Genomic DNA, 57,671 nt, shown 5'->3' on the forward strand with positions numbered 1-57,671 from the left:
CTACGCCGGTTATTGATGCTTTCCGGGTGAAGGTGTATCCCATCAAACCGACGAACTACCCTTCCTATATGAGAACGATTGACGAATCGGTCCGCATTGGTGACCAATATTGGTTTCAGCGCTCCAAATCGACAGTCAGTCCCAATTGGTACCTGACGATGCCGCAGCATGGGAAATACGGGAAGCCGCTGCTCTCCTATGTTAAACGGTTCTCGGGGATTTACGATCAGAAGCTTCGGGGAATTATTGCTACGGATTTGTCGGAGGATTATTTGCGCCGGTATTTCTCGCCGTCCGACCAGTTGAAGGATCAGAAGATGCTGCTGGTAGGCGATAAAGGCATCGTACATTATGATTCGTCTATGAATGAGTGGACGGGAGATCCTTTTCCGTCGGCGTCATTTATTTCTTATATGAAGACCGGCGAGGACGGAGCCAAATCGATCACGGTTAATGGAGAAACCTATTTAGCGACCTACGTGAAGATGGCGACGTACCCTTGGACCATTGTAAGCCTGACTCCTCTTCACGAGCTGACGGGCACGATCGACGAGATTAACCGGGTGATGTTTATTTTTCTGATTATTTATCTTGTTTGCTCCATCAGCGTTGTGATGTATATTACCGTGTATTACACACAGCCGATCGCACATCTGGTGCGGTTAATGAGAAGATTGGAGGCTGACAATCTGCATTATTTGCTTCCTTCGTCCTCGCGCAAGGATGAGGTGGGATGGCTTTATCGAGGGGTAAGCAGTCTGGTGCTGCGCATTGAAGGGCTGGTGAAGGAAGCCGCGCGCTCGGAACGAAACAAAAAAGCGCTGGAGTTCCAGGTGCTAAGCCACCAGATTAATCCGCATTTTCTGTATAATACGCTGGAGTCGATCCGGTGGAAGGCGGAAAACCATGGCCGCAGCGATATAAGCGAGATGGTATCCGCACTGGGGAATCTGCTGAGATTAAGCCTCAATCAAGGCAAGGAAATTACGACGCTGCGCAGGGAAATCGAGCAGGTTAAGGCTTATGTGTCTATTGAGCAGGCGAGAATGGGCCAGGTCGTCCGTATTTTATATTCCTGTGAGGAAGATGCACTGGATATGCCATTTCTGCGACTTCTGCTGCAGCCGCTGGTGGAGAACGCCATTCAGCACAGCGTGCGGGACAATTTTGACAAGGGGAAAATCATGATCACGGCAAGAAAAGAAGAGGATGATCTTGTTATTGTGCTTGCTGATAATGGGAAAGGCATCCCGAATGCGGTTCTGGAGCAGCTGGAGAAGCAGGAAGAGCCGAGCGAGAAGGTTTCCCATGCGCGAAGAGGCGTCGGGCTTCGGAATGTGAATGACCGGCTCAAGCTTTATTTTGGGGAAGCCTATAAGCTCAAGATTGAAACTGGACCGGAAAACGGTACAAAAATTACGCTGAGGCATCCTATCCTGAAGGAAGGGCAGGATCTGGATTCGATTGGCAATGGGTGAAGTTCGAGTATTGAAGGAGGAATTACCTTGATAAACAAACGTACCAATACATTTGTTATAAGTATACTCCTGATGCTGATGCTCGTTCCCACCGCGTGTACGTATCAGGGAATGGGGAAGAAGGAAGTGGAGCCCGCTCAGAATAATCCCGCTTTAGGCAAAGCCCCCGTTACCCTTAGGCTGCTGACCTGGGCAGATGTGAGATATCAGGAATTGTATGACAAATTCCATGAACGGTATCCTTGGATAACGATTGAACCGATTCTCATTGAGGGCGGGGATGATGGGATTATGGATAAAATCGTTGCACTGGAGGCTGCCGGAACGCCAGCGGATTTGACGTGGGTCGTTGGAGATCTGCTGCGGTACGAGCAAGCAGGGATGCTTGAAAATTTGAAGCCCTACATGGATAAGGACAAGTCCTTTCAGGAGAAGGTGCTGCCTGACGGCTTCTTCGATACGATGGCCTTTAATGGCCGCCGGCTGGCCGTCCCGTTCGTTGACGTGCCGATGTGGATTGTCGTGAATAAGGATTTGCTGGCGAAGCATGGCGTAGACATGCCGACAAATAGCTGGACGTTCGATGATTTTCGCACGATCGCCGAGCAGGTAACCGATCCCTCTGCAGGCGAGTATGGCCTGACGACAAGCAGCGATTTTATTATGAGGCTGCTGCCTATGAAGGCCGCCGCAGATGGGCACTCGGCCAATCTGGCGTACCTGAACGAGAGACTGACGCAGAGCGTGCTTGCTTCACCCAATGTGATGGGAGATGTGCGCTGGCTGTCGGAATTCGTCTCGAAGGACGGCTCCATGCTGTCTTGGGCCGATTCAGCGAAGCAGGGAGATGTCGTAAAGCAATTCATTAACGGCAAAACAGCCTTTGAGGTCGGCGGAGACTGGCTGCTGCCGAGCCTGCAGAGGGAAGCGAAGTTCGAGTGGGATGTTCTCCCGTTTCCGCGAGGCAAGGCAGGCCAATATTCCTTCCACATCTATGGACCGCTTGCCTTATTGAGCGGCTCGCAGCATAAGGAAGAGGCTTACAAGTGGATCAGCTTCCAATTTGAAATAGAAGCGCAGAAATGGAAAATTGAGAATGGCGCCAATGCGTCTGTCATTGACCCGGAGCTGACCGCCTATATTGATCAAGTGCCGTTATGGCAGGGAAAGAATATAGAGGCCGTCAAAATGACGAAGGACAACGGGCTTGTATTGCCAGGCGCGACGATACCAGGCTTCTCCGAATACGACTGGGTCAACGTCATTAATGACATTGTGTTTCAAGGTGATGACCTGAACCGCATTATTGCGAGTACGGAAGCTTGGAACAAAAAAACGCTAGAATTGCGGGAGAAATGGAAGCGCAAGCGATAAACGAAGGAGGCCGTCCGCGCAAGGACGGCTTTTTTTTGCGGAAAAGGATGAATGAATAGAGGAGGATAAAACAAAACAACAAAGGATAAGAATGGCTCATAGTAAGCCTGTAGGGGCTCCATTAGAATAAAAGTATCACATTTGGGAAAGGGAAATCGATATGAAATCTAATGGAGTCATTCGGGAATTACTTAGAAATCGCACCCTGCTGCTTATGTTCCTGCCTGTGGCGACGCTCCTCTTTCTCTTTAATTATTTGCCGCTCGCCGGCCTTGTCATTGCCTTTAAGGATTTTGACTTCGCCAAAGGCATCTTTGGAAGCGATTGGATGGATCCACTGCTGAACAACTTTGACTATTTGTTCTCCTCCTCCACCGCATTCCGGGCCATGAGGAACACGATCCTGCTGAATGCACTGTTTATTACGGTAGGGCTATTGTTTGAAGTAGGTTTTGCTTTGCTGCTCAACGAGATCAGGAACAAATATTTCAAGCGAGTCACGCAGTCGCTGACCTTTCTGCCATTCTTCATCTCATGGATCGTTGTAGGCGTGTTCGCTTACAATCTCATGAATTTCGAAAGCGGAGCAATCAATCGGTTGTTGGAAACGATTGGCATGCAGCCGATCGACTTTTATAGCGAAGCGGGTTTGTGGCCGCTCATTCTTACGATTGCCGTGCGGTGGAAGGTGACGGGATATGGCACGATCATTTATCTGGCTGCCCTAACGTCCATCGATAATTCGTATTACGAGGCAGCATCCATTGACGGGGCCACCAGATGGCAGCAGATCCGGTATATCAGCATTCCGATGCTGCGGCCAACCATTATTATTTTGACCTTGCTTGCTGTCGGACGAATCATGAATGCGGATTTCGGCATGTTTTACGCCATGGTTGGCGATGCCTCTCTCTTGTTCCCAACGACTGACGTTATTGATACCTTCGTTTATCGCAGCTTGCGCAAGTCGGGAGATATCGGCATGGCATCTGCGGCGGGCTTCCTGCAATCGATCATTGCCTTCGTGCTTATTATCGGAAGCAACTATGCAGCTCGCAAAATAGACAAGGACTCTGCGATTTTCTAACTAACGTCATATCACATCAAGGGAGGACCATCCATATGGTAGCCAAAAAGTTTTCAATCTCACAGTTTATTATTATTGTAGCAATCTCCCTGTTCAGCCTGTCCTGCCTGTTCCCGTTTATTATGGTCATATCAGGCTCGCTCAGCACGGAGAAGGACATTATGGATTATGGCTACACGCTTTGGCCAAAAAGCATTACGTTTGATTCCTACCGCATTTTGTTTCTCGGCTCCAACCGCATATTTGACGCTTACGGCGTCAGCCTGTTCGTGACGGTGGTCGGTACCGTACTGTCCCTGTTCGTCACGAGCATGGGCGCTTATGTCATGGCGAGGCGATCGTTCAAATACCGGAACATCTTGTCGATCTACGTTATTGTCACGATGCTGTTTAATGGCGGCTTGGTGCCATGGTACATCATTTGCGTTCGTTATTTGGATCTGAAGGATACGCTGTGGGCGCTTATTCTGCCTATGCTTGCGAATGCTTTCAATATGTTTCTCATTCGCAACTTTATGCTCTCCATACCCGAGGATATGAATGAATCGGCCAAAATGGACGGCGCCGGCGATTTCAAAATCTTTTATCGCTTGATTATGCCGCTGTCCTTGCCAGTGCTTGCCACCGTAGGGCTGTTCGTGGCCCTGAGCTACTGGAATGACTGGTTCCTTGGGCTTATGTTCGTCGATAAGCAGGAGCTTCAACCGCTGCAGCTGCTGCTGCGAACGCTGATCTCGAATGTCGAATTTTTGAAGAGTTCCAGCAACGCATCAGCCATGCAGCGCATCTCGGCGCAAATTCCATCGGAATCGATCAAGATGGCGCTAACCGTTGTCACGATTGGGCCAATCATATTCTTGTATCCGTTCGTTCAGCGTTTTTTCGTAAAAGGCTTGATGGTTGGTGCGGTAAAAGGATGACTACCTCGGCTAAAGCCGTGTAGTATATAAATCACATACTAAGGGGAGAGGTTCAGATGCAAAAAAGAAAAGCAAGACTGCCGTTACTCATTGCCGTCATTATGCTATTCGGCGTTATATTGGCAGCATGCAGCTCGAACAACGAAAAAACGACAAACAATGGTTCCGCCACAAACGCACCTGCCGGTGAAACCGGAGAGAAGCCGGAAGAAGAAGTGACTCTCAAGTTTTATTTTGGAGGAGACAAGAAGGCGGCTACGGACGAGGTATGGTCCAAGGTTAGCGAATATGTCAAGGCGAAGGGTCTAAACGTTAAGTTTGATATCAACTTCATTCCGTTTGGCGATTTTAAAGAAAAAATGCTCGTGATGGCTGCTTCCGGCGATAGCTGGGATATGAACTTCGACGGCGACTGGCTGTCGTACAAGCAGATGGCTGCGAAGGGCTCCTATATGGCATTAAATGATCTGCTGCCAGAGTTTGCGCCTAATCTTCACAAGAAATATGAAGAGCAAGGGACGCTTGCAGCTGCAACAGTGAACGGCAATATCGTGGGTCTTCCATGGACGATGAAGATGAATGAGCGTAAGTTTACCGGCTGGCGCTCTGACTTGGTGGAGAAAGCGGGCCTTGATATTCCTGCTGGCTCGATCAAGACGATTGAGGACGTTGACCGCTTGCTTCGCGAGTTGAAAAAAGCATATCCAAACGAAAGAATTTCCCGGACGCCGCCCGTTTCCCTCATTATGATTCGTGATGAGTGGGTGGATCTGAACTTCCACGGCCTAGGCTTCTATTTGGCTGATGATAAAATTACGGTGCAAGCGGTTGAACAGCAGCCGTTCTACTTGGAAGCTGCCAAGCTGGCAAAGGTTTGGTATGACGACAACCTGATCAACAGAGATGCGATGATTGATAAATCCGATGAGGCGGCAGAATGGAGAAACGGCAAAAAGCTGTTTACGGTTACCTCACATGAATGGGTAAGCGCAAATCCTGGCTTCTCCGATCCTGCTTTCAAAATGGAATCCGCAGAGCTTTATCCGGACAAACGTTTCGTTAACCGCACGGCTCTTGCCAACGTGGTTGCGATCAACCGCAATTCGAAAAACCCGGAACGTGTGCTTCGTTTGCTGGATATGATCGAAACGGACAAAACGCTTTATGACCTGGTCCAATACGGTATCGAAGGCAAAACCTATGTGTTGAACGGCGAAACAGCGGAATATCCGGAAGGCATGGAAACGACGACGAGCAACTACATGGAGTGGGGCGGCCAATGGGCATTCTGGAAACCGCAATTCATGCGTCCGACAATGACTTACGGACCGGATTTCTGGGTGAAAGAAGCCGAATTCGCAAGCCAGCCTAACAACGTGAACTCGCCGATTGATGGTTTGTTTATCGCAGAAGACAATATGAAGAACGAAATTGCCAAACGCGATACTGCGAATGACGAATTGAACCGTCCGATTGAATTCGGCGTGGTGAAGGATGTCGAGAAGGCTGTAGCTGATTATATCGAGACGCAGAAGAAAAACGGCCTCGATGTCATCATCGCTGAAACGCAAAGACAAATCGATGAATTTCTAGCTACCAAAAAATAAGCATGACTCGAGCGGGAAGCCAACCTAATGTAAAGAAGGAAGGCTTCTCCTTTTAAAGCGTAATGTAAGCGAATACATTTTGTTTTGTTGGTTATGAGGCTGAGCGATGGCCTGTTAATCAAAGCAGTCCTACACGAGCAGAAGTGGCAGTGCTCCTGTATCGTATGTACAACCAGCAGCCTTGAAACGCGAGCCTGGTCCTCCGGGACCAGGCTCTTTTTTTGCCCATATGATGAGGAATGGAGGAGGTGGTAGGATCGAGCGAAAAGAGCGGGCAGCAGCTGCGCAGAGGGCTTTGGAGGAGGATGTTACATAAAGAAGCTTTGGCCTGAAGAAGTCTTTCTAACCACTTCATTTGAGGAGGGCATTTATGTTGGCTAATGGGAAAAGACATTTGTATCTGATTGTTTTTCTGGCAATCGCACTGATCTCCACACAGCTATCGCTTTATCCATCCAAGGTGTCGGCAGCTACCAATTTAGCGTTAAACAAAAGCGTAACAGAGAGCAGCCATACGCAGAGCTACGCGGCTTCAAATGCAACAGACGGCAGTACCAGTACCTATTGGGAAGGGGCGGCGGGCAGCTATCCAAACTGGCTGCGGGTCGATCTGGGCAGCAGCCAAACTGTGAACCAGCTTGTGCTGAAGCTTCCGCCTTCATGGGGCGCACGAACGCAGACATTATCCGTGCAGACCAGCAGCGACGATGCAAGCTATAGCACAGCCATCGCGTCTGCCGCTTATGTTTTCAGCGCGGGCACAAATACGGCAACGATTAATTTTACGAACACGAATGCTCGCTATATTAAAGTAAATATTACAGCGAACACAGGCGCAACAGGCGGACAGATTGCCGAGCTGGAAGTGTATGGCCCGACGGTTGCTCCTACACCGACTCCGTCACCTTCCGCATCGCCTTCGCCATCCGCGACGGCTGGACCTGCTTCTTTCTCAGCCTTTGCTCAAACGCCAGCTTCGAGCTATAGCAGCCAGTTTGGCATCCAGCTAGAGGGGTCAAGCGAGGGTGGGCAAAATGTTGCCTATATTGATAATGGCGATTACATTGCATTTAACAATGTCGATTTCGGCAGCGTGGCTTCCACCGTTTCGTTCCGGGTTGCCAGCCAAACCAGCGGCGGCAATATCGAAATTAGGCTGGGGAGCGCAACAGGCACGCTGGCTGGTACGTGCGCCGTTACGAGCACAGGCGGCTGGCAGTCATGGACAACCAAAAACTGTACGATCACTCCGGTAAGTGGAGTTCAGCAGTTGTTTCTGAAATTTACGGGAGGTGCGGGGAACTTGTTTAATATAAACTGGTTTAAGTTCTCGCCTGCATCGACGGGCGGAGATGTCGTCGGCAAAATTTTTGCCGGCTACCAAGGCTGGTTTACAGCAGGAGGGGACGGCTCACCGCTTAACAATTGGACGCACTGGTCGAAGAATAACAACAACCTGACGGCTAATTCCAATGTCAACTTTGAAATGTATCCCGATTTAAGGGAATACACGAAGCTCTATCAAACGAACCTCGGCAATTTAGGAAACGGCCAGCCTGCGAAGCTGTTCTCCTCGTACGACCAGGAAACGGTTAATAAGCATTTTGAATGGATGCAGACCTATAATATCAACGGAGCAGCGCTGCAAAGATTCGGGGCGGATGCGAACTATGCGCCGAATAACTGGAATCAGAACCGCGACAGCGTAGCTGTCAAAGTAAAGAATGCAGCAGAGTCGTACGGCCGTAAATTTTATGTGATGTACGACATTACGGACCTGAATGCGAGCCAATGGGTCAATGCCGTAAAGACGGACTTCACCAACAATGTAGTCGGAACGATGAATTTGACCTCCTCGTCCGCTTACGCGAAGCAGAATGGCAAGCCTGTCATTTGCATTTGGGGCATTGGTTTTACCGATCGTCCAGGAACGGCAGCCGAATCGGCAGAGCTGATCACTTGGTTTAAAAATCAAGGCTACTACGTCATCGGCGGCGTGCCTACGCACTGGCGCAACGGCAATGAGGATTCCAAGCCTGGCTTCCTTGATGTTTACAAGTCGCTGGATATGCTCTCGCCTTGGTTTGTCGGCCGGTTCAGCCAGTTGTCAGGAGCAGACCACTACAAGACGAATCAGTGGGAGCCGGACTTTGCTTTTACCCAAGCGAACGGAATCGTGTATCAGCCAGTCATCTGGCCGGGCTTCGCCTGGAAAAACATGAAAAACGGACCGGTCAACGAGATTCCGCGGCTGCATGGCGACTTTATGTGGCGGCAAGCTTATAATCTGAAGAGTATAGGCGTAAATACAGGTTATATAGCGATGTTTGATGAGTATGACGAAGCGACAGCCATTGCCAAAGCAGCAGAAAACAGCTCTATGATTCCGAACAATCAATATTTCCTCACCCTTGATGCCGACGGCGTCGCGGTGTCCTCTGATTTTTATTTGCGGCTAACCGGCGATATTAACCGATTGTTCAACAACGAGATTCCGTTGACGGTTAATCACCCGACTAGCCATCAGTAATGTTGGTTTATCAAACGGAAAAAGGCGTTCCCCTAGCGGGATCGCCTTTTTGGCCTATATAATAGAAGAGTGGAGTAGGAGAGGAGAGAGAATGATGAGAGAAATCAAGCATATCATTTTTGATTTTGACGGGACGCTGGCGGACACCTGGCCGGTCATGTTCATGGCTTGCGCAGGCGTATTTGAAAGGCATGATAACCGCAAGATAACGATTGAAGATATTTATAAGGTCGCTGGACCGACGGAGCTCCAAATCATTGAGATGCACCTGAGCAATCGGGATAGAGTGGATGTGGCCGTAAGCGAATTTCTGGCCGATTATGAGCAGCACCATGAGGAGCTTGTCGAACGCAATGTCGAGATTGCGGAGCTGCTTCGAGATTTACGCCAAGCGGGGCTTGGCATTGCGCTGTTTACAGGGAAATCTCGGCGCACGCTGGATATATCGCTGGATAAGCTGGGATGGGAAATTACCTTCGACCAGATCGTTACTGGCGATGATGTGGCCAAGCGTAAGCCCTCTGCCGAAGGAATCGAACAGATTTTGAGCGGGCTGGGCTGGTCGCGTGAGCATACGGTATTCGTGGGCGACAGCAACGACGACATGTTAGCCGGACAAGAGGCGGGAATGCGGACCTTTGCGGCGCAGTGGATGTCCATCGTGCAGGACAAGCATTACCGTATCGAGCCGGAGCGGGTCTTTGATCGTGTCGAAGCTTTTAAACAATTTGTTTTGGAGCAGCTCGCTGTCCGCTAAGGTCTTAATTGTTCCGGTGAGCCGAATAGCGAGTTTAATTCGGATGCTAGCTTGGTCCCAATTAAAGCAAACATTGTATAGGGCAGTCCCTTGAGCAGATTAGCTGCTAGCGGACCTGCCTTTTGTTTTGCTTGAGAAGTTCTGAGATGCTGTATTTGGTTTATTTGTATTTTTCATCAACATTTAAACTTTAATCTATATCTACATCAAAACGTACATCTCCTTATCAGTCTCAATTCCGATCTCAACCTCAACCTCAACCTCAACCTCAACCTTAATCCCAACTCGATGGATGTGGCGAAGCGATTTTTTGTACGAAAATGATTCTAAGATACGCTGGAATCCATGCCTGTCAGAGCAAAGCTGCAGCGAGTATCCGGTCGAATAATGGGGAGTTCCGTCGATAGGTGTCGGACGTTTCCCGGACGCCTCGCCAATCCTGAAAAATGGCGCACATTCTGAAGAATTATATATTGAATAAGGAGGTGGACAACCCTAGAATCGTAAGAAAAAGGAGTTGTTGCGCTATGGACCCCATGCTGAAAGTAGACGGCAATACCTGGAGCAAAGCGCAGTTCGCATCGCGGATGCGGATGATCGGAGAACTGGAGCCTTGCCGCTCGCCCGAAGGGCACCGTTACGCGATCCGGCTGCGCGATCCGGTAGACATCTTGGCTGCGGTAATCTACTTCCGCGAGCATCATGCCTCGGCTCTGCTGCTTCATGGAGATACGCCGAACGATGAAGCAGCGGCGATGGCGGCGAACGCAGGATGCCGGGCATTGCTTCTAGACTCGCCTATGCAAGCGCTCTCTTTACAGTTTCCAGAACACGGGGACAGGATACCTGGATATGGGGCGAGCCGCTCAACGTTCATTAGAACACTGGCAGAAATGGAGCGGCAATTTGAGCCCTCGCTGCTGCAGTTCAGTTCAGGTACGACCGGCGATCCAAAGCTAATCAGCCGGGCTTGGTCCGATATCGCAAGGGAGACGGTAAGCTACAATAGCTCGCTTGCGGCTGCAGGCGGGGAACCCCCGCTTGTACTTGTGCCGGTGTCCCATTCATACGGCCTAATTACGGGCGTGCTGGCCGCTTGGGCAAGAGAAGATATCCCGCACGTCGTCCATACCCGGAATCCGAAGGCCGCATTGCGCCATATCCGTGATAACCCGGACAGTATCGTCTACGCGGTTCCTTTCTTATACGGACTTATGGATTCGCTTAGCAAAGGCGAGGTTCGTTACCGGAAGGCAATCAGCTCCGGTGCTCCGTTGACCGAAAGCATGCTGGAGAAGCTGAGGAGGGCGGCTGGTGAGGTATGGCAGCAGTATGGCTGCTCCGAGATCGGCTGCATCTCCCTTAAGGCAGGGCCGGTGCGTCCTGACGAGGCGGGGCGGCCGCTGGCTCATCTGCATGTAACGTCGGAGAGTCTCCCGGAGGAGCATGGCGAAGGCGCAGCCTCATCCGAAGTCACCGCGGGTGAACTCGTGGCAAGAAACGGTACGCAGGTAGTGAGGACGGGGGATATAGGCGTCATAACGGCAGGAGGCGAACTACGGGTGCTGGGCAGGCTGGACGATCTGATCAACGTGTCGGGGCAAAAGGTTATGCCTAGCGAGGTAGAGAGGGCAATTGCCAGAATAGATGGCGTGAGGGAGGTGGTCGTGTACGGAGCTGCGCACTCCGTGTGGGGAGAGACAGTCAAAGCAATGATTGTGGCCGACGGAAAGATCGGCGCGGAGGCGGTACGGGCGGAGTGTTCGAAGCTGCTGCCTGGCTATAAAGTACCGAGCGCCGTGCGGCTCGTGGATGAAATCCCGCGCAAGACGTCGGGAAAAATAAGCAGAAGATGGCTTCGTAAATGGGAGGAGGAACAATAATGGAACGCATTAGCATTGTTGAAGGGCTGCGCAAGATTATCGTGGAAGAGCTTGATGTCGCGGCGCCTGCTGAGCTAAACGAAACGGAAAGGCTGAACGAGGATTTGAACCTGGATTCCATTATGATTCTTCAGCTTGCAGTGTATATCGAAGAGTATTTTGAAGTATCTTTTCCCGAAGAGGACGTCGATCCGAGCGTGTTCGCTACGGTCGGAAGCTTGACTGATTTTGTTGTCGCCCTACAGAAATTGGGAGCAGCTCTCCTATGAAGCAGGTGAATCTGGGGATTGCGGGCTTTGGTCGCATCGTCGAGCTAACCCATCTGCCGCTGCTGAGGAAAATGCAAGAATACCACATCACCGGTGTATTCGATCTGACGCCGCAAAGGCGGGAGCTGGCGGAGCGCAGAGGCTTGACCGCTTGGGAAGGGCTCGACGAGCTTATGGACGGCGAGACGGACGCGGTACTGATTGCGACGCCTCCGCGCAGCCACTACGCAATCGCGTCAGAGGTGCTGCGCCGCGGCAAGCATGTGCTCATCGAGAAGCCCGTGACCGTCAACGCGGAAGAAGCGATGCTGCTGCGGGAGCTATCCCATAAGCATGGCGGGATCGTCACCGTGTTTCATAACAAACGGTTCGACCCCGCCATGGCAATTCTGAAGGAGGTGCTTCAGAGTGGCGTGCTTGGCAGGATACAATTCGTAGAACGACGACATCATCAATTCGGCTCCGGTGCCTCGTTTGGCGTGCAGTCCTTCCGGCCTTCCTGGAGGGACGAGAGCGCCTACGGCGGAGGGGCGCTGCTGGACTGGGGCGTTCATTTAATAGACCAACTGCTGCATCTCAAGCTAGGCCCTCGAACAAGCATGACTGCGATGCTCCATCGCCTGCGCCTCGGTAAGGGAGACGCGGAGGATTGCGTGACGGCTCATCTTGAGCTGGATAACGGCATTCTGCTTATGCTGAACATCCACTTCGGCTCCCACGCGGCTGACCCGCAGTGGATCGTCGGTGGGGAGTTCGGAACCCTTCGGATCACAGGGCAGGGCGAAGCCGTCCTGCAGTTGGTGAACGGGCCTCCTAACCTGCTTCCCTCCTCGAATTCCGGCAAGAAGAGTTATCGGGGAGACATGGACGCGGTGCGCCATATTTATGGCTCGTTTGCTGCCAAGCTGTTCGGAGAGGGCGAGCTTGCCGTTACGTTAGAGGAGGCCATCGAAGGCATGATCGTGATGGACGAAATAAGAGCATCTGCCGCACAGGGAGACTTAGGGCATCGCTTGGCTGCCGGAGATAAGCACCTGTCACAGGGAGTAGTTTAACAAGGGGGAAAGGCATGGGAATATTGTTCGCGGGACCGCAGTTGGAATTTGAACAAATTAAGGAAGCGTGGTTTGCCGCAGCGGGACAATTGGCCGCGAAGGGCGTATTCGTCGGCGGGCAGCCAGTTACGGAATTCGAACGGGCATTCGCCCGATATTCCGGAACGGCTCACGCGGCTGGCGTCGGCAATGGAACCGATGCGCTGTTCCTGGCGCTCAAAGCGCTCGGCATAGGGCCTGGCGACGAGGTAGTCACGGCCACCAATACGTTCGTCGCGACCGCCGAAGCGATTCATCATACGGGAGCGACGCCGGTGCTTGCGGATTGCGACTTGGGAAGCTATCTCATCGATCCGGAGAGTCTGATGGAGAAGCTGACCCCGCGCACGAAAGCCGTCATTCCCGTACATCTATACGGTCAGATGGTGGATATGTCGCCATGGATCTCGCTTGTGCGAGAGCGGGGAATCGCTGTCGTAGAGGATAGCGCCCAAGCTGCGGGAGCGAGACTGGGCGGCATGCCTGCCGGCAGCGCAGGCGATGTGGGCTGCTTCAGCTTTTATCCGGACAAAAACTTAGGGGCGCTCGGCGATGGTGGAGCTATCGTTACCTCGGATGAGTCGCTGCTGTCGACCGTTCGCAAGCTTCGCAATCACGGCGGGGAGACGCGGTATACGCATGATATACCAGGCTACAACAGCAGGCTGGATGCCTTGCAAGCGCTTGCGCTTAGTCTAAAGCTGGAGCGGCTGGATGAGTGGTCGGCGCATCGTAGACGGATAGCGGGGCTTTACGAACGTTATTTGGGTGAGGTCAACGGTATCGTACTGCCTGTGCACCGCGGCGATGACAGCCATGTGTTTCATCTGTACGTAGTGAGATTGCCTGTGGAGGCAAGGGAGAGCGCTCGGCGTTATTTGCAGAAGAAAGGCATCTTGACCGCGGTGCAATATCCGCTGCCTGTACACCTTCTGCCGGCGTTCCGCCATCTGGGCTACAAGCCGGGAGACTTTCCGGTCGCGGAGTTCTGTTCGGAGCGCATTCTGTCTCTGCCCATGCACATCGGCATGAATGAGGAGGCGGTACTTGAGGTGGCGGAAGGGCTAATAGCGGCGCTTGCTTCGCCTGCTTATCGGTGTTAACGGCCCGTTGTCATGTGATAGGGGAGCCGAATACGAGCATGGGGAGTGTGAATGGTGATGGCAGGCATAGAACGGGAAGAAGAACGCAAAGGCATTATTAGATGCCTGCGGGAAGACATTGGGGAGCTAATCGATGATTCCGGGCTTGCGGGACGAATCGGTGAGCATGACCTGCTGGAGCTTGCTGGCGTGGATTCATTTGTCATGATTAATTTGATCCTTCGCGTGGAGCAGCGGTACGGATTGACGCTGGCCGACGGAGAACTGCAATCCGAGGTCGTCGGGACCTTGGGAGGACTGGCGGACAGCATATGCACCAAACGAAAGGAGGATAAGGCATGAACGGCCCGCCGATTCATTGCTTATTGGATTGTTTGGCGTATCTTGTACGGAACCGGACGGATATGGACCCGCGTCCGATCTATCTGGGCGTCTGGAATGCTCCGTTCATTGGGGATGAAGACGGGTTTTCCTACTATTCGGAAGAAATCGATCCCGATCTCGATCTGCGGCGGTTCGAGCAGTTGTATGGACCGTGCCTCACACGCTGGCTAGAGCCAGAGTGGGAGAAGGAAAGGAAGTTCGCGCAGCTGGCTGAGGAGTTGGCGGAGGCGAGTGAGACGGTATCCGTTATTGTGCTCGTTGATCTGTATTACATGCCTCATTCCGCGATCTGCTACGGACTGAAGCATATGCCGCACATGCTCATCGTGGAGCTTGGTCAGGACGGCGGTGGCTTTCGGGCGGTGGATCCCTTCTTCGATTGGGAAGGGGAGATCGCACGTTCGGTGCTTTTCGAAGCCTTTACTTGCGGGGGACTGAGCTCCGGCATTACGATTCGCCTGGACAAAGCATCGGAGCCTAGCCGCATGCTTGCAGGAGAGGCGTTCCGCATGCATTTCGACTTGGGGACGAGTCCGTTGATACTGGGCGTGGATGATTATCTGCGCCAAATCGAGAACGGTACCCCGAACTATACGGCGGTGAAGCTGTACGCCAGCATAGGGCAGGTAGGGGTCATTGCGAAGCGCTGGAAGGGACTCGGGGAGGTGGCCCGTTATTTTGCTGACACAGGCGGCGGGGATGGAGCGCCTGTTCTGGAAATGCTGGATCAATTGCTCGTCAAATGGGAAAATATTGTGCTTGTCATCGTGAGGCTGGGAGTGCTTGGCAACCATGCCAAGCTGACTGATGCGCGGGCGAAGCTCGCGAAGCTGGCTGAACTGGAGCACGACATTCAGGGGGCATTGTGCACGATGTTCGAACGATGGGAGGCGACGGGGCATGAGCGGGTCGGATAAGAAGCTCCGTATCGGTTATTCTTCCGGCTCGGCGAGAATGGTGAACGAGCGGGCAATTGATTCCAACTGGGTTCGTTACATGGGCCAGCATGCGGAGCTGGTGCCGATTCCCCCGCTCGCCTTGTACCGCCTCTTCGGCGGCTCGGTTGAACGATTCGTTCGGGAGTGGCCGGAGTCGCTGCAGCGTATGTCGGACGGGCTTTCGGAGTTGTGTAGTCACTATGACGTGAAGACCTTGTATCTAAACATTTCCGCGCTTGCCCCCTACCTGTTTATGGGCAGGGCAGCGGGCGGCATCGATCTCGGCTTTTTGTTTATCGCACATTCGGTGGCATCCGAGCATTGGCTGCGGCAATGGCTGGCCATTGCCCCGTTCCTGAGTGAACGGGACGTTCTGCTATGCTCTACGCCGAGCAGCAAAGATGCATTGTGCCGAATCTCTCCTCGTTACGAGCTGGCCAAGGTTATACCGCTGGCTATAGAATCAAGAGCCTGGCGTGAGGTAGAGGAGGCACTCGGACGAAGAAACGGGCGAAGGCTGCTGTCCATCGGCCGGTTGGAGGACGTAAAAAACATCGAGCTGCTGCTGCGGATGTTCGCTGCTGTGCTGGACGTATTGCCGGATGCCAGTCTTACCGTCGCTGGGGAGTATACAGGTAGGGATAAGGCGCAAATCGAGGGTTACGAAGCGTTGATCAGGGAGTTGGTCGCGAGCCTTGAATTAGACCGTCACGTTATCTTCGCAAACGCTGTTGAAGGGGAAGTAAAGGAGGCTTTGTTCGCGGAATCCGATCTGCTCGTCAACGTCTCGACTGATCCCGGAGAGACGTTCGGCTACAACCTGTTGGAAGCGAAAGCTTGGGGGGTACCGGCCGTGTGCGCAGGCTGGAATGGATTCCGCGACGTGGTGAACGACGGAGAGGACGGCTTGCTCGTTCCTTGCGAATGGGATGGGCCATACCCTGTCGTGGACGAGTGCCAGGCGTCGAAAGCAGTCCTAACGCTGCTTATGGACGACGGCTTGCGGACGCGCATGTCCCGGCAGGCTGCGACATCGGCGGAAAGGTACGATAACCGGGACATATTCTCAGCAGTCGTCCGTGAGATCGAGCTCGCCGCGGGATCGGCAATCATCGAACCGGAGCAGATGAACGTCGTCGCGACGATGGGACAAAGCCTGCCGCAGCAGGCGAAGCTGTACCGATTGGAGCATTTGCAGCAGCTGCCATTCCATGGGCAGTCACTGCTACGAATTGTAACTTCTCCATCTGAAACGCCGCTTACGGAATGGATGCCGCTCGTCAAACCGATTGCAAGCCATTATGCGGGGAGGACTGCTTATGCAGAGCATTAGATTGTTTATGCGTCTGACGCCTTATGTCCGGATTCGTTGGCCACTCACGGCGGCCGCATATGCTTGTGCCTTGTTGAGCTTAACCTGTCAGCTTGTGCAGCCTTACCTGTTCTTGGTACTGATCGATCGGGTATTGACGGGGGGCGAAAAGGAGCTGCTTGCGCCGCTGCTGCTCACTTCGGGAGGACTCGCGATTGGCTCCATGCTGCTCGGGACCGTGCAAGCCGCCATGTTCCGATACTTGGGCATCCGGCATACGCTGGACCTGCGGGAAGTCATTCTGGCACATCTTCGCCGATTGCCAATGGCTGAGATTGAACGGCATGGCGCGGGCAAATATTCCGCGTTAATGGGCATGGACACCGCGACGATGGGCAACTTTTTGAACCATGTGGTCAAGGAGCTGCTCTCCCAGTGGTACACGCTGTTGTTCGCGCTTGCGGTCATTTTCTACCTGGATTGGCAGCTTGCGCTAGCGGCACTCGCGGTTATCCCCATTCTGCTGGCGATTCCCCGGATGTTCCGTTCGCTTATTATGCGCCATACGGGCGCGGTCAGGGCGCACAACGAGGAGATCGGCACGTATTTGTACGAGAGCATAGAGGGCTCTCGGGAGATTCGCATTCACGGGCTGGAACGATGGGAGCAGGAACGGAACGAAGCCCGCTATCGCAATCTGGTGGGAGCAAGCGTAAAAGATACGCTGTACCGGGTGCTGTCAGCTCATGCAGGCTCGCTCGCGGTAAGCGGCATCGTCGTATTGGTCTACGGCTTCGGCTCCGGCAGGGTAATGGACGGGACGATGACGATTGGCATGCTCGTCGCTTTGGTTCAATATTTAAACAATGCGCTTGCCCCCGTGCAGGCCATGAACCATTTCGTGGGGGAGCTCCAGGGCGGGGAAGTGGCCATGAAGCGAATCGAGGAATTTCTCTGCTCGCCAGAGGAGCCGTTGCCCCGCGAAGGCGCTGCGGCAGAAGAGAAGGGACAGTCTTGGCTGCCAACTGTCGAGGGTGAGGGTCTGACGGTACTAGGCGGAGGACAGACAATATTGGACGGTGTCGACTTCGCTCTGAAGGAGGGGCAGACGGCCGCGTTTGTCGGAAGAAGCGGTTCGGGCAAAAGCACATTATTCCGCGCGATCCTCGGCTTCATGCCGGTAGAGACCGGCGTCATCCGGCTCGGAGGCGTGCCGCATACCGCATGGTCAAGAGAATTTCTTAATCGTCGTATCGGGGTAGTGTTCCAGGAGAGCTTTCTGTTCGCGGGCAGTATCCGCGATAATATCGCGATCGGACGGTTGGATGCAACGGATGAGGAGATTTACGAGGCTGCCAGAAAGGCGGACTTAGGCTCCTGGATTGACAGCCAACCTGTTGGGCTGACTACGTTATTAGGCCATCGGGGCGACGGATTGTCGGGTGGACAGCGGCAGCGGGTCGCCATCGCCAGAGTATTCTTGCAACAGCCAGAGGTACTAATCTTGGACGAGCCAACCTCGGCGCTTGATCGAGGGACGGAGGGACAGGTATTGCAGGCTTTGGCCGAGCTGATGAAAGGGAAAACGACGCTGATGTCCACGCACAGGCTTCAAACCGTGGAAGAAGCCGACATGATCTACGTAATGGAAGCGGGGGAAGTGACGGATAAGGGCAGCCATGCCGAATTGTTGAAGCGCGGAAGCGCACCTTACCTTGCGATACTTAGCCGCCAAAGCCGTATCTCGGAAGCGGAGGAGCTTGAAGGCGAGACAGTGCCTTCGGATTTGACACTTGAGTTGTCCAAGAGGGAGATGCCTGCATGAGCGCGATACCGATTTCGTTTGCGAAGTGGCTGCAGGATACCGCCAGGCCGGATCGCGGCATGTTCTACGATAGGGATGGTGAACGCCGATATAAGGGCTTCGACGAGCTTTACCGGGAGGCGCTACTTATGGCGGAGCGTCTTCGATGCCTGAAGCTTCGGCCGCGGTTTATCGCGCCGATCTGGATGACGTCTTCCCCTGCGTGCTTCCGTGCCATTATGGCCGTCGCGCTGGCAGACGGCATACCGGTCCCGCTGCATACCGCTTCTGCTATTGCGGAAATACCAGCGATATTGGCCGATCTGGAGGCCGAGCTTTTCTTCTATAGCTCGTCGCTGCTCTCGGCTTCGCGGCTGTCAGAAGGTTGGGCCGTGCTTGCGGGACACGGAGCGCTGCTTATGGATGGCGAGACGGGCGAGGTTTGGAATACCGCGATGCAAGACAGGGCACGCGAGCTTCCAGAACGAACACGGCAGTATGTACCGCCGCATGATACGGCGTTTATCTTCATGAGCTCGGGCTCCACAGGTAGGCCTAAGGGCATAATGCTGAGCTTGCGCAATATTTGGTCTAATGTTGTGTCCATTAAGCAGAGTTTGGAGTTAGGCGGAAGCGACAGCGTGCTCATTATGAAGTCGCTGGGCTACTGCTCGACGGTAACGGGCGAATGGCTGCTTGCGCTTCATGCGGGAATGAACATCGCTCTCGCGCCAGGCTTGACCCACCCGTTGCAGCTTATTTCCGCGATCCGAGAGTATCGGCCTACGTTTCTATGTACCGTACCTGCTGTCATGCTGCCGCTTGCTAAATCCGTCAAGTGGCAGGCAGAGGATTTTCAAAGCCTGCGGAAGCTGATTGTCGTCGGTGCGGCGATGCCGCCCGATATACTGCTGCTCATGCAGAGCAGGCTGCCAGCCACAGACATCATGCCATGCTACGGTCTGACGGAAGCATCGCCGCGCGTGACGTATTTGCCTTCGCGCTGCCTTACGGTCAAGCCCGGTTCGGCGGGGAAGGCCGTGCCCGGCGTTGAGCTTGCGATTTACCATAACGGTCAGCCTTGTCCGCCGGGCGAGACGGGGGAGGTCGTTGTCAGGGGCGATAACGTGATGCTGGGTTACTATAACGACGAGAAGCGTACGGCAGAGGCGTTGACGCCGCTTGGATTGCGGACGAAGGACGAGGGATGGCTGGATGAGGATGGCTATCTGTATTTGACCGGCCGATCGGACTATGCGTTCAACGTAGCAGGGCACTTGTTCCATCCGGAAACGCTGGAGAATGTTCTGCTGTCGCATGCCGCTGTGGCCGAGGCTGCCGCGGCGGGCATGAAGGATGCGGCAACGGGAAGCCGACCCGTCGCATTTGTTGTCCTAGAAGAGGGGGGCTCCGCTTATAACGATGCCAAAGCCGTGACAGAGCTGCTCGAGTATTGCCGGGAACGGCTTCCCGCGGCAGGAAGACCCCGGGACATTATAATCGTCCCGGCGCTGCCACGAACGAAGACAGGCAAGCTGGACCGGAGAACAATTCAAGCAAAAGTTGAGGAGGGGTACGATGATCATGGAAGAAGAGAGAGCTCCGTTGCAATTGATGGTCATTGACATTATGGCGGGGCTGCTGAGACAGCGGCCGGAGGACATCCGGTTGGAGCATTCGCTGCTAAACGATCTGTATTTGGATTCGCTGCATGTGCTGGAGCTGCTTACGCTGCTGGAGCAGAGGTTCGGCTTCGAAACCGATGCCGAGGACCTGCAGCCGCATGTGTTCAGCACGGTGGAATCCGTTGTCACTTTCGTTCGCGAGAAGGCTGCTTCATGACAGGAAGTACGATACCAGAACGACTGGAGCGGGCCGCGGCGACGGCGGCCATGCAATATCCATTTTATCGGCGGTTTCAAGGTGCTGGTGCATCCTTCCGCGATCTGCCCATTATGGACAAGGCGACGATTAACGCCAATCGGGTGCTGCTTGAGCTTCCCTCCCAGGAACCGCTGATCGTCTCCCATACCTCGGGCAGCACGGGCACGCCGTTCCGCTGCGTGAAGACGCGGGAGGAGCAGCGGGCGCTGGGGCTCGCGATTCAGCGGAGCAGGCGGCGTGCAGGCGTGCCGACAAACGGCCGTATGCTGCTCCTGGGCAATGCCTTGCTAGCGGACCGCAGAATGGTGACGCTGTACGGCAACCGGATGATGCAGGAAAAGCCGCATCTGATTCAGGGGCGCTGCTCTGGGCTGTACGAGCTTGCCATGCATGTGGAAAGAAACGGGTTGCCGATAGCTGACTCGCTCGTCGCCTTGCAGAACTGGGGTGAATACTCGCAGCCGGGACAACGCAAAGAGATCGAGCGCGTCTTCGGTGTGCCAATGCTGGACTATTACGGCATGGAGGAAATATGGCTTATCGCCTTCGCGGGCATGGACGGTGTGCTTCGCATCGACGAATCGCTCGTATATGTGGAGGTGCTGGACCCGATCACGCTGCAGCCCGTCCCCGAAGGCGAGACAGGGGAGCTGGTTGTGACTTCCTTCGTCATGAACAGCTTGCCCTTCCTGCGCTACAGGACGGGGGACATGGGGAGAGTTAGACGTGACGAAGGCTCCGACGTGCCGATCCTTACGCTGATGCCATTCCGGCAATCTTCCATCAAGCTTCCCGGCAGAGAAGTTCAGTCCGCCGTACTGCGTTATCTTGATGGGTTCTACAAGTGGCTGGCGACAGATATTGGCGTCAGGCAGTTCCAACTCGTTCAGGAGTCGCATTATGAATTCCGGCTCCGTATTGCAGGTAGCCAAAGCAGCGACGCGGAGCTGGGAGAAGCGGCGGACAAGCTTGCGAATTTGCTTAAGAAGGTGCTTCTGGCAGACGAATTGCAGATCGTCGTGGAGCATGTAGAAGAGATTCAGGCTCATCCCGTCAGCGGGAAGTGCCATCCCTTCGTCAGCCATGTGTCCTGATTTCGTAATCTCGTTTAATCTAACTATTGAGGAGGAGGAAGACGGACATGGTTACAGACGTTTATCGTCCCGAAAGCCCGGCTGGGTTAGCCGCGCTGGAATGCACGGCATCATGCATCGTAGCGGCGCTATCGCTTTCCGGCGGCGATCCACGCTATTTTCTGCTGGGATACTGGCATATCGGATATTATGACGGCATGCTGATGTCCGTTCGGAACATGAAGTGGATTGATTTGCAGTTCGAATACGGTATCCGCTTCTACCTGACTTCGGGGAGCGCCGAGGCGGTCAGCTCGCTGCTCGATGAAGGCGGAATGGCGATCGTATTATGCAGAGCCTCCAAGCTGCGTTTTTTCCCGAGGTCCATGCTGGGGTTCGAGTCGGCCGGCTTCTACCATAGCATTCTGCTCCATAGACGGGTTGACAGAGAAGAGGAGGGCCGTTATGAGGTCGTGGACCCGGTAGCTGGCTATGCAGGAGAGATGACAGCGGCGGAGCTCTCGGTAGCCAGCGTGAGGAGGAATGAGCTGGTGTATTGCAAGCTGGCTTGGGACGCTGCTTACAGCCGGCCCTCTCGAGAGGTATCACTGCGCAAGGAGTCGGCTGCGATTCTGAACGGTTATCGGAGGGAAGCGGGCAGAGCTTTCCAACTCTTCTGCGCCGATGTTACAGCCAGTGCCGATTGGGAAGAAGAACGGCGCAGAACGTGGGCGGAGCAGAACATGATCGCGCTCTCCGCCATGATCCGGATGCGAGGCCTCGTATGGCAAAGCTATCGGGAGCTTGGATCATATTCGGAATGGGAAGCGGAAGAAGGCGCCCGAAGAGCGGAAGATGTGAGGCGGGGCTGGATGAACGTTAACCTGCTGCTGGCGAAGCTTGGGAAACGCCGGCCGGCAGGGGACCTCCGGGAAGGACTGCTGCGCAAGCTGGAGGGAGCCCGGCTTGCAGAGCTGGAGCTTCTCGAATATTTGGCGGCGAGAGGTGGGGCTGAGTGATGAACATTCATCTATGCTCCATTTCGTTCCGGCATGAGCTGGTCTCATTCCCGGAGCTGCTGGACTTCGCGGCGCTTAACGGCTTCGCGGGCATTGAGCTGTGGGGCGCGCATGCCGCGGCCATGGCCCGCCGCATGCCGATGCAGGCGGCCCGTGCCGTGCTCGGCATGCGGCGAAGGGGGCTCAAGGTTGCCATGATCAGCGGTTACGTGCCATTGCTTGCCGAGCCGGAGGAGCTTCATGACGCCAAAGCTTGGCGTCAATGGAGAGATCTGATCGCGCTGGCACGAATGTTTGAAAGCGACAAGATCCGGATTTTTGCCGGTCACAAGTCTAGTAGCCAATCGCGGGATGAGGACTGGCTGCTAGCGGTCGGCAGGCTGCGGGAGATGGCGGGACTGGCGTGGAAGCACGGCATTCGCACCGTCATCGAGACGCATCCCGGCACACTGGCAGACAATTTAGCGTCTACGCTGCGGTTGATTAGGGAGGTTAATCATCCCATGCTGGGCGTGAACCTGGATTTCCTGCACCTGTGGGAAGCGGGCGATGATATCGCGAGCGCGTATCAGCGACTATCGCCATGGACGATGCACTACCACTGCAAGAACGTACGGAGTCGCCACGAGCTTGACGTCTTCTCTCCGGACAACGTGTATGCCCCTGGAGGGAGGCGGGAAGGCATGGTTCCGCTGGCGGAAGGCGCGGTCGACTATGATGCCATATTTTCGCTGCTCCGGGACAGGGAGCAGCTAGCTTCCTTGTCTTTGGAATGGTTCGGAAGCGATCCCTACCGCTATTTGTCCGAAGAGATGGCATGGATCAAGGGCAAGGGACAACCTTGTTTTCCTGCGTTCATTCCCGCGTCAGGCCGCTTAGGTGGGTAACAAGGAGCACCATTTGTCTCATACATCCATCGTCTTCGTCCGATATCGTCTTCGGTATTCTATGGGGGTCATGCCCAGTCGGTTTTTGATCATGCCTGTGAAATTTCCGGGGTTACGGATGCCGACGTGCTCGCAGATCTGTTTGACTGGAGTGTCCGTATTCTCCAAATAATGAAGCGCCTTGCTAACCCGCAGCTCGTTCAGATGCCGGATAGGGGACACACCGAAAATATGACTGAATTCCTGACAAAAGTAGTTTGGATTATATCCGATCGCGCTGGCGATCTCCTGAAGCGAGAGATCGGGATTGTCCAGATGCTTGCGCATATACCGGACAGCATAGACGATGGGCAGACTGCTTTTTTTGCGCTTATGCGCTTTGGACGACTGGGCTGGGGACTCTCGTATTTCCTCTGCCTGAGGTAGAGCGGACTGGATGTCCGGCAGAAGAAGGCTCTCCATCAGCAAGGAGAACAGCAGGCTGCTGATATGAATGCGCGCGACGCTATCAACTGCCTCCATAGGCAGTTGATAGGCTTGGAGCTGTAATAACAGTTGCTTGCTAATTGAATTAATGTGACCCTTCAGCGATGGAGGGAAGCTGTCTAATTCAAGAAGAGAAGGGAATTGGAAGGCGGCCGCTTGAATTGCAGGAGATTCGCCTGAGTTGAGCCTGACGGTCTGCAGCGGCGCGATCAGAAGCGGCTGACCAGGTGCCAGGCTCTGTATGGAATGGCCTACATTGCATGTGAAGCTTTGCTGCGGCGACCACAGCAGTTGAAAACTGGAGCTTATCCACTCATCCCAGGATATATTTTGGAAGCGGTCGAAGCTTAGCGGAATTAACCGGGAAATCTGCCATTCTAACATGAATTATCCCCCTTAACCAACATCATGAGGCCGGCACTTAGCTGCGGATTCCAGATATAGCTATTATAGCTAAAAAGAGTGAGGCGGAGGAAACAAATAATAGACGGGAGTGTGCCCCATGTCCATTCATGCTGCGAGTAGCGATACGGTTCAATATTTAAAGAAGATGATAGCGGAAATGACCGGAAATCCGGTTCTGGAATTCGATGCAGATATCTATGCCCAGATTCGCGATATGGGCGTGGATTCGCTTCGCATGATTCAACTGCTTGTCCACATCGAACAACACTTTGATATTGCGTTCGATGATGACGAGCTGATCATCGATTATTTCGCCACCATCGATCAGTTTGCTGCAAGCATTGCCAGAAAGATGGCCTAAGCGGTCTAGGCAAGAGGAGTTCGTTAGGACAATCCACAGAAGGAGGATGACGTCATGACAACGAAACGGCTGCCCATGCACGACCACGATTACAAGACGTATCCCAACATCGCCCATTTATTCTGCATGATCGGCAACCGGGAGGAGACGCTCCCGTGGGTGTACAACAACTTTATTCAACTCGTTTATTTCGGGTCGCTCCGCAAGATCGACTATACCAACAAACAGGACAGCTTCTTTGACCCGCTTTTGTTCGACTGTCCATGGCTTCAATTTCAATTCATGCACCGGGACATCGTAGCGCAAAAATGGCAAGGAAGCATCGTCCAATTCGCGATCGAGGCCATTGATATGGGGCAGTACGTTTACTTTTTGGCCGATCAGTCACAGATTCGGGAATCCGATGCTTACGGCAGGCAGGCGCACAATCATGACATGTTCATTTACGGCTACGATAAGGCAGCGGGAACGCTGCATATTGCGGACAATTTGCGGAGAGGGAGATATGTCGAGACGATCTGCTCCTTCGCCGAGATGGAGGCTGCTTACGCGGCAGCCGACCCGGACAGCGATTGGTTTGACCAGCGCGTGATGTCGGTGTCCTTTAAGCCGAAAACTTATTTTCAGTATGAACGAAATACGGCCTTCGATTCGTTGTCCGCCGTGGACGCGATGGACCGTTATGTCAGGGGATGGAAGCCGCCCTCTTACTTATGCTTGGAAAATACGTACGGGATCAAGGTGTATGACCGTATTCAGGAATATTTGCAAGGGCTTGAGCAGGGGCGGGACGTGGTAGATATCCGCTTGCTGCATATTTTGTGGGAGCACAAAAAACTCATGCGCAGAAGACTCCGCTTCATGCTTGAGCACGATTTCCTACGGGACGCTTCGCTCGAATCGACTTATGCCGAGGTTGAGAGAGCGCATGGGATCGCGGTAGGCCTGCTGCTCAAATATTCAGTGAGCGGAGACAAGAGGAGCATCGCGAAGGTATCCTCGCTATTGTCCGATGGGGCAAGTCTGGAGAAGGAACTGTTGAAGAAGGCCATAGCAGGGACGCATCATCGTCCCATGTATGATAAGGGAGGCGCTTTTAGTGGAGAAAATTCGGTTGTCCTGCAAGGGCATACTGACCGCAAACCAGGCAGAATCGCTGATGTCCAAGCTGGCATACAGCGTTGAGGGCATCAGGAGCTGCGACTGGAATTCCGAAATGATGGAAGTTGTCATTGAGCCCGTAAGCATGGAGTCGTGCGAGGAGATTACAGCGACAGCAGAAGCGATGATCGCTGAGGAACGAGTGATCCGCACGCTTGGAAGCAGGACGATTAAGCAAACTCCCGAAAGATCGGGTATTTCGGAAGGGGACTACGATGATGATCGCGAGAAAGCACTGCAGCAAGCTTACGCGGCGGACGGAAGCGTCAAGCGGGATTATGCGGTTAAGTTGATCGGGCTGCTCGATCGGCTGTTCGAAGATATGGCCGTCCATAGGGGGGCGGCACTGCGCCGATATCCTTCCATGATTCGGCTCGACACGCTGGAGAAATGCGGGTATATCCGCTCTTTCCCGCAAAATCTGTTCGTCGTTAGCGAGTTCCCCCACCGATATGACACACTCAGGCAGGTTAAAACGGCCGCAGACCCCGCAGCGCTTGCAAGGCAAAGCCGGCACGCCTTGGCGCCGGCGGTATGCTTTCACTGTTATGCCGAATTGTCTGGGCGAGTGCTGGACGGGCCTGTGCGGCTTACCGCTATGGGCAATTGCTTCCGTCACGAGGCGGAGTGGAGGGTGGGCAACCATCGGTTAACCGAATTCGGCATGAGGGAAGTCGTATTCGTCGGAGACGCGGATTTCGTGGAGGAAGAACGAGGCTGGTGGATGCAGGGAATTTGGTCGTTGTTTATCGAGCTAGGCTTGCACGGAAGCTTGACGACGGCGAATGATCCTTTCTACTTCTCGGAAGACGCGCTTAAAATCCAACATCAGAAGATGGCGTCGATGAAATACGAATTGCTGGTGGAAACGCCGGCCCGCAGCACGTTTTCCATCGCCTCTTTTAACCATATGGGAGACTCGCTTTGCAAGCCGTTTGACGTCAAAGGTCCCGGGGGGTTGCCATGGTCATCGGGCTGCGTTGCCTTTGGCATAGACAGGTGGGCATTTGCTCTGCTGGCGGAGTACGGTGCATGGGACGAATGGCCGTCGGCCGTCAAGGATAGGCTTCATGGCCGTGCCATGATGACGGTAACACAAAGGTTGAGGTGATCATTTATTTAACAAAAACAAAGACCAAGGCCGGCTGGGAACGTATTCCTAGGCGGCTTTGTTGCGCGTGTCGATTTTACCAAGTTGTATTTCCACGTCATATTCCGTTAGCCATTCCTCCGTACTCCAAATGTAAAACAGCCGTGGAGATAGCATAATGCAGGAAATGTAGCGCAGCACGGGTATTGTTGATGGTTTTGTGTTACTTTGATCTGCCTGTGTTACCGTGTGGAAGTGCCGCTGCAGAAAGTACAATTTAACTCCAATTGGTGCCAACATTTTGGATTTTCTACCTTGAAGTATATATCTGAACTATCAAACGAAAAGTCCACTATGGTTTATGTAAAGCTAGTGACGCTTAATTTCGTCAATGCTTAAATCTCGAATTACACGGAATTGAATTTTGAGCTTAGCTTGAAAAAGTACCGTTAAATCAGAGGTTTTTAAAGAAAAAAAGTATCATTATATGGAAATCACTCTGTTGATTTGAGTGAATTCAGCGCATATGCTGGAATGTTCGTAGATTAACGGGAGGAAATCCTGTTAAATGAAATCTTGTCGCTATACGTAGCTAATTAGCAGGATGTGTTCCATCTATATTTAGAATCCTATTAACTTCGAAAGGAGTACCCAACTGAGAGGGTACTCCTTTTTGCGTATATAAAGCAGCAAGGAGGGGAGAATCGTAAGAGGAATATTTTGTACATAAGGGGCAGCGACAGATGGAATCTTATATGAAGGAATTAGAAGAAAGGATGGGCGGGAATGATGATTTTTTTATCCTGCCCGATCAAATACTAGGCACTCCGTTCGTGATGATGGGCTTTGTGACTTTGATTGATTTGACGAGGACGAAAATCACGCTTCGCAAAAATAGGGAGAGTCTATCGGAGAGTGTAAGTGATATTACTGAACTCATGGCGGTATTCGGAGATATCAGAGAGTTTGACTTAGAAGAAATGGTAACCTTGTTCATAGGCGGCAAGCTCATCCTATTATTTGAGGGTCAGCAGCGTTATGTGGTTGTTGAACCGATCCCCAATGTATTGAGCCGGGCAGTGGAATCACCTACGAATGAGAACGTCCTGCAAGGATCGATGAGTTCGTTCAACGAGGATATTGATACGAATATCGGCATCGTCAGAAAACAAAGCATATCCAAGCATGTTCGTGTAAAAACATTTTTAACAGGCAGTGAGCAGCTTAAAAAATTGTCATTGATCTACGATAATTGCCATGTTGAGCCGGAGTTAGTGGAAAAAATTATAAAACAAATTGAAAGCAGCAGCGAATATGAAATTAATAATCTGCAGAATCTTTCCAAAGCCATGGGTTTCTCCTCTTGGTCGGCCATACCGAAATTTTATACGACGGAATTGCCGCAAGAGGCGGCGAATGCCTTAAAGAAAGGGAAGGTCATTTTGTTTGTTGACCGCTTGCCATTCGCGCTCATTTTGCCCAATCTGCTATGGGATATGTTCTCGCTTGATAATGACCGTAATTTCCCTCTCCCCATCATGTATGCGATCCGAATATTGCGAGTAATTGGTGTGCTTACTACACTGCTTGCTCCAGGTCTCTATGTGGCGCTTGTTGCGGTTAATCCCGAAGTGCTGCGAATCGAGCTGGCTCTGACGATTGCCCAAAGCCGCGAAGGCGTGCCTTACCCGGCGATCGTGGAAATAATATTTATGCTCGTCATATTGGAGCTTATTATCGAAGCGAGTACGAGACTTCCCAGAAGCATCGGTCCGACGATTACGATGGTAGGCGGAATTATTCTGGGTCAAGCCGTCGTAACGGCAAGGCTGGTAAGCAATTTGCTCATTATCGTGCTTGCCGCTACGACGATAGCGAATTCCACGGTGGTTGGATTCCAAAATTCGCTTTCGATCCGTTTGTTCAAATATTTGCTCGTCATTCTGTGTTCGATTTACGGCGTTCTTGGTCTGCTTGCAGGCTTAGTCATACTCAGCGCCTACCTTGCAAGCATTAATACGTTTGGCATTTCATATTTGAATTTCAATATGAAAAAGGGTGAAACCGAAAATGGATAAAAGCAATCATGTTGTGCTGGTATACTGCCTGACGCAGCTCGGCTTTATGTTTTTCTTTTATCCGGGCAATATCATCTCCAGTGCGACGGAGGGGCACTGGATTCCCATTGTCATAGGGATGCTTGTTAATATACTGGTCGTCTGGGCTTATATGAAGGGACTGAGTTATTTTCCTAAGCAGGACATCATCAGTATTTATTTGGGCGTGGGCAAGTGGGCAGCTTTTGTTTTTTTATGTCCTCTGGTTATTTTTTTACTGTTGGTCAATATCATTACGGTGCGGGGATTCTCAGAAGTGATTTCCCTTGTTTTTTTGGAAAATACGCCCGTTTGGGCGATATCGGGCCTATTCATTTCTATATCCACGTATATGGCAATGAATGGTATAGGCGCTATTTTCCGGACAGGTGTGCTTCTCGCTTTCCTATTTCTTCCATTGATATTATTTACCTTCGTTATCTCCTTTCAAAATGTGGATTTCCACTATGTATTTCCGCTCTTGACCAAAAATTTTTCGTTCCTTTGGCAACCAGGGTATATCCATAGTTTTTCTGCGTTTGCGGGAAGTTTTCTGTTTCTGGGCTTCATCACGCCTTATTTCACCTATAGCCGCTCCAAAATGATGCTGGCGCTCGCGGCACTCGTGCCTTTTTTTATCCTTTCCGTCTATCTGCCGATTCTTACGTTCGGACAGGCTACCGCATCTACGTTCAATTTCCCATTTGTTGTCCTGGTGAGCACGGTACATATCAACTGGCTAATGTTTGACCGGGTCACGATGTTTTTGTTGCTGAGTCTGATCACCTTCGCTATGTTATTTATTTCTTTGCTGCTATGGGAGGTCAGCCGGATTTTGAAAAGAGCCATGCCAAAAGCCAAGCCGAGTTACCTCATCCTCATTGTATCGACTCTGATTTTCGCTGCTTGCTTGTCGATTTCTAGCTGGCAGGACGTTCAAATGCTGTTCAGTTGGAATGTCAGCTTCCGTTTTTTTACGCTGTTTGCCATTCCGTTTTCTATTCTGATTATTGGTCTTCGCTCAGGAAGGAGGCAGAAAGTTGAAAATAGGTAAATCGCTGCTTGCTCTAAGTCTTGTGGTCGCGTTATGCGGGTGCTGGGACAATACGGATATTAACCATCGTGTGCTGCCGGTTGTGATGGGTGTGTCGAAAAAGGATAGTGAGTATAAAATTTTTCTTCAAATCCCGGAGCCAATCCAAAATCATACGTTAATCAAAATCGTTACGGGATCAGGCAGCACGATTAATCATGCAGTCGATAAAATCAGCGCCAATCTGGAGGATCACGTGGATCTGCTTCACGTGAAGCTAATATTGCTCGATAAAAAGTATGCTCAATCGGGAGTAGATGATTCGATTGCGGATTTTATGAGGGGGCGGGATGTGTCTCCAAAGACGCTTGTATCTATTTGTGATGAGGACTTGGAGCAGTTTTTCATAAAAGTAAAGAAGAAGATGGAGCCGAAGGGCACGACGTTATATGATTTCTTCGAAAAAAATGCAGGCTGGAATCCGCAAATTGCTTTAACGCGGGTGTGGGAGGTCTATCGCAGCATTCACTCCTATACACGGGATGTCGCCATTCCGGTCATTCGCTCTGGCGCTTCAACCGTTGTACAGCATGAGGGCTCGGGCGTCATTAAAAACGGTAAAATGGTTGCTCAAATCGATTCCGACGAGACCTTGCTGTTCAATGCTTTTAACGGTGAGAGCACACAGGGGAAAATTGAAGTGATGGATCACGCGAGCGTGCTCATTACAAGCAATTCCATTCGTCACAAAGGCACAATGATCGATGGAAAACCTTATTTGAAAAGCAAAATTAAATTAAAGGTTGTCATCCAGGAAACAAAGGGACATCCGACAAGCGATGAAATCAAGAAGGAGATTGAGGTGATGCTGAAGTCTAGATTTGATCAAATGTTTGTCAAGCTTCAAGGGAGCGGGGCTGATATTTTAGGTACAGGACAATATTTTCGCAATTTAATACCAAGGACCCAGTTGAAGGATTGGCGCACGCAATATTATCCAAAGCTAAAGCTCGACTTTCAAGTGCAAGCGACGATCGAGAATACGGGCTTTACAAATTTGCAATAAGGCTAGCAAAGGGACTGTTTATTGTATAGCGATAAATAAATCAATTTCATTTGTGAAGCTTTCCGGTTTGTAGCGTTCATCCCATATTTCGAAATCATAATCCTTTGGTGCATTGCCCGTTTCACTCATCCATTGGCTATATAGATAGTTATAGGAGCTCGTCAGTTCAGATTCCGGTCCCTGATGTGTGTAGGCAGCATATTTATTCTCGGGGACCGTGTGGCTGATCATATCGGAAGGAACAGTGCTGAGCGTATCCGCCTCATAGCCGATAATATTAATAAACTTATCAACTTGTGGGTTAAAATCGGCATTCATCGGATAGATCTGCATTAAAATGACACGTTCACTTTTCCGGTATTGAATTTCCTCTTTTCTTTTCATTAAAGTACGGTAGCTTTGCTTGCCGACACCAGCTTCAAACTCAGCAATAGTAGCTTCCAGCTTATATCCGACAATATGAAACATTGGCAATGTGATGATGTTGACTTCCATGTCATCTTCTCCCATTCTTTAATCGTCCCATTCCAAAAAAGAAGGACGGGACAGTCTAGCCTTTAGTATAGCAAACTATGAATGTGAAATCATGGTAGGCGGCAAAGCGATAAAGAAAGCTTCCAGTACGAAAGTGCCAGGAAGCTTTCTTTTTTGCGTGAATAGGCTTTGATCGCTTCTGATTGATGGCAAGAAGCTTAAAGAGGCTAATCATAGGATAGAAAAGCCAAGGATGCCTCATATCGAACGCCGCGAGATAGGCTTAAACTATTCGTGACATAACAAAGGGATGGTGAAAGCATGGCAAAAATTACGGGAATCCAGTGTATCCGTACGCGGAAAAACGGAGCGTGGACGATTGTGAAGGTACTTACAGATCAAGATGGTCTTTACGGGTTAGGCTCCGCTTCGGATATTTACAACCCGGAGGCTGTTGTACAAGTGATTGAGCAATTGCTGGCACCGCTGCTGATTGGCAAGGATGCTGCGAATATAGAAGACCTTTGGCAAACGATGTATATGAGCGGATACTGGCGAAACGGCGCGATTTTGCATACCGCAATCGGCGGCATTGATATGGCATTATGGGATATTAAGGGCAAGGAAGCCAGTTTGCCTGTGTATCAGCTGTTAGGAGGCGCGAGTCGTGCTGCCGTACCGTGTTACGGACATGCGGGGGGAGCCGACATCGGTGAGCTGAAAGAAGATGTGCAGCGATATATGGAGGAAGGCTATACCGTCATCCGTGTACAAATGGGCGGATATGGCGGTGGCGGATTCATTGATAACAGTAAGGCGAATCTCCCCTTGAACCCCTGGTCACGGGGCCCGATCTTTGACGAACAGGCGTATTTGAATGCGATTCCGGACATGTTCGAGAAGCTGCGGGTAGCGTTTGGCATGGGGATCCAATTTACGCATGATGTTCATGAGCATCTCTCCCCGATCAATGCGGTGCAGCTTGCCAAGCGGGTTGAGCCTTATGGTTTGTTTTTTCTGGAGGATGCGCTTGCGCCGGAGCAGATTGGCTGGTATCGGCATTTGCGCCAGCAAAGCGCGACGCCGCAAGCGGTGGGCGAGCTGTTCGTCAATCCGCAGGAATGGACGGAGCTAGTCAAGGAGCGGTTGATCGATTTCATCCGGGTCCGCGTCTCCAAGGCGGGAGGCATAAGCGCCTGCCGCAAAATTGCGGCGCTGTGCGAGGCATTTGGCGTACGTACCGCATGGCAGGAAGGAGGGGAAAACGATCCTGTGAACCAAGCCGCAGCCGTTCATTTGGACATGGCGATTTGGAATTTCGGCATACAGGAAGTGAACCATTTCCGGCCGGAGGAGCTGGATGCTTTTGAAGGGCATATTGTCCGCAAGGGCGGTTATTTGTATCCCTCAAGCAAGCCGGGACTAGGTATCGAGCTAGATGAACTCAAAGCGCAGCTGCTAATCGGAGAGAACTGGAATCGTGGTGCTTACCACAATCCCTATCACCTTGACCGGAAAGCAGACGGAACGCTAGTGCGTCCATAAAGAAACAGAAACGGAGGGACAACCCTATGCATACAATTGCAGTAACTGGCGGCAGCGGCAAGCTGGGCACGCAGCTCATCCACACCCTTCAGCAGCAGGGCTATCAGGTAGTATCGCTGGATAATCAGCGCTCCACGAAGCTTCGCTGCAGGCAAGTGACCGTCGACCTGAATGATTTTGGCCAAGTGGTATCGGCTCTCCACGGCGCGGATGCCATCATTCATTTGGCGGCTATTCCAGCGCCGCTTGTCTATACGTATCCGCAAATATTTACCAATAATACAGCCGCAGGTTATCACATTTTGGAAGCGGCTTCGATCCTTGGCATTCGCAAGGTGGTGATGGGCTCAAGCGAGTCTTCCTATGGCTTTGCTTGGGCGCCGACGCCTTTCTCGCCGGATTATTTGCCGCTCGATGAGGATCATCCGCAGCAGCCGCAGGAATGTTACGGCTTATCCAAGGTGGTCAATGAGCTGACAGCTGCCATGTTCGACCGGAGGAACGGCATGCAGGTCATTTCGCTGCGGTTCTCGATGATTACGAAGCCGGAGGATTATAAGCATCTGGCTGTGAGCAGGCCGGAGGCCTTTAAGAACATTTTATGGAGCTATATCGATATCCGCGATGCGGTGAGCGCGTGCATGGCTTCGCTGCAGGTCGAGGATCGCGGGGCCATCTGTCTGAATATTACGAGCAGCGACACGTTAAGCGATTGGGACACGGAGAAGCTGCTGAGCCATTTTTACCCGGAGGTTGCGGACTTGCGTGCCCCATTGCCAGGAAGGACAGCTGTGGTCAGCAACCGGCTAGCGCAGGATGTGCTCGGCTGGATGCCCAAGCATTCCTGGTCGGATCGGGAGGAAGAGGCGACTCCCTAAGTCGCTATCGGAAGAAATTCATCGCGTATCTACAAGCACATGATTTGAGCTGGGTATTCTTAAGTTGAAATCGCATGAGAAGACGGGTAAGAAACAGGAAGAACTTAAAGAACTTAAAGTGTTTAAAGAGTGGGCCTCTGTCAAGAAAGTGGACTCCATGTAAATGTAAATGAATTGGACGCTTGGTCATACATGCTCTCAAATCGAGCGGGGATACGTCGCCCAAAGAACCAAGAATACTTTTACGGTTGTAAATGATCTCAATATAGTCGAAACTCACTTGCTGAGTCTAAGCTTTGGTTTTGAAACGTGCGCAGTAAATCGACTCTTTCTTCAGCAAACGATGAAACGACTCGATACACGCATGATCATAACAGTTGCCCTTGCGAATCATGCTTGTTTTCATTCAGTACGGTTGTACCCTTGTGCGATACGCTTCCGAGGCAGATTGAGCACTTCGATCCGAGTGGTGGAGCCTGGTTTTTCCTCTCCATTTCACGCAGGTGCTGCTCAAGCTGCCGTAGTTTTTCCAGAGTAACAAAAGATTACGATTGAAACTCATCATGATACGGAACTTTCCAATTATGCAGAACACCCGCGGGTATCCCGACTTCTCCGAAATTTGAGGCATTGTCTTATTTTGCTCTAGAATGTAGCTGACTATCTTTCTCTTAAAATCTTCGCTACAATTGTTTTTTTTCATGTCGGACACCCTGTCCGTTTACGGTTATCATTAACCTTCACTTAGGGTGTCCGCTATGTTTTCCAGTTGCATAATTAGATCTATCCCAGCCTCTCCCCACCAAAATGCCTCCAAAACGCCATTCCAGCGTCATTTAGATCTAAAAAATAGACCTATTTCTCCTGAATTAGCCAAATTGCTCGAAATAGATCTAAAAATTGGATCTATCCCAGCCTCGCCCCATCCAATTGCCTCCAAAATGTCATTCCAGATTGGATAGTAAATAGACATAAACCCAGGCCTTTGCGGAGATGAACTCGTTAAATTTTTGGATTCTTGCGATAAAGTTCAAATGGATATATCAGCTTTTTATGAAATTGAAATCCGGCGAGAGCATCAGCTTACAAATGTCATCGTCTGTCGGAAGGAATCGATTTCCATCTATTGCGTAAGCGCTTTCGATTCATGGGGGGAGAGTGGATGGTTTTGCGTAGATAGAGGCTAAATATTGACTGCAAAAGAAAATATCGCCTCATATTTGCGGCAGGCCGGATGCGTTAACATTAATGGTAGCAAGAGGAAGAAAATACATGATGAGAGGTGAACGAGGGTGGGAAGCATTACGTTCAGCCATGTCTACAAGCACTATAAAGGGGAGTCGCGTCCGGCGGTCAACGATTTCCACCTTTCCATTGAGGAGGGCGAATTTCTGGTGCTCGTCGGTCCTTCCGGCTGCGGCAAATCCACTACGCTGAGGATGCTGGCCGGTCTGGAGGATATTACCGAAGGGGATTTGTATATTGATGAGAAATTCGTAAATTATGTTTCTCCGAAGGATCGGGATATCGCAATGGTATTTCAAAACTATGCATTGTACCCTAATCTAACTGTTTTTGAAAATATTGCACTGGGTCTAAAGCTTCGCAAGACGGCCAAGCATGACATTGAGCTCAGAGTCAACCGCGTGGCCAAAATACTCGAAATTTCTCATCTTCTTGAACGCAAGCCAAGCCAGCTCTCGGGCGGCCAAAAGCAGCGGGTTGCGCTAGGCAGGGCGATTGCCCGGGAGCCGCAAGTGTTCCTCATGGATGAGCCGTTGTCGAATCTGGATGCCAAGCTGAGAGCACAGACGAGGGCGGAGATCATCAAGCTGCAAAGCGATCTGAAGCGAACGATGGTTTATGTCACCCATGACCAGGTGGAAGCGATGACGATGGGAACCCGGATCGTCGTCATGAAGGATGGCGTCATCCAGCAGGTGGCACCGCCGCGCCAGCTTTATGATGAGCCAGCAAATCTGTTTGTGGCTGGCTTCATTGGCTCGCCTCAGATGAATTTTTTGGAAGGCAGCCTTGTAAGGGAAGATGGGCGTTATTACTTTCTAAACAAACGGATGAAGCTGCTCGTGCCGGAGCGGCATTATGAGCATTTCGCAGTGAAAACCGCATCCCTGCGCAACTGCGTGCTCGGCGTTCGTCCTGAGCATGTATGGCTAAAACGCGAGAATGAAGAAAAGGATGAGCCGGAGGACGGCTTCGTCCGCTGCGTCGTCGAAATGACGGAAGTGACCGGTGCCGACTCTTACGTCTACGTCAAGCTGGGCGAGAAGACAGTTATTGGCAGGACCGAGCCGGAGACGATGTATGAGAAAGAAGAGAAGCTGCTGATCGGCTTCAACATGAACAAGGTGCATTTCTTCGATGAGCAATCCGGCGTATCCTTGGCAGCCGGGGGAGAAGAAGGATGAAGAGGATGAGGATGCTGGGCATCGCGCTTCGTCTCCTGATTGCTGTGGCGCTTGTATTTGGAGGCATCCGGTGGTTGACGGCAAGTGACCCGATTCTGCATGCAACGTCCGTAAGCGCCGAGCAACTGCTTGCCTTTGAGAGCAAGCCGGATCAGCTTCCCTACGCCAAGCTGATGTATCAATACCCGGAGGCCAATGTAGCGAGCAGCGGCGCGAAGACGATCGAGATTAAGCCGACCGAGTACAGCGCGGCCGCGGAGGATGCTATTTTGGCTAGCAGCGAGGAAGGCGAGGCAGCACTGCGCTGGGGAAATGAGCAGGGCTGGGTAGAATGGACGTTTGAAGTGCCGACGGGCGGTTGGTATGAGCTCCATTTTGACTATAAGCCGTTAGAGGGAGGAAATGCTTCCGTTGTTCGCGGCGTGCAAATCGATGGGCGTTATCCGTTCGTCGAATCGGAGCGAATTGAGCTGGAGCGGCTGTGGAAGGATTCGAAGTATCCGTATGACAGCAATGAAATCGGCCAGCAAATCCGGCCAGCCCAGAAGGAGCTTGAAGGCTGGAGCGAGAAAGCCGCAGCGGTATTCTCGGCATCATCAGAGCCTGTGCTTTATCGGTTGGAGGAAGGCCAGCATAAGCTGAGGCTGGTTGGCGTAAGGGAATCAGTCGCCCTGCGCAAAATTGCATTCGTGCCGAAAACCGAAATTCCAAGCTATGAAAATTACAAGCGCTTACATCCCGCTGTGGAAACACAACCCGGCTGGTACAGCTTAATTGAAGCGGAGCAGTTCCAGCGCAAATCGAGCTTAGCGATCCAGACTGATTTTTGGTCGGAGCCTTATATTTCTCCGGACCCGAAAGGCCGAATTACTTACAACGTATTAGGCGGACAGCGCTGGAGGCTTCCCGGCGAGTGGGTGGAATGGGAGCTGTCGGTGCCGGGGGACGGTTGGTATGAAATAGACCTGAAAACGTTCCAAAACTATCGGAACGGATTCGAGGCGTACCGCACGATCTCCATCGATGGCAAGACGCCTTTCCAAGAGCTGTTGCATTATGGCATACCTACGGAAAAGGAATTCAAAATCGGCGCGCTCGCGAATCAAGAAGGCGAATCCTTTCTCTTTTATTTGGAGAAGGGCCCGCATACGCTGCGCATGACCTCGGACTCCTCGCTGGTACAGCCCGTTTATCTAGCATTGAAAGAGGCGCTTGACCAATTGGCGGATTTCGACCGTCATATTCGGCTGCTGACGGGCAATTACAGCAAATCGGGCTTCGATGCGAATACCGATTCGACTCGGACATGGGATATGCGTAAGCTTGAGCCCGACGTTGAGCAGAAGATGGCAGGCTTCATTGCTCATTTAACCGATATTCGCAACTATATTAACGGACTGAACAAAAAGGATTCGGATTTGTCCGAAGCGATCAAGGGCTCCGTTGCTATTTTGGAGAAGATGCTCGAAGACGTAAATGAAATTCCGAACAAAATTAACGATTTCTCAACGATTCAAAACAATATCGGGACTTGGATGGCTACGCTGACGCAGCAGCCTCTGTTGCTGGATTATATCGTGGTCCGTACGCCAGGCACCGAGACGAATTTGAAGACGGCGAGCACGCTGGCAAGAATTCCATATGCGGTCACGGATTTCGGCCGCACCTTCTATATGGACTATGACACGCGCAAGCATAACCGGAAGGAAGCGCTGACGATCTGGGTACAGCGCGGACGGGATTACGTTGAGCTGCTGCGCGAGATGGTCGATCAGGACTTCACGCCGCGAACGGGAATTGAAGTGAATATTAATCTCATGACCAATCCGAATATGCTGATTCTCGGCAACGCCGCTGGCGACGTGCCGGACATCGCGCTCGGAGTTGGAGAATCGACACCGGCGGACTTCGCGATGAGGGATGCTGCAGAGGAATTGTCGGGCTTCCCGGGCTTTGATGACGTATTCGATCGATTTATTCCGGGAGTGAGCCGGTCTCTCAGCTATGACGGCGGCATTTACGGCTTGCCGGAGGTGCAAAACTTTCAGATGCTGTTCTACCGGACGGATATTCTGGAGGGCCTGAACCTGAAAGTGCCGGATACCTGGGATGACATATTCGATATGCTCCCGACGCTTCAAGAGAATGGCATGACTATGAATTATCCGAAGAGCGATTTCTCGACCCTTTTCTTCCAGAATGGGGCTGAAGCTTATTCGCCGGAAGGCTTAAAAGGCACACTGGCGAGCGATGCCGGCCAGCAAGCGTTCAATCGCTGGACCGATCTGTACCGGAAATACAACTTGCCTATCGATATTCCGGCATTTTTCCAGCATTTCCGCGACGGTGACATCCCGATCGGGGTAGCCGATTTCAATACGTATGTGCAGCTGCTCGTAGCTGCGCCGGAAATTACGGGACACTGGAAAATCGCGCCGCTGCCAGGCGTCAAGCAAGCCAGCGGCGAGGTGGAGCGGTGGTCTCCGCAGGGGATATCCGCCGCCATGATCATGAAGAAAAGCGAGCGGAAGGACGACGCTTGGAAATTCCTTGAATGGTGGACCTCGGAAGAGGTGCAATCGCAATATGCGAAGGATATCGAGTCTTTCTACGGGATCGAGTTCAGGTGGAATACCGCCAACGTCGACGCGATGAAAGCACTCACCTGGCCAAGCGATGACCTGAAGGCGCTGCAGGAGCAAGCGCGCTGGGCCAAAAACATGCCTTATGTGCCCGGTTACTATTTCCTTACAAGGGAAATGGAGTTTGCCTGGAACCGAACTGTAATGGAAGGGATGCCGGCACAGGAATCGCTAGAGCAAGCCCAGCTTTCCTTACAGCGCGAGATGAACCGAAGACAACAAAATTTTGGGATTAAGGCGGACGATGATCTGCATATCCCGCAAATATCGAAACCTTATGAATGGGAGGAACCGCAGAGATGAACACGCAGCTTTCTCCCAGCGTGGAGAGACCAAAGCCGAAATCGGCCATTCGTTTAAAATGGAACCAATTTTGGCGGGATATACGACGAGACAGCTTCGTCTACCTGTTTCTCGCGCCGTTTCTCCTTTGCTTCCTTTTGTTTATCGTGATACCGGTCATTATGGCCGCAACGCTAGGTTTTACCTCTTACGACGGCTTTGGCTCATTGCATTTTATCGGCATAAGCAATTACATCAGCTTGTTTACACAGGATATTATCTTCCTGACGAAGGCCATTCCGAATACGTTCTTGTTCGCACTGATTGTAGGTCCCGGCGGCTATATTTTGGCTTTCTTGTTCGCCTGGCTCATTCATCAGCTGCCGATCCGTATCCGCGATTATTACACGCTGGCCTTTTATGCACCATCGATGGCCGGCGGCGTGGCGCTGTCGGTCGTCTGGATCGCAACGTTCAGTGGCGACCGCGTCGGCTATTTCAACAACTTCCTGCTTGGCATGGGCTGGATCGACAGTCCGGTCATTTGGCTGCAGGACCCGAAATACCTGCTCAAAATTATGATTGTCGTATCGCTATGGGTAAGCTTCAGCGTTGGATTTCTGGCGATGCTGGCGGGTCTGCAGACAGTCAACCGCGAGCTTTACGAAGCTGGCCGGATCGATGGCATTTCCAGCCGGCTGCAAGAGGTGTTCTATATTACAATTCCGTCGATGAAGCCGCAAATGCTCTTTAGCGCCGTCATGTCTATCGTTGGGACGCTGAAGGCGGGCGGCATTTCCACCCAATTGACGGGAATGGCGATAACCCCTTCTTACTCGGGGCATTTGATTATCAATCATATCGACGATTACGCTTTTATCCGTTTTGAGCTCGGGTACGCATCCTCGGTCTCGGTGATGCTGCTGATTATCAGCTACTTTGCCATGAGATTCGCTTACCGGCTGTTCGGATCAAAGGAGGAGCTGTAGAACCATGATTCGAAGACTTCGCAGAGTGACGCCGTTTCAAGTCATTCTAGTCACCGTGTTTACTGCGCTCGCAGCGTTTATGTCCCTGCCGATCATTTTTATTTTGAACCATGCGTTCAAGCCGCAGAATGAGCTATTTCTGTTTCCGCCGCGGTTTCTGGTGCAAAATCCGACGCTGCGCAATTTTGAGTCGCTGATCCTGCATGCCTCCAATGCAACGGTGCCGTTCACTCGTTACCTGTTCAACAGCTTGATCGTAGCGGGGCTGACGCTGGGCACGGTCATTATCGTCAGTACGATGGCTGGATATGTGCTTGCGAAATACCAGTTTCATTTTAAACAGCTAATTCTGTCTCTGATCACTTTATCCTTGATGTTTGCGCCGGAAACGGTGGGCATCCCCCGGTATCTAATCATTAGCGGACTTGGGATCAATAACACGTATTTCGGCCATATTCTGCCTGCGCTGGCCTCACCAATCGCCGTATTCATGCTGGTGGGCTTCATTTCGCAAATTCCAGGAGAGCTTCTCGAGGCTGCAAAGATGGATGGAGCAAGCCACTTTGGCATTTTTACGAAAATGGTTCTGCCCCTGTCGGTTCCCGCTATTGCGACGATATCGATCTTTACCTTTCAAGGCGTATGGGGAGACGTCGAGACCTCGACGCTGTTCATGCAAGAGGAAACGATGAGGACACTCGCCTTCTACGTCAACAGCCTGCTAAGCGGGCTGCAAAACAGCGTATCGGGCCAAAACGTAGCCGCAGCCGCCGGTTTGCTTATGTTCTTGCCCAACCTGATCATCTTCCTTCTCTTCCAACGCAGAGTACTAGAGACGATGGTCCATTCGGGAATCAAGTAATTCCAATCAGCAAAGGAAGTCGTAACGATGAAGAAATTTCTTACATTCCTGCTTCTAGCGGCGACCTTCATGCTTGCCGCACCGGAAGCGATTCATGCAGAGCTGCCTTATCGAATGTTTTATTATGACAGCAACCAGGCGACTTGGCTGCGCATTCAGCCGATTTATGCGCCAACGGAAACGAAAGGCACCCGTTTTGTCGAGCCGATTGATCTTCAGGTCGGTGCGGATGACAAGGTGTACGTAGCGGATAAAGGCGCAAATAAGGTAATCGTTCTCGACAATGAGGGCGAGCTGCTTCTTACCATCGGCGAGGAGGAAGGGGAGAGCGCGCTGAGTGCGCCCGAAGGCTTATTCGTTACACCGGAGGGGCTCATCTACGTCGCCGACTCGGGCAATCAGCGAATTGCAGTATTCGGAACAGATGGCTCGTTTGTCCGGGAATACAAGAAGCCTACCTCTACTTTTCTTGAGCAGCAGCACTTTGTTCCCGTCAAGCTGGTCGTGGATCGGCGCGGCGTGATGTACATCAGCTTGAATTCCTCCTATCAAGGCCTGCTCCGCATCAACGAGGATGGAGAATTCATGGGTTATTTTGGCGCCAACAAAGCACAGCAAACCGTACTGAATTGGCTAAAGAAGCTCATCTTGAACAAGGAGCAGCTGGATAAGGAGCTGCCGAGCCTGCCGCGTCCCATAACGAACGTATCGATTGATAACGACGGTTTCATCTTCACGGCAACGGCAGCGGGATTTGGGCAGGGAGCGATTCGAAAGCTGAACGCCGGAGGCGTGGACGCTTTTAAAAACAAAACGCTCGTGAACGGTCACGGTATTGTTGACGTCACGAATGATACCAACGGCTTCCTGTACAACGTGGATATGGAATCCGGGCGCGTCAATATTTACGACAAAAATGGAGAAGCGCTGTTCGCTTTCGGTTTTATCGATAACGCTACGCAGCAATACGGCGTACTCGGGTTTCCGACGAGCATTGGCGTAGATTCGAAGTTCGGCGTCTGGATCTCCGACAGCCGCACGGGCACCATCCATAAATTTGAGCGTACGGAGTTCGGAAGCGACGTCATGAATGCTTTAGGCCTTTATATTGATGGCAAATACGAGCAGAGCAAGCCTTACTGGGACCGGGTTTACGCCCGGAATGACATGTATAATGGAACCTTTCAAGGCTTAGGCAAAGTGTATTTGCATGAAAACAATAATGATGACGCACTTTCATTTCTGAAGACTGCCTTCGATACCAAAAGCTATTCCAAAGCTTTTTGGCAGGTAAGGCTCGACTTCCTGCAGCAGCATTTCTTGTGGATCGCGGCTTCGGTGGTAGCGCTTATTCTCTTGCTCAGCTATGGACCGCGGATGATCAGAAACCAGCTGACGCGCAAACCGCTGCCGGAATCGTGGCAGCGTCCGCTTAGCGATTTGCGGAATGTATGGTTCGTGATGCTTCATCCCTATCAAGGCTTTTACAAGCTAAAGGAAGCCAGAGTCGCTCCATGGATTATCATTCTGATTCTGTTCTCCGCCGTTGCCGTAAAGATTGCAACGATTTATTACACCGGATTTTTGTTCCACCCGGTAGAGCTTTCGCAGATCAATCTGCTAGGCAGTTTAGGCTTGTTCGTAGTTCCATGGATTACTTGGATTATTGCCAATTATCTTGTATGCAGCGTAAAGGATGGCGAAGGGAAATTTAGGGAGGTTATTCAGGGCAGTACGTATGCGCTTGCGCCGTACTTGTTCTTCTCCATTCCGACCTTGATCTTATCTAATATGGTGACGCTGGATGAACGGGTAATCGTCGATTCACTGAATACGGTCATGTTTCTGTGGATGGGTGTCATGCTTATCGTGATGACGCAGGTCATTCATAATTTTGATTTTATGGAAACGCTCAAAAACATCGCGATTACGGTATTTACGATTGGCACGATCTGGCTGTTTGCCTTTCTCGTGTTTGGCCTTTCCTACAATTTGTATGATTTCTTCTATCAGCTTTACAAGGAGGTGACCTTCTATGGTTGAGCTCATCAAGCGCACTTCCCTTCGAGTAAAGCTCGCGGCAATCGCATTTTGCCTATTGTTAATCTTTGGACTGGTCTTCTTCCTGCAAAAGGATGAGCTGTCGCCGGCCAAAGCGCTTGAGTTAACCGGGATTGCTGAGCCGGTCGCCAATCGGGCGCCTTTATACGAAGGTGAAGCCTGGAGCCCCGTGGCTGGACCGGATGGGTTTGCCGAGGCGGCGTCGAGCGAGGATTTTACGCTGTATGTAGACCCCGCAAGCACGCAAATCGTGTTAGAGGATAAGCGAACAGGGTACAAATGGCGCAGCAATCCAGCGGAGGAGCAGCTGGCTAGCGAGACGGTAAAGGGAGTGCTGCTCGCCAATTTGAAATCCCCGTTTGTCTTGACCTATGTCAGGACGCAGGGCAAGGACCAAACGATCCGCGAGGTATTGAATGCGGGCGATCCCAAAATCGAAACGTCGATGATTCAAGCGGAAAACGGGCTTCAGGTCTCTTATGCCTTTCCTGAACGGCAGCTTAGCTTCTCGATTCAATACGAGCTAACGCCTAAAGGGCTTAAGGTTCGCATCCCGACGCAAGGGATTAAGGAAGAAGGAGAATATGCCATCTTTACGCTCGATCTGCTGCCTTATTTCGGGGCTGCCTCCTCTGCGGAAGACGGCTATATCTTCGTACCGGACGGCCCTGGCGGCTTGATTCGCTTTGACAGCGAGCGGGCTGGCGTATCGAGAGGCTACATTCATCAGGTATATGGCCTTGAATTGACAAACACGGGCAACTGGAGCCGATCCGGGGAAAGACGCGAGAACATTGCCTACCCTGTGTTTGGCATGAAGCACGGCAGCAATGGGTTTATGGCTGTTCTCACGGAGGGCGGCGGCTCAGCGAATATCGCAGCAATGCCGCCGGGTCTGAAGTCGGGACTCTACAATGTGTATACGAATCAGATCTACCGTGAGGAGTACTTGTACCGGATGAGCCGGCTGGCGGCACCGCTCAAAGCGGTGCAGAAGCAGCGGCTGGATACGGACCGCGAGGTGGAATACCGTTTTCTGAACGGGGAAGACGCGGGTTATGTTGGGATGGCCAAGGCTTACCGCGATTATATGACGGAGACCGGCAAGCTGAAAGAACCGCTGAAGCCGGTAGAGCATACGCCTCTTTATCTGAAGATCATGGGCGGAAATTACACGGAGGCATTTAACAAAATCAAATATATTACCGCGACGACCTTTCCTCAGGCCAAAGAAATCGTTAACGGGCTGGTGGAGCAGGGTGTGCCTAACATCAAAGTCATTTATTATGGCTGGCAAAATCAAGGCGACTATGACCTGTACGACCGCTTCCCGATTGAAGAGTCGCTTGGCGGCGAGGAAGCCGCGAAGGACTTCATATCCAGCATGAGCCAGAAGGACATTGACGTGATGTTCGAGGATGATTTTGTCTGGATCGATTCGGAGAGCTCCGATCTTTCGGGCAAAAACAACGGCATTCGCGGCATTGACGAGACGGTATTCGTTGATGAAGGCTGGTTTATCAGCAAGCCGGCCCGCACCGTTGCGATGGCATACGAAACCATCCAGAAGTTGAAGGACATTGGAGTGTCCGGCCTCCTGTTCAACTGGATGGGCGAGATGGTCTTCCATGACTATGATCCAGACGGCATTGCGACTCGTTCGGATACGATTGCTGTTTATGACGGCTTGCTCGCTTATGCGAAGAAAACGCTGGGCTCAAGCGCCGTATACCGCGGTAATGACTATACGGTTGGGCAAGCCGACTTTATTGCAGGCTTACCAGCCGAATCCAGCTACGACTTCATGGTCGATGAGACGGTTCCATTTTATCCGATTGCTCTACACGGTTATGTGTCTTATGCGTTCGGGGACGGCAATCTTCGCAATGATGTTGAAACCGAGTTTCTGAAAGCGATTGAGTATGGAGCGGTTCCTTCCTTCTTCCTGACGCACGAGGATTCGCGCGTGCTTAAGTATACGGCAGCGAATTTCTTATTCAGCAGCCAGTATGAGAAGTGGAGGGAGCGTATTTTGAAGGAGTATAAGGATTTTGATGCTTTGTCTTCTGTATTCGCTCAAAAAATAGTCAATCACGAGAAGCTCTCCAACAATCAATTTGCCACAGTATACGAGGACGGCACGCGCGTTATCGTCGATTACGGCAGCAAAACATTCGTAGTAGAGAAGGGGGACGGCGCATAATGCAAGCAAAAACAAGAGTACGTGCAAAGCGCCTTTATCTCGGAAAGCGCTACGGAATGGGACTGCTGTTCATGCTGCCTTGGATCATCGGATTTGCAATGTTCGTGCTGATTCCGATCAGTTGGTCACTGTTTATGTCCTTTAACAAGGTACAGGTCGCCGTTGGAGGTTTCAAATATGAATGGATCGGCATGCGGAATTACCGTGATGCCTTTCTAAAGGATAATGTTTTTCCGATCGAGCTGATTACGTATATTCAGGAAATGCTGCTGATGGTGCCGATTATCGTCATCTTCGCACTCCTCATTTCCTTAATGCTGAATCAAAAATTTCCTGGCCGGTTCATTTACAGAGCGTTGTTCTTCTTGCCTGTCATCTTCGCTACCGGCCAGGTGCTCTCGGAGCTGTTCCTGCAAGGGGCGGGAGATATTCCTTTCCTGGAGCAATATAACCTGCTGCCGCTAGTTGAGGAATATGTCGGCAAGCAGTTCGCCGAGACGGTCATGGCTGTCCTTGGCAAAGCGATTCTCATTTTGTGGTATTCAGGCGTACAGATTCTGATCTTTATCGCAGGCTTTCAGACGATCTCCCCGACCATTTATGAAGCGGTACGGATCGACGGCGCTTCCCCTTGGGACAGCTTCTGGAAAATAACCTTGCCGGCTTGCGTGCCGTTCATCAGCTTGAACGTGCTTTACACCATTATCGATCTGTTTACGTTTCCGCTCAATCCCGTGCTTAAGCACATTAAGGACAACATGTTCAAGGTGGATACCGGTTACGGTTACGCCAGCGCGCTTGCGTGGATTTATTTTGGCTTGATCTTCGTGCTGATTGCCCTTGTATTATGGCTGTTCAACCGGAGCCTCAGGACAAGGAGGGTACACTGATGATTACTGCAATGAAGACGGAGCTAGCCAAAGCAAAGCGAAGCATTAGTAACGTGTTATGGAGCCGAAGGTCCCAAAAAGTAAAAGTGATGGTTATGGGACGTAGCCTCTCTGACGGTCTGCTTGCCAAGCTCGTCATTTATCTGCTGCTCTCGATTGTGGCCTATCTTTACCTGCAGCCCATTTTGTATATGGTTAGCACCATGTTCAAGAACATGAGCGATCTGCTTGATCCTACGGTAAAGTGGATCCCGCGCGAGATCACCTGGGAGAACGTAACCAAGGCGATAAAGGGATTGCAGTATCCGGAAGCACTGAGGAATACGGCCCTGATCTCGGTTACCTGCTCGCTCGTTCAGGTCATTATCTGCGCTATGACAGGCTATGCGCTGGCTCGGCTGGCGCTGCCGTTCAAGGGGCTGTTTACGGCGCTTATTATCCTGACCTTCCTGATTCCGCCGCAGGTCATCATTATTCCGCTTTACGTTATTTTCAGCAAGCTGGGATTACTGAATTCCATATTCGTTTTCCTCATTCCCGCTATTTTCGGCCAGGGCCTGAAGGGCGCACTGTTTATTCTTATCTTCAGGCAATTTTTTAAAGCGCAGCCACCGAGCCTGGAGGAAGCGGCGAAGCTGGACGGCGCTAGTACGGCTAGATTGTTTTTTGGCATCATGCTGCCGCTGGCCCGCTCGGCTTGCCTAGTCGTCTTCCTGTTCTCCTTTATATGGTACTGGAACATGTATTACGAGCCATCGATGTTTCTAACCAAGGGGTTCACGCCATTGTCCATCCGCCTCGACATGCTGGAGGAGGTACTCAATCCTTCCTTGCTTGGCAACACCCGTACCATCGTTAATCCGATTACCGAAAGCACCAAGATGGCGGCCGCTTTCCTGATCATTCTCCCGCCTATTCTCGTCTTTATGTTCCTGCAGCGCTGGTTCGTCAGTGGAATTGAAAGAACGGGGATTGTGGAGTAACGCAAATGGACATTGTTGGGGGAGGTGGGGCTTGGCGAGAGCTAATTCGAGATTATGAAGGACGCAACAGTGGATGATGAGGGGAAGAGAAGAAATGAGCCTTATGTGCTTCACAAAACGAAGCAGATGCTTACGAAGTAAGTTTTGCTCCACAATTTGCTCATAAATATGAGCTTAATGTGCTTCACAAAACGAAGCAGATGCTTACGAAGTAAGTTTTGCTCCACAATTTGCTCATAGAAATGAGCCTTATGTGCTTCACAAAACGAAGCAGATGCTTACGAAGTAAGTTTTGCTCCACAATTTGCTCATAAAAATGAGCCTTATGTGCTTCACAAAACTTTTGGGAGGTCCAATCATGAAAAATAAACGTGGATTTACTTGGATGTTGTGTCTCGTATTGATGTTTTCTGTAATTCTTTCGGCATGCTCCGGCAATAATGGTGGCAGCAACACTCCGGCTAATACAAACAAAGCGACGGATCCGCCTAAGACAACGGACAATCAGCCGGCTCCTGAAGAGAAGCATGATCCCGTCACGCTGAAGCTGATCTCCTGGTCTGATTCGTACACGGAGCTTTATAAAAAGTTTAACGAGAAATATCCTTGGATCACGATTGAGCAGATTCCGGTTAACAGCCAGCCGATTATGGAAATTATCGCTTCATTAGAAGCAGCGGGAACGCCTGCCGATTTGACTTGGATCGACAGCGATCTCATTACGTATGATCAAGCGGGCTTGGTTGAGGATCTTACTCCTTACATCGATAAGGATCCTACTTTCCAGGATGTTCAATTGCCTGATGGCTTCTTCGACACCATGACGTATAAGGACAAAAAGCTTGCGGTTCCTTTCGTTGACGTGCCAATGTGGATTCTGGTCAACAAGGATTTGCTTGCGAAGCATGGCGTGGAAATGCCGGCTAATGATTGGACTTATGATGATTTCCGCGATATCGCTAAGAAGATTACAGATCCAGAAGCGGGCGAGTATGGTCTTACGACACAACCGGAATTCCAAATGCGCGTATTAAGCACAAAAGCGATTGCTGACGGTCACGCAGCGAACATTCATTACTTGAACGAGGATTTGACACAAAGCTTGCTGAACACTCCTGACGTTATGAATGATGTAAGATGGCTGGCGGATTTCGTTTGGAAAGATGGCTCTATGCAAAGCAATGCGAAAGCCGCTGAGCAAGGCGATGTAACAAGAGAGTTTATTAACGGTAAAACGGGCTTCGCGATCGGCGGAGACTGGGTGCTGCCTGGCCTCAAAAAAGATGCGAAATTCGAATGGGACGTTTTGCCTTTCCCACGCGGAAAAGTAAGCCAGCCTGGCTACAGCATCTACGGCCCGCTATCCATGTTGAGCGGTTCGAAGCATAAAGAAGAAGCCTTCCTCTGGATCAGCTTCCAGTTCTCGAAAGAAGCGCAAAAATGGAAAATCGATCAAGGTGCGAACGCTTCGGTTATCGATCCTGAATTGACGGCTTATTATGATGAGACGCCAATGTGGGAAGGCAAAAACAAAGAAGCAGTCAAAATCGCCAAAGAAAATGCAAAAATTCAACCAGGCGTGACGGTTCCAGCATGGTCCGAATATAACTGGAACAATATTTTGAACGAAATCATCTTCGATGGTGCGGATATTAATAGACTTATTCCGGAAACCGAGAAGTGGAACAAACGGACGCTTGAGGTTCGTGAGTCCTTGAAATAAATAAATTTGGGAATGTCCGTGAGAACATGAACGTCACATCCAAACACTCTAATCGCATGATTGCGGTTGGAGTGTTTTTTCTGTTTTTACATCTGTAATAGTGGTTTTTTTGTATATTTATGTAAAAGTTATGTCTGATTAGGATCGCCTTCATTTTATTTAAGTTGCTTTTTGATATGTTGTGATTTAAATCACAGAGCATTTTAGTTAAAATGGTTTAATCTAGATGAAATTACAATGGGGGATACAAGAGATGAAAATGGGATTACGCTCGTTAACGAATAAATTTATGTTAGTTATGGCTGCGGCACTAGTTATCGTCGTAAGTGTGATTCTAATCTATGAGTGGAGAGCAACTCGAATCGCCGTAGAAGAGCAGCTTTTGGAAAAAGGCCGTAATTTGGCTTTGTCCTTAGCACACACACTTGAATATGTGACGGAGCAGGATTTGAAGACAGGCGTGGTACTTCAAGATGGAACAAAGTGGGACGGAGAGCAGTTGCGGACTGATTTGTTTAACGATCAGTTGACGGTCAATCCTGAAAGCGAGCAAACGGCTCAAAAAAGGCTAAAGGATGCTGCGTATGCGGCAAAAGAAGCTGTTTTGTATAACGGAGAAAAGATAACGCTTTCGCAATACGAGCTTAAATATGACAGTGCCTATGACAAGTATACGGATGATCGTTGGCAGGGCATTATGGATAGCTTTTTAAATGAAGAAAATATTATTTATGCGATGGCTGCTGCGTATTCCGACAATCCGAGCTTTGCCGGCTATATTGCTACGCATAATGGGGTATACAGCCCTACGGATGAAGCATCCGCAGATGCTTGGGGGGATGTGGGCTTTCTCAGTCAGAATTTCCGGTCGAATCGTGTATTTAATGATTTAACGGGATACAACGCAGTTATGAATACGAACACAGATGATGTTTATGTGCAAAAATATGATCGGCTGATTGATGGAAAAACAGTGGAGACATGGGATGTTTCCTATCCGCTCATGATCGACGGCAAACATTGGGGCGGCGTGCGCGTGGCTTTGTCCAAAGAAAAAGCGGATGCGCTAATTGCTTCCGAGAGAATGAAGGTACTGCTCCAATTCGGCGGTCTGATGCTGGTCGTGCTGGTTATTTTATTTCTGCTCTCGCAGTTTATGGTAGGGCGGAAGCTGCGGACGATCGTGCGCGCTGCTGTCAACTTGAATTCCAGCGAGGCGGATCTTACTTACCGGATACAAAATAAAGGAAATGATGAAATCACGCAGTTGGGTTCAGAAATCAATCGATTTATTGAGCATATGCAGGATTTGATGCGGACGATTCGGAGCAATGCGGCTTCCGTGTCCGAGTTTGCTGAGAGATTAAGCGTTGGTTCACAAAAGAGCAGAGAGTTGTCCTCGCAGCTGGCTACAACCGTAAACGAGATGGCGGTAGGCGCGGAAAATCAAGCGGGTGGAGCAGTAGAGGTTGCCCGTTCGATGGAGGATATGGCTACAAGCGTCGGTCGGATTGCCCATTCCTCTAATGTTATGGCAGAGGCGTCCAGCGATATGCTAGCTGCTGCTGAGCTAGGTCATGAGAAAGCAGGCAACGCGGTTGGGCAAATGGAGCGATTAGGTGCAGCAACGGCTTCCATCTCGCGAGTAATTAGACAGCTGAATGAGCGTTCATCCGAGATTCAGGAAATGGCAGGGACGATTGCCACTATTGCTAACCAAACCAATTTGCTCGCATTGAATGCTGCGATTGAAGCTGCGCATGCAGGTGAGTATGGCCGTGGATTTGCGATTGTGTCGGGCGAGGTTAGGAAGCTTGCGGAGCAGGCTTCGGACCATGCAGGGCATATTGCCGAAACGATTAACGAGGTGCTTGCCCTGACGGCTGATGCCGTTGGTGCTGTAAGTACCGGAGAATCGGAGATGGAGCATGGCATGAGCATCGTTCAAGAATTGAAGGATTCTTTTGATACAATTTGGAAGGAGTCCCGTCAGGTCGCCTCCCAAATCCAGGATGTATCCGCCTCTACCGAGGAGATGGCCGCTGGCAGTGAGGAAGTTAGTGCATCTGTAGACACGATGGCTCAGGTAGCCAAGGATACCTCCATTCACGCCGCACAATCGGCCGCAGATACAGAGCGCCAAAACCAGCTTGCCGAGGAGACGCTGGCACTTGCTTCGTCAGTGAATGAGCTATCGGAAGAGCTGAAGCGATCGATTGAGCGGTTTAGGATTTAGAATTTTGGATTAGGATTTAGTAAAGTATGATGAGTTAGAAGCTGCATGTGGTAAAAACCCGTGTGGCTTTTTTCTGTACCGACAAGGTTGAAACATGGATAGTTATGAAAATGTAATATATCTGACTATCCCTTAATGAATTGTTGTGTTTTAGCTAGATTAGTATAGACAAAAGGAAGCAATTGCTTGTATGATCGTTAGTACAAATGAATATTATATAAGAAATTAGGTGCTCTAATCCTATAATGGGTTCTAGAGCTTAATAGGGAAGCACGGTGCAAATCCGTCACGGTCCCGCCACTGTAAATGATGAGCGATTCGGCAAATAGCCACTGAATGACATAGTTATTTGGGAAGGCGCTGAGAAGCGATGATTCATAAGTCAGGAGACCTGCCAATTTCTTGCGTTTCTAATTCTTCGGGGTGGAGAGAAAGAGAAACAAAAAGCGAAGTGGGTTAAGCGTAATTTTTACGTTTGTTCACTTTTATTGATGTGTACTGACATCAATGTAAACCTGTTATTTAAGCCGTCCTCCAAGGATGGCTTTTATTTATTTTTATGACTAAATCATAGAGGAAAGAGGTTAATGATGAGAACAAAAATGATTTCGCAAAAGTGGTTGGCTTTCGTATTGAGCCTAACCGTATTTCTCTCTGCGGCAAGCTCTGCCTTCCTGCCTTCGGTAAAGGTAGAGGCAGCAGCTAGCAATCCGAATCTTGGTCCATTTACGATTTATGATGCACTGCCTGCTCCAGGGCAGTTTGTAAATGAGACGGGTTTCGGTGGGATAAACAATCTTAATGAAACTTGGGACAATAATAATTTAGGAAATGGTATTTCTTTGGGAGGATTTGGCGGTTCAATCGTGTTTAAGACGAATGCTCCTGTCTTAAACAGTGCGGATCATCCGTATGGCATTGATTTTACTGTATACGGAAATGCTTTCTCCGGATTTGAGGAGCCTGGCGCAGTTGCCGTCGCTCAGGATGATGGTACCGGAAAACCTAGTAAATGGTATAATATTGCAGGATCCGAGCATTATGAGGATTCCACGATATGGGATTATCGTGCGACTTATACGAATCCTGATCCGGAATTTGCGAATGCAAACGGAATTAGTGTTCCTTGGGTAGATAATTTAGGAGCTACTGGTGTGATAAAGGTCAATGCTTACCATAAGCATTCCTATTATCCAATTCCTGCAAATTATCCTTTATCACAAACACCCTTTGATCATTTGCAGCACTCGTATTCAGGGGTAAAGCTTGCTGCTCAAAAAAATGCTTTTGGATATACCGATACACATGCGAACGGAAGCGCACCGTATAATCTTGCTGGAAACCCTTATATTGCAACTCCAGCAAAGGGTGATGGCATTGATATAAGCTGGGCGGTTGATGAGAATGGCTTGCCGGTTTCTCTAGACTCTATTGATTTTATAAAAGTAAGTACAGCTGTACAGATTGATGGGGGGCCTTTTGGTGAGGTAAGCACGGAGGTAACATCACTTCAAATTCATGAACCTAATGCTTCAGTAGGTATTACACCAAACTTAAATTCAATTACTTTGACGGGTCTTGAAAATGAATCAGGGTCCAAAAAAGTGACGATTCAAGACAATGTAAACGTATATAACAATATTAAAGTAAATGCGGATACGATCAAGGTAACAGCTAATGGAACAGCAGATCAAGTATTTGTAAATAATAAAAGAGGGACAGTGAACGAGCAGGTTGATAAAATTTTAACCTTAAGTGAAACTAAACCTCGATTAGTACGCGTAATTGCTCAACAAGGAGAGAATGAGCCAAGAATTTATTATTTAAGTATTCTTAAAGGCTCAGATAAGCTAGATGCGGATATCGAGCGCACAGCTCAATATGTGTTGAATGGAAATGTTAATTCTGAATGGCAAGCCGTAGGTATCGCACAAGCTAGCAAAAAGGTACCGGAATCTTACTATAATCAACTCATTAATAACTTGAAACAAGCCAATGGCACGTTCAGCAAGGTAACGGATTATGCCCGTTACAGCATTGCGATATCAGCACTTGGCTATGACGCAAGCAGCTTTGAAGGCTATGATTTTATTAATAAAATCACTAACAATACAAGAATGATTAATCAAGGCGTCAATGGCCCGTTATATAGCCTTATTGCGATAAATTCGGGCAATTATCAGGTGCCGAAAAACGCAGAATGGACGAAAGAGAAGCTGTTGGAGGAAATTCTTAAGTATCAGGGATCTGATGGCGGGTTTTCACTGGCTTTGAATAGTGCTAGCGATGCGGATATGACAGCAATGACGCTGATCGCTTTAGCTCCTTATGCTGATCAATCTGAGATAAAAACAGCTGGAGAGAGAGCGGTAGCTTGGCTTTCCACAAATCAAAAGCCTCACGGAGGTTATGGCGGGGAAAGCAGCGAGAGCGTATCTCAAGCCATTATTGGCCTTACATCCAACGGAATCGATCCTACGGGAGCTGCATTTACAAAGGATGGCATCAATCTTCTTGATAAGCTGCTAAGCTTTGCGAAGCCTGACGGCGGATTTGCTCATCTTGTTTCAGGTTCAAGCAATGGGATGGCAACAGAACAGGCACTGCAGGCGTTAGAAGCCTATAACCTATTTGTAAATAAAGCAGGTAGATTGTATGAGTTTGCAGGAAAAACGATGCCGGGGGTTGCTTTCCCAGCAGCAATAACCATTGATATTGAAGGTCCACAAGCTTCTATCGCGGTGGGAAATGCGAATGGTACGTCTGCATTAAACGCTTTGGAGAGCTTTGCAATATCAGAAGGAATTGCGCTGAATGTTGTTAATTCTGCTTACGGCAAGTATGTAAAAGGGATTGCTAATATTAAGGAAGCCACTTACGGAGGATTTGACGGTTGGCAATATGCCGTTAAACGTAACGGTGAATGGATTCACCCTGGCGTAGGCATTGCTGATTTTGAGCTTCAATCATCGGATCATCTGCTCGTATATTATGGAGATTTTAATACACAGCTCGTAAATGCGGCTATTGTTACCCCAACTCTTCCAGTAACGGGACAAGACTTTTCTGTTCAGGTAAACAAAGAATCATGGGATTGGAATAATAATAAAACGATTGTAGTCCCGGCTGCAGGAGCTAAGGTTACTTTTGGAAGCAAATCGGCTATTGCAGATGCAAATGGCGCTGCTGTTTTCTATGGCGGACTTGCAACAGCCGGTACGCACAACGGCGTCATTACACAGTATGTGACAGATGACTCACCTGTTGTTGTTCGTCAAACTGTACCCTTAACGGTTAACGCGGCAGATCCGAATGCAATCGACAAGTTTGTAACGCTTAAAGTCGTAGGCGATGATGTGAAAGGAACGATATTAAGTTCTAAAACATATAAGCTGCAAGAAAATGATACAGCCTTTACAATTCTTAAACGTGAGCTAGGGGAGAAGGTCATTTCCAGCGGCTCGGGAGCTTCAGTTTATGTGTCAGAAATTGATGGACTAGCTGAGTTTGACCGAGGATCTAAAAGTGGTTGGTTAGTAGCGGTCAATGGTATTCTACCAGAGGTTAGCGCTGGAGCGTATACGCTGAAAGCGAATGACGTTGTAACTTGGAGATATACTCTAGACTATGAAGAAGATTACAATCACCCAGCACCGGTAGACAATGGACTGGTAGAGGTTTCAGTAGCAGTAGAGGGACCAGAGGGTGCTGTAACAGAAGGCAGCATAAAAGGTGCGACTGCGCTTGATGCGCTGCAAAGACTAACAACGGAAAAGGATAAACAACTATCCGTTGCAAGTTATTCGTATGGGTTAATGGTGGATAAGATCAATCACATTGAATCCGGTAGTTACGGAGAATATGATGGTTGGCAATATGCAATAATGCGCGATGGACACTGGATTTATCCAATGGTTGGCATAGCAGAGTATGAGCTTAAAGCCTCGGATCAAGTCCTAGTGTTTTATGGCGGTTCTAATACAGCATTTGTCCATGAAACCGTAGTTACGCCAACTATCCCAACTGTTGGGGTAGAGTTTACGGTTACAATCACCAAGGAAACTTTCGACTGGAGTACAAATCTTGCGGTTGTTGCTCCAGCAGCAGGAGCAAAAGTTGAAATTGGCAATCAAATCGTGATTGCGGATGAGAATGGAATTGCAACTTTTAATACTGGAATCGAAGCAGAAGGCACTTACACAGGCGTAGTTAGTCAATATCTGACGGAACGCACGCCGGATGTTGTTCGGCAATCCTTTTCGATTATAGTTCAATCTGTACCTACTACGCCGGAGCCAACGCCGACAACGTCGACAGAACCAACGCCGACAACGTCGACAGAACCAACACCGACAACGTCGCCACAGCCAACGCCGACAACGACAGAGCCACCGATTACGATAAAGAACGCTACAATCAGCGTTACTGGAGATAGTCAGAAGGGAACCATTCTTCCAGCCAAGTCTGTTCAGCTTCTGGCAGGCGATACGGCTTATGCAGTGCTTAAACGAGAGTTAGGGGCTAAGGTAGTTTCCAGCGGTACGGGAGCTACGCTGTATGTCGAGGAAATTGACGGCCTAGCTGAATTCGACCGTGGTCCACTAAGCGGTTGGATGTACTCTGTGAATGGCGTTTTCCCTGATATTAGTGCGGGAGAGTATGTGCTTCAACCAAATGATGTTTTGGCTTGGCGCTATACAACTGATTTAGGGAAGGATCTTGGAGGTCCAATTCCAACTGATCCAAGTGGAAATATTGATCCAAGTACTGATCCAAGTACTACGACAGATATTGTGGAAGCCGTTCTTACGGAACTAAACAAGTTAACCTTACCGGCTAACAATACCAATTCTATTGGTAAAGTCGGACAAACGACTTTTGTTTTGAATGCAGCAACGCCAATGAGCGCAGCCGAGCTTGCTGAGCTTGTTAAGCTGCTTGGGAAATCGACTGTTAAGATCAGTCAAAGCGCAAAACCGGACAGCGAAGCTGTGATTCAGGATACAGATGCGAAGGTTAAGCTTATCGTGCCTGCAGGAGCTGTTAAGGAAACAACGGTAATCGAAGTGAATGAGCTTGCGTTGAAAAGCACAGGCTTGGTATCTTCTATTTTCGAATTCACCCCTAACGGCACCGTATTTCAAAATCCGGTGTACATTCAGATCAGAGTGCCTGCGGATGCAAAAAATGCTGCCAATCTTGCGCTTGTCTGGCTTGATGAGAAAACTGGGCAATGGATTCCGATTCCAGCGGTATTAGATTTGAAAAATGGTACGATTACAGGTAAAACGACTCATTTCACGAAGTATGCAGTAATCGACCGTAGCAAGCTGACCTTTGTGGATAACAGCCTCATTTCATCATGGGCATACGATGCAGTCTATCGTGTGTTCGATGCAAATATTATGGTGGGAGTGAGCGGCTCCGAGCTTCGTTTTGAGCCGAAGAAACAAATGACGCGCGCCGAATTTGCTACGCTGCTCATTAACTTGCTTGGGGAAACACCTGCTGACGAAGCAAAGGCAGTCTTTAAGGATGTTGCGCCAGGCGCATGGTACTACGGAGCGATTATGCGTGCAAAAGAGCTAAACATTATTCAGGGCATGAGCGCAGATACGTTTAATCCAAATCAAGCGGTAACGAGAGAGCAAATGGCTATTATGATTGCCAAAGCGTTCAAGCTTGAAGGAAATAACGAAGCGCTGCCGTTTACAGATGCAAATAAAATCCAAGAGAGCGCCAAAGCATACGTTAATGCGGTATACACCAGCGGTATTATGCAGGGCTCAGGCGGGAGCTTTGATCCTAAAGCAGCGGTAACAAGAGAAATGGCTGCTGTAGTCGCAGATAAGCTGCAGAATCTTTCAGTAAAATAAACTCAAAAAAGAATGAGAAGGCCCAGTGCCTCTCGTTCTTTTTTTTACCTTCATACGCAGTCCCACATGCATAGGAGCCAGGAACTATTTTCGTCCGAAAGAACAGTATTTAGCCAAATGTTCTTTATTAAGAATAACATCAATGGTATATTTAACAAGATAACCCATAAAGGCTGGACAAGCTTGGATGGATTTCGGCACAAAATAGGAGGCATAGGGTGAATATTTTAAAGCTGGTGTTGACGATGCTGCTTGGCTTGCAGCTTACGCTGCTGTCCGGGGAGCCTGCGATAGCGAGTGCAGGAGACACAAACGAAGAACCGCAAAAGGAATATGCGATTGAGTTGAGCCGATTCGGCATTTACAAGAATGGCACACATCCGGCGGAGACAACCAAAGGGATTAATAATGCGTTGAAATGGGCAGCCCAAAACGGCATAAAAAAAACGTCGCTGCCATCCGGCACTTACTTGATTGATAAGAATAGCCAAATTAAC

Annotated in this window: 42 protein-coding genes and 1 riboswitch (2 of these 43 running past the window's edge); of the genes, 40 read left to right on the top strand and 2 right to left on the bottom strand. The window is 50.4% G+C overall.

The features are described 5' to 3' along the window. The 20 genes from E0496_RS23955 to E0496_RS24050 all read left to right on the top strand — a co-directional run. Window positions 1-1,478 carry the 3' portion of a sensor histidine kinase gene (locus tag E0496_RS23955; RefSeq protein ID WP_141504276.1) on the top strand. The gene continues 328 nt to the left of window position 1, outside the view, so 1,478 of the gene's 1,806 nt are visible here — the last part of the coding sequence; its start codon lies beyond the left edge, outside the window; its stop codon occupies window positions 1,476-1,478. Between the two features lie 27 nt (window positions 1,479-1,505). Beyond that, window positions 1,506-2,852, top strand: a complete 1,347-nt coding sequence (locus tag E0496_RS23960; RefSeq protein ID WP_141504277.1) for an ABC transporter substrate-binding protein — start codon at window positions 1,506-1,508, stop codon at window positions 2,850-2,852. A gap of 160 nt (window positions 2,853-3,012) precedes the next feature. After that, window positions 3,013-3,939: an ABC transporter permease gene (locus tag E0496_RS23965; RefSeq protein ID WP_053374927.1), complete on the top strand. Its 927-nt coding sequence runs from the start codon at window positions 3,013-3,015 to the stop codon at window positions 3,937-3,939. Window positions 3,940-3,974: 35 nt separating this feature from the next. Further along, window positions 3,975-4,859 (top strand): carbohydrate ABC transporter permease, encoded by an 885-nt coding sequence (locus E0496_RS23970; RefSeq protein ID WP_139997112.1) that lies wholly within the window; start codon window positions 3,975-3,977, stop codon window positions 4,857-4,859. Window positions 4,860-4,915: 56 nt separating this feature from the next. Continuing rightward, a complete protein-coding gene (locus E0496_RS23975; protein ID WP_141504278.1) occupies window positions 4,916-6,466 on the top strand; it encodes an extracellular solute-binding protein in 1,551 nt (516 codons plus the stop codon). A gap of 373 nt (window positions 6,467-6,839) precedes the next feature. Beyond that, window positions 6,840-8,996 (top strand): carbohydrate-binding protein, encoded by a 2,157-nt coding sequence (locus E0496_RS23980; RefSeq protein WP_241674954.1) that lies wholly within the window; start codon window positions 6,840-6,842, stop codon window positions 8,994-8,996. 94 nt (window positions 8,997-9,090) lie between these two features. Beyond that, on the top strand, window positions 9,091-9,753 hold the full coding sequence (locus E0496_RS23985) for an HAD family hydrolase (protein WP_206669844.1): 663 nt from the start codon (window positions 9,091-9,093) through the stop codon (window positions 9,751-9,753). A gap of 527 nt (window positions 9,754-10,280) precedes the next feature. Beyond that, window positions 10,281-11,636 carry an AMP-binding protein gene (locus tag E0496_RS23990; RefSeq protein WP_161601539.1) on the top strand — a complete coding sequence of 452 codons (1,356 nt, stop codon included), beginning with the start codon at window positions 10,281-10,283 and terminating at the stop codon, window positions 11,634-11,636. Further along, window positions 11,636-11,905, top strand: coding sequence for a phosphopantetheine-binding protein (locus E0496_RS23995; RefSeq protein ID WP_161601540.1), 270 nt, complete (start codon window positions 11,636-11,638; stop codon window positions 11,903-11,905). Before E0496_RS23990 ends, E0496_RS23995 begins: the two co-directional genes overlap by 1 nt. Then, window positions 11,902-12,960, top strand: coding sequence for a Gfo/Idh/MocA family protein (locus E0496_RS24000; protein WP_141504283.1), 1,059 nt, complete (start codon window positions 11,902-11,904; stop codon window positions 12,958-12,960). The genes E0496_RS23995 and E0496_RS24000 overlap by 4 nt, the downstream gene beginning before the upstream one ends. Before the next feature lie 14 nt (window positions 12,961-12,974). After that, window positions 12,975-14,102 (top strand): DegT/DnrJ/EryC1/StrS family aminotransferase, encoded by a 1,128-nt coding sequence (locus tag E0496_RS24005; protein WP_141504284.1) that lies wholly within the window; start codon window positions 12,975-12,977, stop codon window positions 14,100-14,102. A 57-nt stretch (window positions 14,103-14,159) separates the two neighbouring features. Next, on the top strand, window positions 14,160-14,444 hold the full coding sequence (locus E0496_RS24010) for an acyl carrier protein (RefSeq protein WP_161601541.1): 285 nt from the start codon (window positions 14,160-14,162) through the stop codon (window positions 14,442-14,444). Beyond that, the gene (locus tag E0496_RS24015; protein ID WP_141504286.1) at window positions 14,441-15,403 is read left to right on the top strand and encodes a DUF6005 family protein; all 963 of its coding nucleotides are present in this window, start codon (window positions 14,441-14,443) and stop codon (window positions 15,401-15,403) included. Before E0496_RS24010 ends, E0496_RS24015 begins: the two co-directional genes overlap by 4 nt. Then, window positions 15,387-16,757, top strand: coding sequence for a glycosyltransferase family 4 protein (locus E0496_RS24020; RefSeq protein WP_161601542.1), 1,371 nt, complete (start codon window positions 15,387-15,389; stop codon window positions 16,755-16,757). The genes E0496_RS24015 and E0496_RS24020 overlap by 17 nt, the downstream gene beginning before the upstream one ends. Then, complete coding sequence (locus tag E0496_RS24025) at window positions 16,744-18,561, top strand: ABC transporter ATP-binding protein (RefSeq protein ID WP_161601543.1); 1,818 nt, start codon at window positions 16,744-16,746, stop codon at window positions 18,559-18,561. Before E0496_RS24020 ends, E0496_RS24025 begins: the two co-directional genes overlap by 14 nt. Beyond that, complete coding sequence (locus tag E0496_RS24030) at window positions 18,558-20,165, top strand: class I adenylate-forming enzyme family protein (protein ID WP_141504289.1); 1,608 nt, start codon at window positions 18,558-18,560, stop codon at window positions 20,163-20,165. The genes E0496_RS24025 and E0496_RS24030 overlap by 4 nt, the downstream gene beginning before the upstream one ends. After that, window positions 20,119-20,382 (top strand): acyl carrier protein, encoded by a 264-nt coding sequence (locus E0496_RS24035; RefSeq protein ID WP_141504290.1) that lies wholly within the window; start codon window positions 20,119-20,121, stop codon window positions 20,380-20,382. Before E0496_RS24030 ends, E0496_RS24035 begins: the two co-directional genes overlap by 47 nt. Next, entirely contained in the window at window positions 20,379-21,518 is a 1,140-nt protein-coding gene (locus E0496_RS24040; RefSeq protein WP_141504291.1) for a phenylacetate--CoA ligase family protein, read from the top strand. The genes E0496_RS24035 and E0496_RS24040 overlap by 4 nt, the downstream gene beginning before the upstream one ends. Before the next feature lie 47 nt (window positions 21,519-21,565). Further along, window positions 21,566-22,516 (top strand): hypothetical protein, encoded by a 951-nt coding sequence (locus tag E0496_RS24045; RefSeq protein ID WP_141504292.1) that lies wholly within the window; start codon window positions 21,566-21,568, stop codon window positions 22,514-22,516. Next, window positions 22,516-23,403: a sugar phosphate isomerase/epimerase family protein gene (locus E0496_RS24050; protein ID WP_141504293.1), complete on the top strand. Its 888-nt coding sequence runs from the start codon at window positions 22,516-22,518 to the stop codon at window positions 23,401-23,403. Before E0496_RS24045 ends, E0496_RS24050 begins: the two co-directional genes overlap by 1 nt. An 18-nt stretch (window positions 23,404-23,421) precedes the next feature. Here E0496_RS24050 and E0496_RS24055 read toward each other — a convergent pair whose 3' ends face one another. Next, window positions 23,422-24,273: a helix-turn-helix transcriptional regulator gene (locus E0496_RS24055; protein WP_141504294.1), complete on the bottom strand. Its 852-nt coding sequence runs from the start codon at window positions 24,271-24,273 to the stop codon at window positions 23,422-23,424. A gap of 118 nt (window positions 24,274-24,391) precedes the next feature. On the opposite strand from E0496_RS24055, the gene E0496_RS24060 reads away from it, so the two are divergent. From E0496_RS24060 to E0496_RS24090, 6 genes are all read left to right on the top strand, one after another. Beyond that, window positions 24,392-24,655, top strand: coding sequence for an acyl carrier protein (locus tag E0496_RS24060; RefSeq protein ID WP_141504295.1), 264 nt, complete (start codon window positions 24,392-24,394; stop codon window positions 24,653-24,655). 54 nt (window positions 24,656-24,709) lie between these two features. After that, window positions 24,710-25,840, top strand: coding sequence for a hypothetical protein (locus E0496_RS24065; protein ID WP_141504296.1), 1,131 nt, complete (start codon window positions 24,710-24,712; stop codon window positions 25,838-25,840). Beyond that, on the top strand, window positions 25,755-26,927 hold the full coding sequence (locus E0496_RS24070; RefSeq protein WP_141504297.1) for a class-II aminoacyl-tRNA synthetase family protein: 1,173 nt from the start codon (window positions 25,755-25,757) through the stop codon (window positions 26,925-26,927). Before E0496_RS24065 ends, E0496_RS24070 begins: the two co-directional genes overlap by 86 nt. A 722-nt stretch (window positions 26,928-27,649) precedes the next feature. Then, window positions 27,650-28,984, top strand: a complete 1,335-nt coding sequence (locus tag E0496_RS24080) for a spore germination protein (protein WP_141504299.1) — start codon at window positions 27,650-27,652, stop codon at window positions 28,982-28,984. Next, the gene (locus E0496_RS24085; RefSeq protein WP_141504300.1) at window positions 28,977-30,056 is read left to right on the top strand and encodes a GerAB/ArcD/ProY family transporter; all 1,080 of its coding nucleotides are present in this window, start codon (window positions 28,977-28,979) and stop codon (window positions 30,054-30,056) included. The genes E0496_RS24080 and E0496_RS24085 overlap by 8 nt, the downstream gene beginning before the upstream one ends. Further along, window positions 30,043-31,101: a Ger(x)C family spore germination protein gene (locus E0496_RS24090; RefSeq protein ID WP_141504301.1), complete on the top strand. Its 1,059-nt coding sequence runs from the start codon at window positions 30,043-30,045 to the stop codon at window positions 31,099-31,101. Before E0496_RS24085 ends, E0496_RS24090 begins: the two co-directional genes overlap by 14 nt. An 18-nt stretch (window positions 31,102-31,119) precedes the next feature. On the opposite strand, the gene E0496_RS24095 is transcribed toward E0496_RS24090, so the two are convergent. Continuing rightward, window positions 31,120-31,596 carry a GyrI-like domain-containing protein gene (locus E0496_RS24095; RefSeq protein ID WP_141504302.1) on the bottom strand — a complete coding sequence of 159 codons (477 nt, stop codon included), beginning with the start codon at window positions 31,594-31,596 and terminating at the stop codon, window positions 31,120-31,122. 300 nt (window positions 31,597-31,896) lie between these two features. Between E0496_RS24095 and E0496_RS24100 the strand changes: the two genes are divergently transcribed. The 14 genes from E0496_RS24100 to E0496_RS24165 all read left to right on the top strand — a co-directional run. Further along, a complete protein-coding gene (locus tag E0496_RS24100) occupies window positions 31,897-33,120 on the top strand; it encodes an enolase C-terminal domain-like protein (protein WP_141504303.1) in 1,224 nt (407 codons plus the stop codon). Between the two features lie 26 nt (window positions 33,121-33,146). Then, the gene (locus E0496_RS24105) at window positions 33,147-33,998 is read left to right on the top strand and encodes an NAD-dependent epimerase/dehydratase family protein (RefSeq protein WP_141504304.1); all 852 of its coding nucleotides are present in this window, start codon (window positions 33,147-33,149) and stop codon (window positions 33,996-33,998) included. Between the two features lie 1,292 nt (window positions 33,999-35,290). Beyond that, the gene (locus E0496_RS24110; protein WP_139997145.1) at window positions 35,291-36,427 is read left to right on the top strand and encodes an ABC transporter ATP-binding protein; all 1,137 of its coding nucleotides are present in this window, start codon (window positions 35,291-35,293) and stop codon (window positions 36,425-36,427) included. After that, a complete protein-coding gene (locus E0496_RS24115; RefSeq protein ID WP_141504305.1) occupies window positions 36,424-39,372 on the top strand; it encodes an extracellular solute-binding protein in 2,949 nt (982 codons plus the stop codon). Before E0496_RS24110 ends, E0496_RS24115 begins: the two co-directional genes overlap by 4 nt. After that, window positions 39,369-40,340: a carbohydrate ABC transporter permease gene (locus E0496_RS24120; RefSeq protein WP_241674955.1), complete on the top strand. Its 972-nt coding sequence runs from the start codon at window positions 39,369-39,371 to the stop codon at window positions 40,338-40,340. Before E0496_RS24115 ends, E0496_RS24120 begins: the two co-directional genes overlap by 4 nt. A 4-nt stretch (window positions 40,341-40,344) precedes the next feature. Further along, a complete protein-coding gene (locus tag E0496_RS24125) occupies window positions 40,345-41,202 on the top strand; it encodes a carbohydrate ABC transporter permease (protein WP_139997147.1) in 858 nt (285 codons plus the stop codon). Between the two features lie 27 nt (window positions 41,203-41,229). Then, window positions 41,230-43,245: a YIP1 family protein gene (locus tag E0496_RS24130; RefSeq protein WP_141504306.1), complete on the top strand. Its 2,016-nt coding sequence runs from the start codon at window positions 41,230-41,232 to the stop codon at window positions 43,243-43,245. After that, complete coding sequence (locus E0496_RS24135; RefSeq protein WP_141504307.1) at window positions 43,238-45,466, top strand: DUF5696 domain-containing protein; 2,229 nt, start codon at window positions 43,238-43,240, stop codon at window positions 45,464-45,466. Before E0496_RS24130 ends, E0496_RS24135 begins: the two co-directional genes overlap by 8 nt. Further along, window positions 45,466-46,356 carry a carbohydrate ABC transporter permease gene (locus E0496_RS24140; RefSeq protein ID WP_241674956.1) on the top strand — a complete coding sequence of 297 codons (891 nt, stop codon included), beginning with the start codon at window positions 45,466-45,468 and terminating at the stop codon, window positions 46,354-46,356. The genes E0496_RS24135 and E0496_RS24140 overlap by 1 nt, the downstream gene beginning before the upstream one ends. Beyond that, window positions 46,356-47,339, top strand: coding sequence for a carbohydrate ABC transporter permease (locus E0496_RS24145; RefSeq protein ID WP_161601544.1), 984 nt, complete (start codon window positions 46,356-46,358; stop codon window positions 47,337-47,339). Before E0496_RS24140 ends, E0496_RS24145 begins: the two co-directional genes overlap by 1 nt. A gap of 358 nt (window positions 47,340-47,697) precedes the next feature. Beyond that, a complete protein-coding gene (locus E0496_RS24150) occupies window positions 47,698-49,062 on the top strand; it encodes an ABC transporter substrate-binding protein (RefSeq protein WP_161601545.1) in 1,365 nt (454 codons plus the stop codon). Between the two features lie 253 nt (window positions 49,063-49,315). Then, entirely contained in the window at window positions 49,316-51,298 is a 1,983-nt protein-coding gene (locus E0496_RS24155; RefSeq protein ID WP_161601546.1) for a methyl-accepting chemotaxis protein, read from the top strand. A gap of 210 nt (window positions 51,299-51,508) precedes the next feature. Then, window positions 51,509-51,711: riboswitch (cobalamin riboswitch) on the top strand. Between the two features lie 177 nt (window positions 51,712-51,888). Further along, window positions 51,889-57,174, top strand: coding sequence for a DUF4430 domain-containing protein (locus E0496_RS24160; protein WP_206669845.1), 5,286 nt, complete (start codon window positions 51,889-51,891; stop codon window positions 57,172-57,174). A gap of 218 nt (window positions 57,175-57,392) precedes the next feature. After that, on the top strand, window positions 57,393-57,671 hold the 5' portion of the coding sequence (locus E0496_RS24165; RefSeq protein ID WP_141504312.1) for a right-handed parallel beta-helix repeat-containing protein. Its footprint extends 1,863 nt past the window's final position; only the first 279 of its 2,142 coding nucleotides appear in the window; it begins with the start codon at window positions 57,393-57,395; its stop codon lies beyond the right edge, outside the window.

Origin of the sequence: Paenibacillus luteus, assembly GCF_006542765.1 — a bacterium.
Lineage (GTDB): Bacteria > Bacillota > Bacilli > Paenibacillales > Paenibacillaceae > Pristimantibacillus > Pristimantibacillus luteus.

Coding starts and splice junctions, on each gene's coding strand:
- E0496_RS24135 (WP_141504307.1), top strand. CDS start 43,238: ATGGTTGAGCTCATCAAGCGCACTTCCCTTCGAGTAAAGCTCGCGGCA.
- E0496_RS24100 (WP_141504303.1), top strand. CDS start 31,897: ATGGCAAAAATTACGGGAATCCAGTGTATCCGTACGCGGAAAAACGGA.
- E0496_RS24140 (WP_241674956.1), top strand. CDS start 45,466: ATGCAAGCAAAAACAAGAGTACGTGCAAAGCGCCTTTATCTCGGAAAG.
- E0496_RS23990 (WP_161601539.1), top strand. CDS start 10,281: ATGGACCCCATGCTGAAAGTAGACGGCAATACCTGGAGCAAAGCGCAG.
- E0496_RS24150 (WP_161601545.1), top strand. CDS start 47,698: ATGAAAAATAAACGTGGATTTACTTGGATGTTGTGTCTCGTATTGATG.
- E0496_RS24050 (WP_141504293.1), top strand. CDS start 22,516: ATGAACATTCATCTATGCTCCATTTCGTTCCGGCATGAGCTGGTCTCA.
- E0496_RS24035 (WP_141504290.1), top strand. CDS start 20,119: ATGATCATGGAAGAAGAGAGAGCTCCGTTGCAATTGATGGTCATTGAC.
- E0496_RS23970 (WP_139997112.1), top strand. CDS start 3,975: ATGGTAGCCAAAAAGTTTTCAATCTCACAGTTTATTATTATTGTAGCA.
- E0496_RS24155 (WP_161601546.1), top strand. CDS start 49,316: ATGAAAATGGGATTACGCTCGTTAACGAATAAATTTATGTTAGTTATG.
- E0496_RS24025 (WP_161601543.1), top strand. CDS start 16,744: ATGCAGAGCATTAGATTGTTTATGCGTCTGACGCCTTATGTCCGGATT.
- E0496_RS24130 (WP_141504306.1), top strand. CDS start 41,230: ATGAAGAAATTTCTTACATTCCTGCTTCTAGCGGCGACCTTCATGCTT.
- E0496_RS24080 (WP_141504299.1), top strand. CDS start 27,650: ATGGAATCTTATATGAAGGAATTAGAAGAAAGGATGGGCGGGAATGAT.
- E0496_RS24010 (WP_161601541.1), top strand. CDS start 14,160: ATGGCAGGCATAGAACGGGAAGAAGAACGCAAAGGCATTATTAGATGC.
- E0496_RS24105 (WP_141504304.1), top strand. CDS start 33,147: ATGCATACAATTGCAGTAACTGGCGGCAGCGGCAAGCTGGGCACGCAG.
- E0496_RS24125 (WP_139997147.1), top strand. CDS start 40,345: ATGATTCGAAGACTTCGCAGAGTGACGCCGTTTCAAGTCATTCTAGTC.
- E0496_RS23985 (WP_206669844.1), top strand. CDS start 9,091: ATGAGAGAAATCAAGCATATCATTTTTGATTTTGACGGGACGCTGGCG.
- E0496_RS24045 (WP_141504292.1), top strand. CDS start 21,566: ATGGTTACAGACGTTTATCGTCCCGAAAGCCCGGCTGGGTTAGCCGCG.
- E0496_RS24115 (WP_141504305.1), top strand. CDS start 36,424: ATGAAGAGGATGAGGATGCTGGGCATCGCGCTTCGTCTCCTGATTGCT.
- E0496_RS24085 (WP_141504300.1), top strand. CDS start 28,977: ATGGATAAAAGCAATCATGTTGTGCTGGTATACTGCCTGACGCAGCTC.
- E0496_RS23965 (WP_053374927.1), top strand. CDS start 3,013: ATGAAATCTAATGGAGTCATTCGGGAATTACTTAGAAATCGCACCCTG.
- E0496_RS24030 (WP_141504289.1), top strand. CDS start 18,558: ATGAGCGCGATACCGATTTCGTTTGCGAAGTGGCTGCAGGATACCGCC.
- E0496_RS24005 (WP_141504284.1), top strand. CDS start 12,975: ATGGGAATATTGTTCGCGGGACCGCAGTTGGAATTTGAACAAATTAAG.
- E0496_RS23995 (WP_161601540.1), top strand. CDS start 11,636: ATGGAACGCATTAGCATTGTTGAAGGGCTGCGCAAGATTATCGTGGAA.
- E0496_RS24055 (WP_141504294.1), bottom strand. CDS start 24,273: ATGTTAGAATGGCAGATTTCCCGGTTAATTCCGCTAAGCTTCGACCGC.
- E0496_RS24020 (WP_161601542.1), top strand. CDS start 15,387: ATGAGCGGGTCGGATAAGAAGCTCCGTATCGGTTATTCTTCCGGCTCG.
- E0496_RS24120 (WP_241674955.1), top strand. CDS start 39,369: ATGAACACGCAGCTTTCTCCCAGCGTGGAGAGACCAAAGCCGAAATCG.
- E0496_RS24040 (WP_141504291.1), top strand. CDS start 20,379: ATGACAGGAAGTACGATACCAGAACGACTGGAGCGGGCCGCGGCGACG.
- E0496_RS24145 (WP_161601544.1), top strand. CDS start 46,356: ATGATTACTGCAATGAAGACGGAGCTAGCCAAAGCAAAGCGAAGCATT.
- E0496_RS24095 (WP_141504302.1), bottom strand. CDS start 31,596: ATGGAAGTCAACATCATCACATTGCCAATGTTTCATATTGTCGGATAT.
- E0496_RS23975 (WP_141504278.1), top strand. CDS start 4,916: ATGCAAAAAAGAAAAGCAAGACTGCCGTTACTCATTGCCGTCATTATG.
- E0496_RS24065 (WP_141504296.1), top strand. CDS start 24,710: ATGACAACGAAACGGCTGCCCATGCACGACCACGATTACAAGACGTAT.
- E0496_RS24015 (WP_141504286.1), top strand. CDS start 14,441: ATGAACGGCCCGCCGATTCATTGCTTATTGGATTGTTTGGCGTATCTT.
- E0496_RS24160 (WP_206669845.1), top strand. CDS start 51,889: ATGAGAACAAAAATGATTTCGCAAAAGTGGTTGGCTTTCGTATTGAGC.
- E0496_RS24060 (WP_141504295.1), top strand. CDS start 24,392: ATGTCCATTCATGCTGCGAGTAGCGATACGGTTCAATATTTAAAGAAG.
- E0496_RS24000 (WP_141504283.1), top strand. CDS start 11,902: ATGAAGCAGGTGAATCTGGGGATTGCGGGCTTTGGTCGCATCGTCGAG.